Origin of the sequence: Burkholderia sp. BCC1977, from assembly GCF_905339595.1 — a bacterium.
GTDB lineage: Bacteria > Pseudomonadota > Gammaproteobacteria > Burkholderiales > Burkholderiaceae > Burkholderia.
Genome location: NZ_CAJPGQ010000055.1, coordinates 1 through 45,615 on the forward strand (window position 1 = coordinate 1; position 45,615 = coordinate 45,615).

At 61.7% G+C, this 45,615-nt stretch carries 51 protein-coding genes, 4 tRNA genes and 1 pseudogene; 52 read left to right on the plus strand and 4 right to left on the minus strand.

Annotated elements, in window-relative coordinates:
• Positions 1-754: 754 nt before the first annotated feature.
• Positions 755-1,483, minus strand: coding sequence for a hypothetical protein (locus tag U5771_RS30820; protein WP_322027465.1), 729 nt, complete (start codon positions 1,481-1,483; stop codon positions 755-757).
• A 581-nt stretch (positions 1,484-2,064) separates the two neighbouring features.
• On the opposite strand from U5771_RS30820, the gene U5771_RS30825 reads away from it, so the two are divergent.
• The 13 genes from U5771_RS30825 (at position 2,065) to rpoC (ending at position 15,989) form a co-directional block, all read left to right on the plus strand.
• Positions 2,065-2,150: transfer RNA gene (locus U5771_RS30825), tRNA-Tyr, on the plus strand.
• Between the two features lie 43 nt (positions 2,151-2,193).
• A tRNA-Gly gene (locus U5771_RS30830) sits at positions 2,194-2,267 on the plus strand.
• 25 nt (positions 2,268-2,292) lie between these two features.
• A tRNA-Thr gene (locus U5771_RS30835) sits at positions 2,293-2,367 on the plus strand.
• A 65-nt stretch (positions 2,368-2,432) separates the two neighbouring features.
• Positions 2,433-3,623, plus strand: coding sequence for an elongation factor Tu (tuf, locus tag U5771_RS30840; protein WP_011350666.1), 1,191 nt, complete (start codon positions 2,433-2,435; stop codon positions 3,621-3,623).
• 59 nt (positions 3,624-3,682) lie between these two features.
• Positions 3,683-3,758, plus strand: a tRNA-Trp gene (locus U5771_RS30845).
• Positions 3,759-3,800: 42 nt separating this feature from the next.
• The gene (gene secE, locus U5771_RS30850; protein WP_006482892.1) at positions 3,801-4,181 is read left to right on the plus strand and encodes a preprotein translocase subunit SecE; all 381 of its coding nucleotides are present in this window, start codon (positions 3,801-3,803) and stop codon (positions 4,179-4,181) included.
• A 1-nt stretch (position 4,182) separates the two neighbouring features.
• Positions 4,183-4,740: a transcription termination/antitermination protein NusG gene (gene nusG / locus U5771_RS30855; RefSeq protein ID WP_006400672.1), complete on the plus strand. Its 558-nt coding sequence runs from the start codon at positions 4,183-4,185 to the stop codon at positions 4,738-4,740.
• A 140-nt stretch (positions 4,741-4,880) separates the two neighbouring features.
• Positions 4,881-5,312, plus strand: coding sequence for a 50S ribosomal protein L11 (gene rplK, locus U5771_RS30860; RefSeq protein WP_006753591.1), 432 nt, complete (start codon positions 4,881-4,883; stop codon positions 5,310-5,312).
• Positions 5,313-6,011 carry a 50S ribosomal protein L1 gene (rplA, locus tag U5771_RS30865; protein WP_017333534.1) on the plus strand — a complete coding sequence of 233 codons (699 nt, stop codon included), beginning with the start codon at positions 5,313-5,315 and terminating at the stop codon, positions 6,009-6,011.
• 295 nt (positions 6,012-6,306) lie between these two features.
• Positions 6,307-6,804, plus strand: coding sequence for a 50S ribosomal protein L10 (gene rplJ, locus U5771_RS30870; protein ID WP_021161756.1), 498 nt, complete (start codon positions 6,307-6,309; stop codon positions 6,802-6,804).
• 63 nt (positions 6,805-6,867) lie between these two features.
• Positions 6,868-7,242, plus strand: coding sequence for a 50S ribosomal protein L7/L12 (gene rplL / locus U5771_RS30875; protein ID WP_124616621.1), 375 nt, complete (start codon positions 6,868-6,870; stop codon positions 7,240-7,242).
• A 377-nt stretch (positions 7,243-7,619) separates the two neighbouring features.
• A complete protein-coding gene (gene rpoB / locus U5771_RS30880; protein ID WP_322027466.1) occupies positions 7,620-11,726 on the plus strand; it encodes a DNA-directed RNA polymerase subunit beta in 4,107 nt (1,368 codons plus the stop codon).
• Positions 11,727-11,747: 21 nt separating this feature from the next.
• Positions 11,748-15,989, plus strand: a complete 4,242-nt coding sequence (rpoC, locus tag U5771_RS30885) for a DNA-directed RNA polymerase subunit beta' (protein ID WP_322027467.1) — start codon at positions 11,748-11,750, stop codon at positions 15,987-15,989.
• 76 nt (positions 15,990-16,065) lie between these two features.
• Here rpoC and U5771_RS30890 read toward each other — a convergent pair whose 3' ends face one another.
• Entirely contained in the window at positions 16,066-16,311 is a 246-nt protein-coding gene (locus tag U5771_RS30890; RefSeq protein ID WP_322027475.1) for a hypothetical protein, read from the minus strand.
• On the opposite strand from U5771_RS30890, the gene recQ reads away from it, so the two are divergent.
• The 36 genes from recQ (at position 16,231) to dsbD (ending at position 40,085) form a co-directional block, all read left to right on the plus strand.
• Complete coding sequence (recQ, locus tag U5771_RS30895) at positions 16,231-18,078, plus strand: DNA helicase RecQ (protein ID WP_322027468.1); 1,848 nt, start codon at positions 16,231-16,233, stop codon at positions 18,076-18,078. The two genes, U5771_RS30890 and recQ, sit on opposite strands and share 81 nt — an antisense overlap.
• A gap of 227 nt (positions 18,079-18,305) precedes the next feature.
• Complete coding sequence (gene rpsL / locus U5771_RS30900) at positions 18,306-18,686, plus strand: 30S ribosomal protein S12 (protein WP_006400662.1); 381 nt, start codon at positions 18,306-18,308, stop codon at positions 18,684-18,686.
• 172 nt (positions 18,687-18,858) lie between these two features.
• Complete coding sequence (gene rpsG / locus U5771_RS30905) at positions 18,859-19,329, plus strand: 30S ribosomal protein S7 (protein WP_006477195.1); 471 nt, start codon at positions 18,859-18,861, stop codon at positions 19,327-19,329.
• Between the two features lie 123 nt (positions 19,330-19,452).
• Complete coding sequence (gene fusA, locus U5771_RS30910) at positions 19,453-21,555, plus strand: elongation factor G (protein ID WP_322027469.1); 2,103 nt, start codon at positions 19,453-19,455, stop codon at positions 21,553-21,555.
• Between the two features lie 39 nt (positions 21,556-21,594).
• Positions 21,595-22,785, plus strand: coding sequence for an elongation factor Tu (gene tuf, locus U5771_RS30915; RefSeq protein ID WP_011350666.1), 1,191 nt, complete (start codon positions 21,595-21,597; stop codon positions 22,783-22,785).
• 285 nt (positions 22,786-23,070) lie between these two features.
• Positions 23,071-23,382, plus strand: a complete 312-nt coding sequence (gene rpsJ, locus U5771_RS30920) for a 30S ribosomal protein S10 (protein WP_004199280.1) — start codon at positions 23,071-23,073, stop codon at positions 23,380-23,382.
• 178 nt (positions 23,383-23,560) lie between these two features.
• Positions 23,561-24,211, plus strand: a complete 651-nt coding sequence (gene rplC, locus U5771_RS30925) for a 50S ribosomal protein L3 (protein WP_006752926.1) — start codon at positions 23,561-23,563, stop codon at positions 24,209-24,211.
• Complete coding sequence (rplD, locus tag U5771_RS30930; protein WP_006477192.1) at positions 24,211-24,831, plus strand: 50S ribosomal protein L4; 621 nt, start codon at positions 24,211-24,213, stop codon at positions 24,829-24,831. Before rplC ends, rplD begins: the two co-directional genes overlap by 1 nt.
• Positions 24,828-25,142, plus strand: a complete 315-nt coding sequence (rplW, locus tag U5771_RS30935; protein WP_004199275.1) for a 50S ribosomal protein L23 — start codon at positions 24,828-24,830, stop codon at positions 25,140-25,142. The genes rplD and rplW overlap by 4 nt, the downstream gene beginning before the upstream one ends.
• A gap of 2 nt (positions 25,143-25,144) precedes the next feature.
• A complete protein-coding gene (gene rplB / locus U5771_RS30940) occupies positions 25,145-25,972 on the plus strand; it encodes a 50S ribosomal protein L2 (RefSeq protein WP_006482900.1) in 828 nt (275 codons plus the stop codon).
• A gap of 10 nt (positions 25,973-25,982) precedes the next feature.
• Positions 25,983-26,258: a 30S ribosomal protein S19 gene (rpsS, locus tag U5771_RS30945; RefSeq protein ID WP_004199273.1), complete on the plus strand. Its 276-nt coding sequence runs from the start codon at positions 25,983-25,985 to the stop codon at positions 26,256-26,258.
• Positions 26,259-26,270: 12 nt separating this feature from the next.
• A complete protein-coding gene (gene rplV / locus U5771_RS30950) occupies positions 26,271-26,600 on the plus strand; it encodes a 50S ribosomal protein L22 (protein WP_004199272.1) in 330 nt (109 codons plus the stop codon).
• An 11-nt stretch (positions 26,601-26,611) separates the two neighbouring features.
• Positions 26,612-27,412 carry a 30S ribosomal protein S3 gene (gene rpsC, locus U5771_RS30955; RefSeq protein ID WP_006482899.1) on the plus strand — a complete coding sequence of 267 codons (801 nt, stop codon included), beginning with the start codon at positions 26,612-26,614 and terminating at the stop codon, positions 27,410-27,412.
• Between the two features lie 2 nt (positions 27,413-27,414).
• Complete coding sequence (rplP, locus tag U5771_RS30960) at positions 27,415-27,831, plus strand: 50S ribosomal protein L16 (protein WP_006482873.1); 417 nt, start codon at positions 27,415-27,417, stop codon at positions 27,829-27,831.
• Positions 27,832-27,840: 9 nt separating this feature from the next.
• The gene (gene rpmC / locus U5771_RS30965) at positions 27,841-28,035 is read left to right on the plus strand and encodes a 50S ribosomal protein L29 (protein ID WP_006400652.1); all 195 of its coding nucleotides are present in this window, start codon (positions 27,841-27,843) and stop codon (positions 28,033-28,035) included.
• Complete coding sequence (rpsQ, locus tag U5771_RS30970) at positions 28,032-28,304, plus strand: 30S ribosomal protein S17 (RefSeq protein ID WP_006752928.1); 273 nt, start codon at positions 28,032-28,034, stop codon at positions 28,302-28,304. Before rpmC ends, rpsQ begins: the two co-directional genes overlap by 4 nt.
• A gap of 309 nt (positions 28,305-28,613) precedes the next feature.
• Positions 28,614-28,982: a 50S ribosomal protein L14 gene (gene rplN, locus U5771_RS30975; protein WP_006752929.1), complete on the plus strand. Its 369-nt coding sequence runs from the start codon at positions 28,614-28,616 to the stop codon at positions 28,980-28,982.
• 9 nt (positions 28,983-28,991) lie between these two features.
• Positions 28,992-29,300: a 50S ribosomal protein L24 gene (gene rplX / locus U5771_RS30980; protein WP_006477187.1), complete on the plus strand. Its 309-nt coding sequence runs from the start codon at positions 28,992-28,994 to the stop codon at positions 29,298-29,300.
• A gap of 16 nt (positions 29,301-29,316) precedes the next feature.
• The gene (rplE, locus tag U5771_RS30985) at positions 29,317-29,856 is read left to right on the plus strand and encodes a 50S ribosomal protein L5 (protein ID WP_006477186.1); all 540 of its coding nucleotides are present in this window, start codon (positions 29,317-29,319) and stop codon (positions 29,854-29,856) included.
• A 7-nt stretch (positions 29,857-29,863) separates the two neighbouring features.
• Entirely contained in the window at positions 29,864-30,169 is a 306-nt protein-coding gene (gene rpsN, locus U5771_RS30990) for a 30S ribosomal protein S14 (RefSeq protein WP_006482884.1), read from the plus strand.
• 14 nt (positions 30,170-30,183) lie between these two features.
• Positions 30,184-30,579, plus strand: a complete 396-nt coding sequence (gene rpsH / locus U5771_RS30995; RefSeq protein WP_006477185.1) for a 30S ribosomal protein S8 — start codon at positions 30,184-30,186, stop codon at positions 30,577-30,579.
• 18 nt (positions 30,580-30,597) lie between these two features.
• Positions 30,598-31,128 (plus strand): 50S ribosomal protein L6, encoded by a 531-nt coding sequence (rplF, locus tag U5771_RS31000; RefSeq protein WP_006758786.1) that lies wholly within the window; start codon positions 30,598-30,600, stop codon positions 31,126-31,128.
• 12 nt (positions 31,129-31,140) lie between these two features.
• Positions 31,141-31,506, plus strand: a complete 366-nt coding sequence (rplR, locus tag U5771_RS31005) for a 50S ribosomal protein L18 (protein ID WP_006477183.1) — start codon at positions 31,141-31,143, stop codon at positions 31,504-31,506.
• Positions 31,507-31,520: 14 nt separating this feature from the next.
• A complete protein-coding gene (gene rpsE, locus U5771_RS31010) occupies positions 31,521-32,039 on the plus strand; it encodes a 30S ribosomal protein S5 (protein WP_006752931.1) in 519 nt (172 codons plus the stop codon).
• Positions 32,040-32,054: 15 nt separating this feature from the next.
• A complete protein-coding gene (rpmD, locus tag U5771_RS31015) occupies positions 32,055-32,237 on the plus strand; it encodes a 50S ribosomal protein L30 (RefSeq protein WP_006400644.1) in 183 nt (60 codons plus the stop codon).
• 26 nt (positions 32,238-32,263) lie between these two features.
• Positions 32,264-32,698 carry a 50S ribosomal protein L15 gene (rplO, locus tag U5771_RS31020; RefSeq protein WP_006482880.1) on the plus strand — a complete coding sequence of 145 codons (435 nt, stop codon included), beginning with the start codon at positions 32,264-32,266 and terminating at the stop codon, positions 32,696-32,698.
• 42 nt (positions 32,699-32,740) lie between these two features.
• Positions 32,741-34,090, plus strand: coding sequence for a preprotein translocase subunit SecY (secY, locus tag U5771_RS31025; RefSeq protein WP_322027470.1), 1,350 nt, complete (start codon positions 32,741-32,743; stop codon positions 34,088-34,090).
• A gap of 8 nt (positions 34,091-34,098) precedes the next feature.
• A complete protein-coding gene (gene infA, locus U5771_RS31030; protein WP_004521905.1) occupies positions 34,099-34,317 on the plus strand; it encodes a translation initiation factor IF-1 in 219 nt (72 codons plus the stop codon).
• 20 nt (positions 34,318-34,337) lie between these two features.
• Entirely contained in the window at positions 34,338-34,454 is a 117-nt protein-coding gene (rpmJ, locus tag U5771_RS31035) for a 50S ribosomal protein L36 (RefSeq protein WP_004199844.1), read from the plus strand.
• Between the two features lie 38 nt (positions 34,455-34,492).
• Positions 34,493-34,858, plus strand: coding sequence for a 30S ribosomal protein S13 (rpsM, locus tag U5771_RS31040; RefSeq protein ID WP_006752933.1), 366 nt, complete (start codon positions 34,493-34,495; stop codon positions 34,856-34,858).
• 28 nt (positions 34,859-34,886) lie between these two features.
• Positions 34,887-35,288: a 30S ribosomal protein S11 gene (gene rpsK, locus U5771_RS31045; RefSeq protein WP_004197937.1), complete on the plus strand. Its 402-nt coding sequence runs from the start codon at positions 34,887-34,889 to the stop codon at positions 35,286-35,288.
• A 155-nt stretch (positions 35,289-35,443) separates the two neighbouring features.
• On the plus strand, positions 35,444-36,067 hold the full coding sequence (gene rpsD / locus U5771_RS31050) for a 30S ribosomal protein S4 (RefSeq protein WP_006752934.1): 624 nt from the start codon (positions 35,444-35,446) through the stop codon (positions 36,065-36,067).
• 124 nt (positions 36,068-36,191) lie between these two features.
• Positions 36,192-37,169 carry a DNA-directed RNA polymerase subunit alpha gene (locus U5771_RS31055; protein ID WP_006477176.1) on the plus strand — a complete coding sequence of 326 codons (978 nt, stop codon included), beginning with the start codon at positions 36,192-36,194 and terminating at the stop codon, positions 37,167-37,169.
• 147 nt (positions 37,170-37,316) lie between these two features.
• Positions 37,317-37,712 carry a 50S ribosomal protein L17 gene (rplQ, locus tag U5771_RS31060; RefSeq protein WP_006477175.1) on the plus strand — a complete coding sequence of 132 codons (396 nt, stop codon included), beginning with the start codon at positions 37,317-37,319 and terminating at the stop codon, positions 37,710-37,712.
• Positions 37,713-37,918: 206 nt separating this feature from the next.
• Positions 37,919-38,245 (plus strand): divalent-cation tolerance protein CutA, encoded by a 327-nt coding sequence (cutA, locus tag U5771_RS31065; protein WP_057924809.1) that lies wholly within the window; start codon positions 37,919-37,921, stop codon positions 38,243-38,245.
• Positions 38,238-40,085, plus strand: a complete 1,848-nt coding sequence (gene dsbD, locus U5771_RS31070) for a protein-disulfide reductase DsbD (RefSeq protein WP_322027471.1) — start codon at positions 38,238-38,240, stop codon at positions 40,083-40,085. The genes cutA and dsbD overlap by 8 nt, the downstream gene beginning before the upstream one ends.
• A gap of 102 nt (positions 40,086-40,187) precedes the next feature.
• On the opposite strand, the gene hemB is transcribed toward dsbD, so the two are convergent.
• Both hemB and yihA read right to left on the minus strand, forming a co-directional pair.
• Complete coding sequence (gene hemB, locus U5771_RS31075) at positions 40,188-41,186, minus strand: porphobilinogen synthase (protein WP_014898350.1); 999 nt, start codon at positions 41,184-41,186, stop codon at positions 40,188-40,190.
• A 253-nt stretch (positions 41,187-41,439) separates the two neighbouring features.
• Positions 41,440-42,099: a ribosome biogenesis GTP-binding protein YihA/YsxC gene (yihA, locus tag U5771_RS31080; protein ID WP_322027472.1), complete on the minus strand. Its 660-nt coding sequence runs from the start codon at positions 42,097-42,099 to the stop codon at positions 41,440-41,442.
• 216 nt (positions 42,100-42,315) lie between these two features.
• Here yihA and U5771_RS31085 point away from each other — a divergent pair, with 216 nt between their 5' ends.
• The 3 genes and pseudogenes from U5771_RS31085 to U5771_RS31095 form a co-directional block, all read left to right on the plus strand.
• Positions 42,316-42,969, plus strand: coding sequence for a c-type cytochrome (locus tag U5771_RS31085; RefSeq protein WP_322027474.1), 654 nt, complete (start codon positions 42,316-42,318; stop codon positions 42,967-42,969).
• A 201-nt stretch (positions 42,970-43,170) separates the two neighbouring features.
• Positions 43,171-45,387 carry a cytochrome c biogenesis protein ResB gene (locus U5771_RS31090; protein ID WP_322027473.1) on the plus strand — a complete coding sequence of 739 codons (2,217 nt, stop codon included), beginning with the start codon at positions 43,171-43,173 and terminating at the stop codon, positions 45,385-45,387.
• Positions 45,388-45,391: 4 nt separating this feature from the next.
• Positions 45,392-45,615 (plus strand): annotated as a pseudogene (locus U5771_RS31095) (c-type cytochrome biogenesis protein CcsB); the annotation flags it as partial.

Here is a 45,615-nt window from a genome sequence, read left to right on the forward strand (position 1 = left end):
ACCACCGTGCACTACCGAGATAGCCCGGTGCATCCCGCCGGCGGACAGGTGAACTGGTCCGGCAGGACCTTCATGCATTCCGCGCGCTCTGTCGCAAACGGCCGAGTAGCTCGACCCCGCTGTAACCGGCATCTCCGCAGCCAGGGCGGCGCAGTTTTGCGCTATTCGCAGCGCGAGAGTCTGATCGGCGCAGAGTCGTTTGAGCAGATGGCGGTTGACCGATGCATCCCGGTCCTCATCACGGTCGACTGCATCGAACCCGTGCCGCGAGATCTACCGCGTCCATACGCTCTGTCGCCGCAGGCGTCGAACTCCATGTGGCTTCTATCCGCGGAACGACGGACCGCCGGGACGGCAACCGATTACCCTTGCGCACGGCAAAGGCTTCGTCACTGTCGGGCTGTCGTCGATGGGCCGCCTCTTGCTCGGAGTGATCTCGTCTCTTGGTCTTTCTCCCCTGATTTGCCTCCTCGAGTGCATTGCCCGGCAGGTCGAGTCATCGAGCTTCGATATTCCATTATCTTTGGCTTTCGGTTGGTATATTTAGTCTATCTCCGCTCATTGTCGGTTGTTTTGTTCAAGGCGCCGGTGCGTGATTGACGCGTTTCATGACAAATCCACGGTAGCCTGGTCTGTGGCGCGAGGCCGCGAGAGCATGCCCGTCAGCCCCTGAATGGCGACTGAAACTATGATCGGGCGTCCCGCCGGCACCAAGGTGTCGCGGCGGTGAACCCGGTTCGCCGACTCCATCCCGTCAGAAGTCCGCGCTGTTGTTTCTCCCGAGCACCGGCCGGCCCTTTCGAGGGACATAGATTGCTTCGACGAGCGAACAGGCGGTGCCGCCGAAACAGTCGAGGCCTTCCCCCATCAACGCGAAATGCGTATCCGCGCTCAACTGCACAAGGCGTGCATCGAATCGACACGACGGATGTCGCGTGTACAGCGCAGCTTCGCTGCGGTAGGTCGCCCGGACGTTCATGTTGGTCGGCTTGCACGACGGCCAGACGCAACGCGCGCTGCACCGCTGCACGCTCGCTGCGACGGCGACACGCAGGCGATGTGGCAGCCAAGTGCGCGGGCGGAGATCGTCGTGTATCAGCGTCTGCAAGACATCGAGGCGGGCTGGGCTGTCGGCGTCGCTCTGGGAAGCGTTATTGTCGCTGCCGGCCGCGATAAGGTACGTCGACGCGTCGTTCAGCAGCCACGCATATGTGATCGCGCCCGGAGCCATGGCGTTCACGAGCGCCGCCTCGTTGTCGGTGGCGGAGAGGCAACTGGCGTCGACGGCCGGTTTCAGTGTGTCGTACGCCGCACGAGCGGCAGCGCCTTTCGCTCGCCCTGCTGCGTGGCTCTCGGAAAGCGCCTGCTGCCGGATTGCCGGGATCGTTCCCGTGGTGCACCCCGCTTTGTCGGTGCGACCCGCATGCGCCACGGGAGCGGCGAAGATCAACGCGAAGGCAAGAAGGGCGACCGGGTTTTGCACGGGGCAGTCGGGGAGCGGGAGAGGTCGAGATGATTGCGTGACACGGGATGGTGCCGCGTCTGCCTTATATCTGCGGCGGGGAAGGATGCATCGCCCGTGGTGGTTCCTGTCCTGGCGGTTCGATTGCGGTGTCGCGGCGGAGCAGGCGAGAGCTGCGGCGCCTTACCCCGAATCCGGCGTCGGTGTGCGGGAAACCCTCGCGGAGACGCCGGCTGCCCCGGGTCCTGGAGGTGGGCTGATGCCCCGCCATTAATCACCTTCAGCCGGTCCGCGCACTAGCCGGAGGCCCTGCTGATCCCATCGGCACGAAAATTGCGAATTTTTTTCATCTACCCGCTTGGCATTATGCGTAGGAGGTCGTATGATGGCGGTCTTTCGTTTTTAGCGAAGATGCAAATCGACGCGGAAGACGGAGTCTGACGAGGATGTGGGCGCCGATCGGCGATCCTCTCGTGCTTGCCTTAGCCGGGTGAGCGTGGGTGTCGGGTGAGTCGCGCAGGCGCGCTGGAAGAGAATGAAAATAATCTTCCGGATGTGCTTGACAAGAGTGCGATGCACCCCCATAATCGTCAGTTCTCTACGGAGGGGTGCCCGAGTGGCTAAAGGGGGCAGACTGTAAATCTGTTGGCTTACGCCTACGTTGGTTCGAATCCAACCTCCTCCACCAGAACATCAGCGCAGAGAGCGGTAGGGAATCGTTAGTGGCCCGTGCGGGTGTAGCTCAATGGTAGAGCAGAAGCCTTCCAAGCTTACGACGAGGGTTCGATTCCCTTCACCCGCTCCAGTCCGTGTAGTTGAAGCGTAATAGCGCCCATGTGGCTCAGTGGTAGAGCACTCCCTTGGTAAGGGAGAGGTCGGCAGTTCGATCCTGCCCATGGGCACCAGCAGTAAAAAGTCAGTGTCTGTTTGCGCGCGGCGCAACCTGTGAAATTCCTTTTGGGAGTCGAAAATGGCCAAGGGTAAATTCGAGCGGACCAAGCCGCACGTCAACGTTGGTACGATTGGTCACGTTGACCACGGCAAGACGACGCTGACGGCAGCGATCACGACGGTGCTGACGAAGAAGTTCGGCGGCGAAGCGAAGGCCTACGACCAGATCGACGCGGCACCGGAAGAAAAGGCGCGCGGCATCACGATCAACACGGCACACGTCGAGTACGAAACGGCAAACCGCCACTACGCACACGTCGACTGCCCGGGCCACGCTGACTATGTGAAGAACATGATCACGGGCGCAGCGCAGATGGACGGCGCGATCCTGGTTTGCTCGGCAGCAGACGGCCCGATGCCGCAAACGCGTGAGCACATCCTGCTGGCGCGTCAGGTTGGCGTTCCGTACATCATCGTGTTCCTGAACAAGTGCGACATGGTGGACGACGCTGAACTGCTCGAGCTGGTCGAGATGGAAGTTCGCGAACTCCTGTCGAAGTACGACTTCCCGGGCGACGACACGCCGATCGTGAAGGGTTCGGCAAAGCTGGCGCTGGAAGGCGACACGGGCGAGCTGGGCGAAGTGGCGATCATGAGCCTGGCAGACGCGCTGGACACGTACATCCCGACGCCGGAGCGTGCAGTTGACGGCGCGTTCCTGATGCCGGTGGAAGACGTGTTCTCGATCTCGGGCCGTGGTACGGTGGTGACGGGTCGTGTCGAGCGCGGCATCGTGAAGGTCGGCGAAGAAATCGAAATCGTCGGTATCAAGCCGACGGTGAAGACGACCTGCACGGGCGTTGAAATGTTCCGCAAGCTGCTGGACCAAGGTCAAGCGGGCGACAACGTCGGTATCCTGCTGCGCGGCACGAAGCGTGAAGACGTGGAGCGTGGCCAGGTTCTGGCGAAGCCGGGTTCGATCACGCCGCACACGCACTTCACGGCTGAAGTGTACGTGCTGAGCAAGGACGAAGGCGGCCGTCACACGCCGTTCTTCAACAACTACCGTCCGCAGTTCTACTTCCGTACGACGGACGTGACGGGCTCGATCGAGCTGCCGAAGGACAAGGAAATGGTGATGCCGGGCGACAACGTGTCGATCACGGTGAAGCTGATCGCTCCGATCGCGATGGAAGAAGGTCTGCGCTTCGCAATCCGCGAAGGCGGCCGTACCGTCGGCGCCGGCGTCGTCGCCAAGATCATCGAGTAAGCCAGTTATTCGTTGATCGACAGTTTTGGGGCTGGCAGCAGCCGGCCCCAGCATGGTTTAGGGGTATAGCTCAACTGGCAGAGCGTCGGTCTCCAAAACCGAAGGTTGGGGGTTCGATTCCCTCTGCCCCTGCCAAAAAACGCCACGTATCCTACGTGGCATTTGTTTTAAGGTGTTATGGCGAATCCATCCGTCGAAACTGTAAATACCTCCGGCGATAAGCTGATGCTGGCCCTGGGCGTATTGCTGGTCTTGGCCGGATTCGTGGGCTTCTTCTGGCTGGCCAACCAGCAGTGGTATGTCCGCGGTGCCGCATTGGCGGTAGGTATCATCGCCGGCGTGGCCGTCGGTCTGATGTCCGCACCTGGCAAGAGCCTCATCGCGTTTGCCAAGGATTCGTACAAGGAAGTCCGCAAGGTCGTTTGGCCCACCCGCAAGGAAGCAACGCAAACCACACTCGTCGTGTTCGGTTTCGTGCTCGTGATGGCGATTTTCCTCTGGTTGAGTGACAAATCGATCGAATGGGTGATTTTCTCGGCGATTCTGGGTTGGAAATGATATGAGCGATACTCCGGCATCCCCGAGCGGAAAGCGTTGGTACGTCGTGCACGCCTACTCCGGTATGGAGAAGAGCGTGCAGCGTGCGCTTCAGGAGCGTATCGAACGTGCTGGCATGCAGGATAAATTCGGTCAGATCCTGGTCCCGACCGAAGAAGTGGTCGAAGTCAAAGGCGGCCACAAGGCTGTAACCGAGCGTCGTTTTTTCCCCGGCTACGTGCTGGTGGAAATGGAAATGACGGACGAAACGTGGCACCTCGTGAAGAACACGGCGAAGGTCACGGGTTTCGTCGGCGGTGCGCGCAACCGCCCGACCCCGATTTCCCCGAAGGAAGTCGAAAAGATCATGTCGCAGATGCAGGAAGGCGTCGAGAAGCCGCGCCCGAAGACCCTGTTCGAAGTTGGCGAGATGGTACGTGTCAAGGAAGGTCCTTTCACGGATTTCAACGGCACGGTCGAAGAAGTCAACTACGAGAAATCGCGCGTGCGGGTGTCGGTCACCATCTTTGGCCGCTCCACCCCGGTCGAACTTGAGTTCGGCCAGGTCGAAAAAGTTTGATCCCGATTCGGTGGGCAGCCTCGGCTGCCCACCTTCGCGCTTACGGTCCGCGTTATGGCCGTTGAGGAGCGTCAGTAGCCAGCGGCGAACGCGCGTTATCACTCACCGAACGCCGTCTGGCGTTCCAACGAGGTTTACAAATGGCAAAGAAGATTGTCGGCTTTATCAAGCTGCAGATTCCTGCAGGTAAAGCCAACCCGTCGCCGCCGGTCGGTCCGGCACTGGGCCAGCGCGGCCTGAACATCATGGAGTTCTGCAAGGCGTTCAACGCGCAGACTCAAGGCATGGAGCCGGGTCTGCCGGTGCCGGTGGTCATCACGGCATTCGCTGACAAGAGCTTCACGTTCGTGATGAAGACGCCGCCGGCGACCGTCCTGATCAAGAAGGCGGCGAAGGTGGACAAGGGCTCGAGCAAGCCGCACACCGACAAGGTCGGTTCGATCACGCGCGCTCAAGCCGAAGAAATCGCGAAGACCAAGATGCCGGACCTTACGGCAGCTGATCTGGACGCAGCCGTTCGCACCATCGCTGGTAGCGCACGCTCGATGGGCATCACTGTGGAGGGCGTGTAAATGGCTAAGATCTCCAAGCGCCGTCAGGCATTTGCCGCCAAGGTCGACCGTCAGAAGCTGTACGCGATCGAAGACGCACTGGCACTCGTGAAGGAATGCGCGAGCGCGAAGTTCAACGAATCGATCGACGTCGCAGTCCAGCTCGGCATTGACGCGAAGAAGTCGGACCAGGTCGTTCGTGGTTCGGTCGTTCTGCCGGCAGGTACGGGTAAGTCGGTTCGCGTTGCCGTGTTCGCGCAAGGCGAAAAGGCCGAGCAGGCTCGTGCAGCAGGCGCGGAAATCGTCGGTATGGAAGACCTGGCTGAGCAGATCAAGGCTGGCCAGATGGACTTCGACATCGTGATCGCTTCGCCGGACACGATGCGTATCGTCGGTACGCTCGGTCAGATCCTCGGCCCGCGCGGCCTGATGCCGAACCCGAAGGTCGGTACGGTCACGCCGGACGTCGCAACCGCCGTCAAGAACGCAAAGGCTGGTCAGGTGCAATTCCGTGTCGACAAGGCCGGTATCATCCACGCGACCATCGGCCGTGCATCGTTCGAATCGACCGCACTGCGTTCGAACCTGTCGGCACTGATCGAAGCGCTGCAGAAGGCCAAGCCGGCAACGAGCAAGGGCGTCTACCTGCGCAAGATCGCACTGTCGAGCACGATGGGCGTCGGCGTGCGCGTCGACCAGGCTACGCTGGCAGCGCAGTAAGCAAGTATTCGGGCCGCTTCGTTCGCGAAGCGGCCTACATGGGCTTTGGGCGGTTGTTCGTGCAGTCGCGCGGGCAACCGGTTATCAAAGACCGTTGGTGGGACGCAGCAGGCGGGCGATCCCTTAATTCAAGCCAACGCAGATGGCGAACCCGAAAAAGTTTTGCAGTGGTGAAGCCGCAGGTCGTGAAGCGATTCACGGCGTGAGGTGGAAATACTCCTAACGAGGTCGGACGCCGTTGTTGAACGAGGTACGTGAGGTTTCGTGCCGAACGTATCGTTTCTGGAGGCTAACCGTGCCGCTTAATAGAGAAGACAAGCAAGCCGTCGTCGCTGAGGTTTCCGCGCAAGTCGCGAAGGCCCAGACCGTTGTGCTGGCTGAGTATCGTGGAATTGCGGTTGGCGATCTGACCAAGCTGCGCGCGAAAGCGCGTGAGCAACAGGTTTACCTGCGCGTGTTGAAGAACACGCTGGCGCGTCGCGCTGTTGAAGGTACGCCGTTTGCTCCGCTGGCAGAGCAGATGACTGGTCCGTTGATCTACGGCATCTCGGAAGATGCAATTGCTGCTGCTAAGGTCGTCAACGACTTCAGCAAGAGCAATGACAAGTTGGTCATCAAGGCTGGTTCGTTCGATGGCAAGGTGATGGACAAGGCTGGCGTGCAAGCGCTGGCAAGCATCCCGAGCCGCGAAGAACTGCTCTCGAAGCTGCTGTTCGTTATGCAATCGCCTGTTTCGGGCTTCGCGCGCGCTCTCGCCGCGCTGGCCGAGAAGAAGCAAGCGGAAGCTGCGTAATCGAACGTGCATCAGCGTCATTGATCGCTGGCTGTATCCGAATTCAATTTAGGAGTATTTCAAATGGCAATCGCAAAAGAAGACATCCTGGCAGCAGTCGAAGGGATGACCGTTCTGGAACTGAACGAACTGGTCAAGGCGTTCGAAGAGAAGTTTGGCGTGTCGGCAGCTGCAGTGGCAGTCGCTGGCCCGGCAGGCGGCGGCGCTGCTGCTGCTGTTGAAGAGAAGACCGAATTCACGGTCGTTCTGACTGAAGCAGGCAGCAACAAGGTTGCAGTCATCAAGGCAGTTCGCGAACTGACGGGCCTGGGCCTGAAGGAAGCGAAGGACGTCGTTGACGGCGCACCGAAGGCTGTCAAGGAAGGCGTCGACAAGGCTGCTGCTGAAGAAGCCAAGAAGAAGCTGGAAGAAGCAGGCGCGAAGGTCGAAGTCAAGTAAGTTTCGACGCGCTGTGCGAAGGCTGGCGGTATTTTCACCGCCGGCCTTTTTGTGCTTTGTGGGGACGTTATTCTGGCACTCATTCGGGAGCCCGAATAATCGGCCCCAGAAGCCAAAGAAAACCGCCAAATCGTTGTCAATGGTCACGATTGGCGTTTCTCTTTGTCTTCTGAAGCGACTGCAGAAGGCAAGTTTGGTCGGGTAGCGGGCAACACAGGCATCCGCTGCCGTCAGCCAGCGGTTGGTAGCGGCCAACCACCAAGCTTCTCGGCTCGTTCAAGCCGTTGGACGGCCATCGGGTCTCAGTCGGTGAACACTCGGGTTTGAAACGTCCTGGTATTCCGCCTCGACAGCACCCGCCGTGATTCGGAGATCGTATGCAATATTCCTTCACCGAGAAGAAGCGCATTCGCAAGAGTTTCGCGAAGCGCCCCATCGTTCACCAAGTTCCGTTCTTGCTGGCTACCCAGCTTGAATCATTCAGCACGTTTCTGCAAGCCGATGTGCTTGGCACGCAACGCAAGCCTGAAGGTTTGCAGGCCGCATTCACATCGGTATTTCCCATTGTTTCGCACAACGGCTTCGCGCGCCTCGAGTTCGTGAGCTATGCGCTGTCCGCGCCGGCATTCAACATCAAGGAATGCCAGCAGCGCGGCCTGACGTACTGCTCCGCGCTGCGCGCGAAGGTCCGCCTTGTCATCCTCGACAAGGAATCGCCGAACAAGCCGGTCGTCAAGGAAGTGAAGGAGCAGGAAGTGTACATGGGCGAAATGCCGCTCATGACGCCGACGGGCTCGTTCGTCATCAACGGCACCGAGCGTGTCATCGTCTCGCAGCTGCACCGTTCGCCGGGCGTGTTCTTCGAACACGACAAGGGCAAGACGCACAGCTCGGGCAAGCTGCTGTTCTCGGCACGGATCATTCCGTACCGCGGCTCGTGGCTCGACTTCGAATTCGACCCGAAGGATATCCTGTACTTCCGCGTCGACCGTCGCCGCAAGATGCCGGTCACGATCCTGCTGAAGGCCATCGGCCTGACGCCGGAACAGATCCTCGCGAACTTCTTCGTGTTCGACAACTTCACGCTGATGGACGAAGGCGCGCAACTCGAGTTCGTGCCCGAGCGCCTGCGTGGTGAAGTCGCGCGTTTCGACATCACGGACCGTGATGGCAAGGTCATCGTCCAGAAGGACAAGCGGATCAACGCGAAGCACATTCGCGACCTCGAAGCCGCGAAGACCAAGTTCATCTCGGTGCCGGAAGACTATCTGCTCGGCCGCGTGCTGGCGAAGAACGTCGTCGACGGCGACACCGGCGAAGTGATCGCGAGCGCGAACGACGAAGTCACGGAAAGCGTGCTCGAGAAGCTGCGCGAAGCGGGCATCAAGGACATCCAGACGCTCTACACGAACGATCTGGACCAGGGCCCGTACATCTCGTCGACGCTGCGCGTCGACGAAACGACCGATCGTACGGCCGCGCGCATCGCAATCTACCGCATGATGCGTCCGGGCGAGCCGCCGACCGAAGAAGCGGTCGAGGCGCTGTTCAACCGCCTGTTCTACAGCGAAGAAGCGTACGACCTGTCGAAGGTCGGCCGCATGAAGTTCAACCGCCGCGTCAGCCGTGACGAGATCACCGGCCCGATGACGCTGCAGGACGACGACATCCTCGCGACGATCAAGATCCTCGTCGAGCTGCGCAACGGCAAGGGCGAAGTGGACGACATCGACCACCTCGGCAACCGTCGCGTGCGTTGCGTCGGCGAACTGGCGGAAAACCAGTTCCGCGCGGGTCTCGTGCGTGTCGAGCGCGCGGTCAAGGAACGCCTCGGCCAGGCCGAAAGCGAAAACCTGATGCCGCACGACCTGATCAACTCGAAGCCGATTTCGTCGGCGATCCGCGAGTTCTTCGGTTCGTCGCAGCTGTCGCAGTTCATGGACCAGACCAACCCGCTGTCGGAAATCACGCACAAGCGCCGTGTTTCCGCACTGGGCCCGGGCGGTCTGACGCGTGAGCGCGCAGGCTTCGAAGTGCGTGACGTGCACCCGACCCACTATGGCCGCGTGTGCCCGATCGAAACGCCGGAAGGTCCGAACATCGGTCTGATCAACTCGCTCGCACTGTATGCGCACCTGAACGAGTACGGCTTCCTCGAGACGCCGTACCGCAAGGTCGTGGACAGCAAGGTGACCGACCAGATCGACTACCTGTCGGCGATCGAGGAAGGCCGCTACATGATCGCGCAGGCGAACGCCGCGATCGACGAGAACGGCACGCTGGTCGACGAACTCGTGTCGTCGCGTGAAGCGGGCGAAACGATGATGGTCACGCCGGACCGGATCCAGTACATGGACGTCGCGCCGTCGCAGATCGTGTCGGTTGCAGCTTCGCTGATTCCGTTCCTCGAGCACGACGACGCGAACCGTGCACTGATGGGTTCGAACATGCAGCGTCAGGCCGTGCCGTGTCTGCGTCCGGAGAAGCCGGTCGTCGGTACGGGTATCGAGCGTACCTGCGCGGTCGACTCGGGCACGACGGTTCAGGCGTTCCGTGGCGGCGTCGTCGACTATGTCGACGCAGGCCGTATCGTGATTCGCGTGAACGATGACGAAGCCGTCGCGGGTGAAGTCGGTGTCGACATCTACAACCTGATCAAGTACACGCGTTCGAACCAGAACACGAACATCAACCAGCGTCCGATCGTGAAGATGGGCGACAAGGTCTCGCGCGGCGACGTGCTGGCCGACGGCGCCTCGACGGACCTGGGCGAGCTCGCGCTCGGCCAGAACATGCTGATCGCGTTCATGCCGTGGAACGGCTACAACTTCGAGGATTCGATCCTGATCTCGGAGAAGGTGGTCGCGGACGATCGCTACACGTCGATCCACATCGAAGAGCTGAACGTCGTTGCACGCGACACGAAGCTCGGGCCGGAAGAAATCACGCGCGACATCTCGAACCTGGCGGAAGTCCAGCTCGGCCGTCTCGACGAATCGGGCATCGTGTACATCGGTGCGGAAGTCGAAGCGGGCGACGTGCTGGTCGGCAAGGTCACGCCGAAGGGCGAGACCCAGCTGACGCCGGAAGAGAAGCTGCTGCGCGCGATTTTCGGCGAGAAGGCTTCGGACGTGAAGGACACGTCGCTGCGCGTGCCGTCGGGCATGAACGGTACCGTGATCGACGTCCAGGTGTTCACGCGTGAAGGCATCCAGCGCGACAAGCGCGCGCAACAGATCATCGACGACGAACTGAAGCGCTATCGTCTCGACCTGAACGACCAGCTGCGCATCGTGGAAGGCGACGCGTTCCAGCGTCTCGCACGCATGCTGGTGGGCAAGGTCGCGAACGGCGGTCCGAAGAAGCTCGCGAAGGGCACGAAGATCGACCAGGCTTACCTGGAAGACCTCGACCATTACCACTGGTTCGACATCCGCCTCGCGGACGACGAAGCAGCGGCACAGCTCGAAGCGATCAAGAACTCGATCGAAGAGAAGCGTCACCAGTTCGACCTCGCGTTCGAAGAGAAGCGCAAGAAGCTCACGCAAGGCGACGAACTGCCGCCGGGCGTGCTGAAGATGGTCAAGGTGTACCTCGCGGTGAAGCGCCGTCTGCAGCCTGGCGACAAGATGGCAGGCCGTCACGGTAACAAGGGTGTCGTGTCGAAGATCGTCCCGATCGAAGACATGCCGTACATGGCCGACGGCCGTCCGGCAGACGTCGTGCTGAACCCGCTCGGCGTGCCGTCGCGGATGAACGTGGGTCAGGTTCTGGAAGTGCACCTCGGCTGGGCCGCGAAGGGCCTCGGCTGGCGTATCGGCGAAATGCTGCAGCGTCAGGCGAAGATCGAGGAAATGCGCGTGTTCCTGACGAAGATCTACAACGAGTCGGGCCGCCAGGAAGATCTGGAAAGCTTCACCGACGACGAGATCCTCGAACTCGCGAAGAACCTGCGCGAAGGCGTGCCGTTTGCAACGCCGGTGTTCGACGGTGCGACCGAGGAAGAAATGGGCAAGATGCTCGACCTCGCGTTCCCGGACGACATCGCGGAACAGCTCGGCATGAACCCGTCGAAGAACCAGGTTCGCCTGTACGACGGCCGCACGGGTGAGATGTTCGAACGTCGCGTGACGCTCGGCTACATGCACTACCTGAAGCTGCACCACCTGGTCGACGACAAGATGCACGCGCGTTCGACGGGCCCGTACTCGCTCGTCACGCAGCAGCCGCTGGGTGGTAAGGCGCAGTTCGGTGGCCAGCGTTTCGGTGAAATGGAAGTGTGGGCACTCGAAGCGTACGGCGCGTCCTACGTGCTGCAGGAAATGCTGACGGTGAAGTCGGACGACGTGAACGGCCGGACGAAGGTTTACGAGAACCTCGTCAAGGGCGATCACGTGATCGATGCAGGCATGCCGGAATCCTTCAACGTGCTCGTGAAGGAAATCCGCTCGCTCGGTATCGACATCGATCTCGACCGCAATTAATCGGACTACGGAGAGAAGGCAATGAAAGCTCTGCTCGATCTATTCAAGCAAGTCCAACAGGAAGAAGTTTTCGACGCGATCAAGATCGGTCTGGCCTCGCCGGACAAGATCCGTTCGTGGTCGTTCGGCGAAGTGAAGAAGCCGGAGACCATCAACTACCGTACGTTCAAGCCGGAACGCGATGGTCTCTTCTGCGCGAAGATCTTCGGGCCGATCAAGGACTACGAGTGCCTGTGCGGCAAGTACAAGCGTCTGAAGCACCGCGGCGTGATCTGCGAGAAGTGCGGCGTCGAAGTGACGCTGGCGAAGGTGCGTCGCGAACGGATGGGCCACATCGAGCTGGCCTCGCCGGTCGCGCACATCTGGTTCCTGAAGTCGCTGCCGTCGCGTCTGGGCATGGTGCTCGACATGACGCTGCGCGACATCGAACGCGTGCTGTACTTCGAAGCGTACGTGGTGATCGAACCGGGCATGACGCCGCTGAAGGCGCGGCAGATCATGACCGAAGAGGATTACTACAACAAGGTCGAGGAATACGGCGACGAATTCCGTGCCGAGATGGGTGCGGAAGGCGTGCGTGAACTGCTGCGCGCGATCAACATCGACGAGCAGGTCGAGACGCTGCGCACCGAGCTGAAGAACACCGGCTCGGAAGCGAAGATCAAGAAGTACGCGAAGCGCCTGAAGGTCCTCGAGGCATTCCAGCGCTCGGGCATCAAGCCCGAGTGGATGATCCTCGAAGTGCTGCCGGTGCTGCCGCCGGAACTGCGTCCGCTCGTGCCGCTGGATGGCGGCCGTTTCGCGACGTCGGACCTGAACGACCTGTATCGCCGCGTGATCAACCGTAACAACCGGTTGAAGCGTCTGCTCGAGCTGAAGGCTCCTGAAATCATCGTCCGCAACGAAAAGCGGATGCTGCAGGAAGCCGTCGACTCGCTGCTCGACAACGGTCGTCGCGGCAAGGCGATGACGGGCGCGAACAAGCGTCCGCTGAAGTCGCTCGCCGACATGATCAAGGGCAAGGGCGGTCGTTTCCGTCAGAACCTGCTGGGCAAGCGCGTCGACTACTCGGGCCGTTCGGTCATCGTGGTCGGCCCGACGCTGAAGCTGCACCAGTGCGGTCTGCCGAAGCTGATGGCGCTCGAGCTGTTCAAGCCGTTCATCTTCAACAAGCTGGAAGTGATGGGCGTCGCGACGACCATCAAGGCTGCGAAGAAGGAAGTCGAGAACCAGACGCCGGTGGTGTGGGACATCCTCGAAGAGGTGATCCGCGAGCACCCGGTGATGCTGAACCGTGCGCCGACGCTGCACCGTCTCGGTATCCAGGCGTTCGAGCCCGTGCTGATCGAAGGCAAGGCGATCCAGCTGCACCCGCTCGTCTGCGCGGCGTTCAACGCCGACTTCGACGGTGACCAGATGGCCGTTCACGTGCCGCTGTCGCTCGAAGCGCAGATGGAAGCACGCACGCTGATGCTGGCGTCGAACAACGTCCTGTTCCCGGCCAACGGCGATCCGTCGATCGTGCCGTCGCAGGATATCGTGCTGGGTCTGTACTACGCGACCCGCGAAGCGATCAACGGCAAGGGCGAAGGCCTGTCGTTCACCGGCGTGTCGGAAGTGATCCGCGCGTACGAGAACAAGGAAGTCGAGCTGGCATCGCGCGTCAACGTCCGGATCACCGAAATGGTCCGCAACGAGGACACGTCGGAAGGCGCGCCGCAATTCGTGCCGAAGATCTCGCTGTACGCGACGACCGTCGGTCGCGCGATCCTGTCGGAGATCCTGCCGCACGGCCTGCCGTTCTCGGTGCTGAACAAGCCGCTGAAGAAGAAGGAAATCTCGCGCCTGATCAACACCGCATTCCGCAAGTGCGGTCTGCGTGCGACGGTCGTGTTCGCCGACCAGCTGATGCAGTCGGGTTTCCGTCTCGCGACGCGCGCCGGCATTTCGATCTGCGTGGACGACATGCTCGTGCCGCCGCAGAAGGAAACGATCGTCGGCGACGCCGCGAAGAAGGTGAAGGAGTACGACCGCCAGTACATGTCGGGTCTCGTCACCGCGCAGGAACGCTACAACAACGTGGTCGACATCTGGTCGGCAACGTCGGAAGCGGTCGGCAAGGCGATGATGGAGCAGCTGTCGACGGAGCCGGTGACGGACCGCGACGGCAACGAGACGCGTCAGGAGTCGTTCAACTCGATCTACATGATGGCCGACTCGGGCGCCCGGGGTTCGGCGGTGCAGATTCGTCAGCTGGCCGGTATGCGAGGCCTGATGGCGAAGCCGGACGGCTCGATTATCGAGACGCCGATTACCGCGAACTTCCGCGAAGGCCTGAACGTGTTGCAGTACTTCATCTCGACCCACGGTGCACGTAAGGGTCTGGCTGATACGGCACTGAAGACCGCGAACTCGGGTTACCTGACGCGTCGTCTCGTCGACGTCACGCAGGATCTGGTGGTGGTCGAGGACGATTGCGGCACGTCGAACGGCGTGGCGATGAAGGCACTCGTCGAAGGCGGTGAAGTCGTCGAAGCGCTGCGCGACCGTATCCTCGGCCGCGTCGCGGTCGCGGACGTCGTGAACCCGGAAACGCAGGAAACGCTGTACGAATCGGGCACGCTGCTCGACGAAACGGCGGTCGAGGAAATCGAACGCCTCGGTATCGACGAAGTGCGCGTGCGCACGCCGCTGACCTGCGAAACGCGTTACGGTCTGTGCGCGGCCTGCTACGGCCGTGACCTCGGCCGCGGCTCGCTCGTGAACGTCGGCGAAGCTGTCGGCGTGATCGCGGCACAGTCGATCGGTGAACCGGGCACGCAGCTGACGATGCGTACGTTCCACATCGGTGGTGCGGCATCGCGTGCGGCAGTGGCGTCGTCGGTCGAAGCGAAGAGCAACGGTATCGTGCGCTTCACGGCGACGATGCGTTACGTCACCAACGCGAAGGGCGAGCAGATCGTCATCTCGCGTTCGGGCGAAGCGCTGATCACCGACGATTTCGGTCGCGAGCGCGAGCGTCACAAAGTGCCGTACGGCGCGACGCTGCTGCAGCTCGACGGCGCGACGATCAAGGCCGGCACGCAGCTGGCGACGTGGGATCCGATGACGCGTCCGATCATCACCGAGTACGGTGGTACGGTGAAGTTCGAGAACGTCGAGGAAGGCGTGACCGTCGCGAAGCAGATCGACGACGTGACCGGCCTGTCCACGCTGGTCGTGATCGACGTGAAGCGTCGTGGTTCGCAAGCTTCGAAGAGCGTGCGTCCGCAGGTGAAACTGCTCGACGCGAACGGCGACGAAGTGAAGATCCCGGGCACGGAGCACGCAGTGCAGATCGGCTTCCAGGTCGGCGCACTGATCACCGTGAAGGACGGCCAGCAAGTGCAGGTGGGTGAAGTGCTTGCACGTATCCCGACCGAAGCGCAGAAGACGCGTGACATTACCGGCGGTCTGCCGCGGGTGGCGGAACTGTTCGAAGCGCGTTCGCCGAAGGATGCCGGCATTCTCGCGGAAGTCACCGGTACGACGTCGTTCGGCAAGGACACGAAGGGCAAGCAGCGTCTCGTCATCACGGACCTCGAAGGCAATCAGCACGAGTTCCTGATCGCGAAGGAAAAGCAGGTCCTGGTCCACGATGCTCAGGTCGTCAACAAGGGCGAAATGATCGTGGACGGCCCGGCCGATCCGCACGACATCCTGCGCCTGCAGGGTATCGAGGCGCTGTCGCGCTACATCGTCGACGAAGTGCAGGACGTGTATCGTCTGCAGGGCGTGAAGATCAACGACAAGCACATCGAGGTGATCGTTCGCCAGATGCTGCGTCGTGTGCAGATCACCGACAACGGTGATACGCGCTTCATCCCGGGCGAACAGGTCGAGCGTTCCGACATGCTGGACGAGAACGATCGCATGATCGCCGAGGACAAGCGTCCGGCTTCGTACGACAACGTGCTGCTCGGTATCACGAAGGCGTCGCTGTCGACCGACTCGTTCATCTCCGCGGCATCGTTCCAGGAAACGACCCGCGTGCTGACCGAAGCGGCGATCATGGGCAAGCGCGACGATCTGCGTGGTCTGAAGGAAAACGTGATCGTCGGCCGTCTGATTCCGGCCGGTACGGGTCTCGCGTTCCACAAGGCACGCAAGGCGAAGGAATCGTCGGATCGCGAGCGTTTCGACCAGATCGCAGCGGAAGAGGCATTCGACTTCGGCACGCCGAGCGCGCCGGCGGAAGAGCCGCAGCACCCGGCAGCCGAGTAAGCGCGGGCGGCGCGAGCCGCTTGGCGTTGCCGTACTCGCTGTCATCGAAACCGCCCGGTCCGCCGGGCGGTTTTTTTTATCCGTCGTTCACGTGCATGACGGGCTTGCCGCGCGATTGCGCAGGCCCGTCATGCGCGCGCTCGAACCCTGTCCGATTGGCCAACGTTGCACGATTCGACGCGCGCTGCGCGAGCGGGTTGTTAAAATCGCGGTCATCGTTCTGCTGTCCACTTTCTCGTTCATGTCCCGCGCCCTCGAAATTCTCGACGAAGTCTTTGGTTATCCCGCCTTTCGGGGTCAGCAGGGCGAGATCGTCGAACACGTCGCCGGCGGCGGCGATTGCCTCGTGCTGATGCCTACGGGCGGCGGCAAGTCGCTGTGCTACCAGATTCCGGCGCTGCTGCGCCGCGAGGCCGGGCAGGGCGCGGGCATCGTGGTGTCGCCGCTGATCGCGCTGATGCAGGACCAGGTCGCCGCGCTGAGCGAAGTCGGCGTGCGCGCGGCCTACCTGAACTCGACGCTGTCGGGCGCCGAGGCCGCGGCGACCGAGCGCGCGCTGCGCGAGGGCGAGATCGACCTGCTGTACGTCGCGCCCGAGCGGCTGATGACCGGGCGTTTCCTCGACCTGCTCGAGCGCGCGAAGATCGGCCTGTTCGCGATCGACGAGGCGCACTGCGTGTCGCAATGGGGGCATGACTTCCGTCCCGAATACATCCAGTTGTCGGTGCTGCACGAGCGCTTCCCGTCGGTGCCGCGCATCGCCCTGACGGCCACCGCCGATGCGATCACGCGCGACGAGATCATCCATCGCCTCGCGCTCGACGACGCGCGCGTGTTCGTGTCGAGCTTCGACCGCCCGAACATCCGCTACCGGATCGTCGAGAAGGACAACGCGCGCGCGCAGCTGCTCGATTTCATCCGTGCCGAGCACACGAACGCGGACGGCACGACCGACGCGGGCGTCGTCTACTGCCTGTCGCGCCGCAAGGTCGAGGAAACGGCCGAATGGCTGAAGGCGCAGGGCGTACGCGCGCTGCCGTATCACGCGGGGATGGAGTTCGAGGTGCGGCAGAAGCACCAGGAAATGTTCCAGCGCGAGGAGGGCATCGTGATGTGCGCGACGATCGCGTTCGGCATGGGCATCGACAAGCCGGACGTACGCTTCGTTGCGCACCTCGATTTGCCGAAGAGCGTCGAAGGCTACTACCAGGAAACCGGCCGCGCGGGCCGCGACGGGATGCCGGCGAATGCGTGGATGGCGTATGGGCTCGGCGACGTCGTCCAGCAGCGCAAGATGATCGACGAGTCCGACGCGGACGACGCGCACAAGCGCGTGCAGACGTCGAAGCTCGACGCGTTGCTCGGGCTCTGCGAGACGATCTCGTGCCGGCGCGTGCGGCTCTTGAACTACTTCGGCGAGGCGAGCCAGCCGTGCGGCAACTGCGACACGTGCCTCGAGCCGCCCGATTCATGGGACGCGACGCGCGAGGCGCAGATGGCGCTGTCGTGCGTGTTCCGCGCGCAGCGTGCGAGCGGCTTCAATTTCGGCTCGAGCCATCTGATCGAGATCCTGCGCGGCGGCCGCACCGAGAAAGTGTTGCAGCGCGGCCACGACCAGCTCAGCACGTTCGGGATCGGCGCGTCGTTGTCCGAGCCCGAGTGGCGCGCGATTTTCCGGCAGCTCGTCGCGTACGGCTATCTGGCGGTCGACCATGGCGGCTTCGGCGCGCTGATGCTGACCGAGGCCGCGAAGCCGGTGCTGAAGAACGAGGAGAAGGTCACGCTGCGCCGCTACGTGAAGCCGCAGCGCACGCGCCAGTCGTCGAGCCGCAGCGGCACGCGCGTCGACCCGACGGCCGGCATGGGCACGCGCGAGCGCGCCCGGTGGGACGCGCTGCGCGCATGGCGCGCGGAAACCGCGAAGTCCGACGGCGTGCCGGCCTACGTGATCTTCCACGACGCGACGCTGGCTGAAATCGCACGCAACGCGCCGGAGACGATCGACGACCTGCGCCATATCCCCGGCATGGGCGTGCGCAAGCTCGAACGCTTCGGCGACGAGATCATCGACGTCGTCGAATCGGCGTGACACAGGTGTTCCGACCCTTCCGGTAAACCGCCCGCGCGGCTGGCGAATCACGCAAGCCGTTGACTTAGTTGGCATTTCCGGAATATCATGCTGGGTTCCGGTATTCGGTGGGCCGAGTCGCGTTCCAAGGTTCGTGTCCGTATCGCCGGTTCGGAAGTCAACTGTGCGCCGATTCTCGCTTTGCCCGAAATCGATGTGCAGATTTTGTTCAATTTCAGGAATAAACAATGCCAACCATCAACCAACTGGTTCGCAAAGGCCGTCAGTCGGAAACGACGAAGAGCAAGAGCCCGGCCCTGCAGGACTGCCCCCAGCGTCGCGGCGTGTGCACCCGTGTGTACACGACGACGCCGAAGAAGCCGAACTCGGCACTCCGTAAGGTCGCCAAGGTTCGTCTGACGAACGGCTTCGAAGTGATTTCGTACATCGGCGGTGAAGGCCACAACCTGCAGGAACACTCGGTTGTGCTGATCCGCGGCGGCCGTGTGAAGGACTTGCCGGGTGTGCGTTACCACATGGTTCGCGGCTCGCTGGATACCCAGGGCGTCAAGGACCGTAAGCAAGCGCGCTCGAAGTACGGCGCGAAGCGTGCAAAGGCTGCCAAGTAAGCAGTTTTTGATCAGGGATCGCCGCAGGGCGGTCAAGGCGGGAGTGCCGGATTGCCGGTGCTGTCGAGTAAGTGGTCACCCGGCCAAGCTGGTTAGTCGTGAAGATGTGATCGGGTTTGTTGGTGGCCGCGGAGCTGGATACAGCTCCAACTGAACAAGTAAAGGAAGAATCATGCCGCGTCGTCGCGAAGTCCCCAAGCGGGAAGTGTTGCCGGATCCGAAGTTCGGCAACGTTGATGTTGCCAAGTTCATGAACATGCTGATGCTGTCCGGCAAGAAGTCGGTTGCAGAGCGCATCGTTTATGGCGCATTCGAACAAATCCAGACCAAGGGTGGCAAGGACCCGCTGGAAGTGTTCACGGTTGCGCTCAACAACGTGAAGCCGGTGGTCGAAGTGAAGAGCCGCCGCGTTGGTGGTGCCAACTATCAAGTTCCGGTCGAAGTGCGCCCGTCGCGTCGTATGGCATTGGCGATGCGCTGGCTGCGTGAGGCTGCGAAGAAGCGCAGCGAGAAGTCGATGGCTCTGCGTCTGGCAGGCGAACTCTCCGAAGCGGCCGAAGGCCGTGGCGGCGCGATGAAGAAGCGCGATGAAGTTCACCGCATGGCAGAAGCCAACCGCGCGTTCTCGCATTTCCGTTTCTAAGCGCCTGGCTGGGCTGTTTGCGGAAATAAATTCCGGGCGGGTGCGCTTTTCAGGCGCCTCGCCCGTTTGTGTTGAAGCGTGATGCAGCTGAGCTGCATCGCGTCATCCCAGTAGAGGATCAAAGTGGCTCGCAAGACTCCTATCGAGCGCTACCGCAATATCGGTATTAGCGCTCACATCGACGCCGGCAAGACGACGACGACCGAGCGCATTCTGTTTTACACCGGTGTGAACCACAAGATCGGTGAAGTCCACGACGGCGCAGCCACGATGGACTGGATGGAGCAGGAACAGGAGCGTGGCATCACGATCACGTCCGCTGCTACCACCGCCTTCTGGAAGGGCATGGGCGGCAACTATCCGGAACACCGCATCAACATCATCGACACCCCGGGTCACGTCGACTTCACGATTGAAGTCGAGCGCTCGATGCGCGTGCTCGACGGCGCGTGCATGGTGTACTGCGCAGTGGGCGGCGTGCAGCCGCAGTCGGAAACGGTGTGGCGCCAGGCGAACAAGTACAAGGTGCCGCGTCTCGCGTTCGTCAACAAGATGGACCGTACCGGCGCGAACTTCTTCAAGGTCTACGACCAGCTCCGTCTGCGCCTGAAGGCGAACCCGGTTCCGGTCGTGGTGCCGATCGGTGCGGAAGAAGGCTTCAAGGGCGTCGTCGACCTGATCAAGATGAAGGCGATCATTTGGGACGAGGCATCGCAAGGTACCAAGTTCGATTACGTGGACATCCCGGCGGAACTCGTCGAGACGTGCAACGAATGGCGCGAAAAGATGGTCGAGGCGGCTGCGGAGTCGAACGAAGACCTGATGAACAAGTACCTGGAAGCAGGCGAGCTGACCGAAGCCGAGGTCGTGAAGGGTCTGCGTGACCGTACGATCGCGTGCGAAATCCAGCCGATGCTGTGCGGTACCGCGTTCAAGAACAAGGGCGTGCAGCGTATGCTCGACGCCGTGATCGATTTCCTGCCGTCGCCGGTCGATATTCCGCCGGTTACGGGCGAACTCGAAAATGGCGAGAAGACGGAACGCCGCGCTGCCGACGACGAGAAGTTCGCGGCACTCGCGTTCAAGATCATGACCGACCCGTTCGTCGGCCAGCTGATCTTCTTCCGCGTCTACTCGGGCGTCGTCAATTCGGGTGACACGCTGCTCAATGCGACCAAGGACAAGAAGGAACGTCTCGGCCGTATTCTGCAGATGCACGCAAACCAGCGTGAAGAAATCAAGGAAGTTCGCGCAGGCGACATCGCTGCTGCGGTCGGCCTGAAGGAAGCGACCACGGGCGACACGCTGTGCGATCCGGCTCACCCGATCGTGCTCGAACGCATGATTTTCCCGGAGCCGGTGATTTCGCAGGCCGTCGAGCCGAAGACGAAGGCTGACCAGGAAAAGATGGGCCTGGCGCTCAACCGTCTGGCTCAGGAAGATCCGTCGTTCCGCGTGCAGACCGACGAAGAATCGGGTCAAACGATCATTTCGGGTATGGGCGAGCTCCACCTCGAAATTCTGGTCGACCGGATGAAGCGTGAATTCGGCGTGGAAGCGACTGTCGGCAAGCCGCAGGTTGCCTACCGCGAAACCATTCGCAAGTCGGCCGCGGACGTCGAAGGCAAGTTCGTCAAGCAGTCGGGTGGCCGTGGTCAGTATGGCCATGCGGTCATTACGCTCGAGCGCAGCGAACTGGGCAAGGGCTACGAGTTCGTCGACGCGATCAAGGGCGGCGTGATTCCGCGCGAATACATCCCGTCGGTTGACAAGGGTATCCAGGAAACGCTGAAGAGCGGCGTGCTGGCAGGCTTCCCGGTCGTCGACGTGAAGGTCACGCTGACGTTCGGTTCGTACCACGACGTTGACTCGAACGAAAATGCGTTCCGCATGGCTGGTTCGATGGCGTTCAAGGAAGCAATGCGCCGCGCTGATCCGGTTCTGCTCGAGCCGATGATGGCCGTGGAAGTGGAAACGCCGGAAGACTTCATGGGTAACGTGATGGGTGACCTGTCGGGTCGTCGCGGCATCATCCAGGGCATGGACGACATGGTGGGCGGCGGCAAGATCGTGCGCGCCGAAGTACCGCTGTCGGAAATGTTCGGCTATTCCACGTCGCTGCGTTCGCTGACGCAGGGTCGCGCAACGTACACGATGGAGTTCAAGCACTACGCTGAAGCTCCGAAGAACGTTGCAGAAGCGATCATCAGCGCGAAGACGAAGTAATTCGCTATCACAATCGATTATTTTTGAAAGAAGAGAATCATGGCAAAAGGTAAATTCGAGCGGACCAAGCCGCACGTCAACGTTGGTACGATTGGTCACGTTGACCACGGCAAGACGACGCTGACGGCAGCGATCACGACGGTGCTGACGAAGAAGTTCGGCGGCGAAGCGAAGGCCTACGACCAGATCGACGCGGCACCGGAAGAAAAGGCGCGCGGCATCACGATCAACACGGCACACGTCGAGTACGAAACGGCAAACCGCCACTACGCACACGTCGACTGCCCGGGCCACGCTGACTATGTGAAGAACATGATCACGGGCGCAGCGCAGATGGACGGCGCGATCCTGGTTTGCTCGGCAGCAGACGGCCCGATGCCGCAAACGCGTGAGCACATCCTGCTGGCGCGTCAGGTTGGCGTTCCGTACATCATCGTGTTCCTGAACAAGTGCGACATGGTGGACGACGCTGAACTGCTCGAGCTGGTCGAGATGGAAGTTCGCGAACTCCTGTCGAAGTACGACTTCCCGGGCGACGACACGCCGATCGTGAAGGGTTCGGCAAAGCTGGCGCTGGAAGGCGACACGGGCGAGCTGGGCGAAGTGGCGATCATGAGCCTGGCAGACGCGCTGGACACGTACATCCCGACGCCGGAGCGTGCAGTTGACGGCGCGTTCCTGATGCCGGTGGAAGACGTGTTCTCGATCTCGGGCCGTGGTACGGTGGTGACGGGTCGTGTCGAGCGCGGCATCGTGAAGGTCGGCGAAGAAATCGAAATCGTCGGTATCAAGCCGACGGTGAAGACGACCTGCACGGGCGTTGAAATGTTCCGCAAGCTGCTGGACCAAGGTCAAGCGGGCGACAACGTCGGTATCCTGCTGCGCGGCACGAAGCGTGAAGACGTGGAGCGTGGCCAGGTTCTGGCGAAGCCGGGTTCGATCACGCCGCACACGCACTTCACGGCTGAAGTGTACGTGCTGAGCAAGGACGAAGGCGGCCGTCACACGCCGTTCTTCAACAACTACCGTCCGCAGTTCTACTTCCGTACGACGGACGTGACGGGCTCGATCGAGCTGCCGAAGGACAAGGAAATGGTGATGCCGGGCGACAACGTGTCGATCACGGTGAAGCTGATCGCTCCGATCGCGATGGAAGAAGGTCTGCGCTTCGCAATCCGCGAAGGCGGCCGTACCGTCGGCGCCGGCGTCGTCGCCAAGATCATCGAGTAATCTCGACGATCCGCGGATCCCTCCGGGGTCCGCGATTCCACGGTAGGCAGTTGTACCGTCGAAACCGGGTGTCCAGTTTGATCTGGCACCCGGTTTTGTCTTTGTGGCGTGCCGTCCGCACATTGACAAACCCGCACCACCACTTCAGTTTTTCGTGTAGAATCGCGGGCTTAGCAGTGGAAGTACCGTTCGGAACCGGGCGCCTCGCTCCCCGCAGGCAACAGGTTTCGCGTTCTTTTAGTGTCCGGCGATGCAACATCGCCTCGCTCTTTTCAAGGAATCGTCATGCAGCAACAGAAAATCCGCATTCGCCTGAAGGCTTTCGACTATCGTCTGATCGATCAATCGGCTGCCGAGATCGTCGATACCGCGAAGCGGACTGGTGCAATCGTCCGTGGCCCGGTGCCGCTGCCGACGCGCATCCAGCGTTTTGACATCCTGCGTTCGCCGCACGTCAACAAGACGTCGCGCGATCAGCTCGAAATCCGTACCCACCAGCGCCTGATGGACATCGTCGATCCGACCGACAAGACGGTTGACGCGCTGATGAAGCTCGACCTGCCGGCTGGCGTCGACGTGGAAATCAAGCTGCAGTAAGGCTTTCGGCGCCAACCGGCTTGCCGGGCGGTGCTAAGTCTTTGTATTGCTTGCGGAAATCGAGAAGTCGGGCTATACTGCTTGGCTTTTCGCGTATTCGCGTAAAAAAGTTGGGCCTTGCGTGCCCGGCATTTTGTAAATCAGCCCCGACCAATCGCAGTCGGGAATGGAGAAAATGATGAGCCTTGGACTCGTAGGTCGCAAGGTTGGCATGACCCGTATCTTCACGGCTGAAGGGGATTCGATTCCCGTCACCGTGCTGGACGTGTCGGACAACCGCGTGACGCAGATCAAGACTGTTGAAACCGACGGCTACACGGCCGTGCAGGTTGCATTCGGCTCCCGCCGCGCATCGCGCGTGACGAAGCCGCTGGCAGGTCATCTCGCCAAAGCCGGTGTCGAAGCCGGTGAAATCCTCAAGGAATTCCGCATTGACGCGGCCAAGGCAGCTGAGCTGTCGAATGGCGCCGTGGTCGGTGCTGATCTTTTCGAAGTAGGCCAGAAGGTCGACGTGCAAGGCGTGTCGATCGGTAAGGGCTACGCCGGTACGATCAAGCGTTACAACTTCTCCTCCGGCCGTGCCACGCACGGTAACTCGCGCTCGCACAACGTGCCGGGCTCGATCGGTATGGCGCAGGATCCGGGTCGTGTTTTCCCGGGTAAGCGCATGACGGGTCACCTCGGTGACGTTACGGTGACGGTGCAGAACCTCGAAATTGCGCGTATCGACGCAGAGCGCAAGCTGCTGCTCGTCAAGGGTGCGATTCCGGGCGCGAAGGGCGGCAAGGTTTTCGTGACGCCGGCCGTCAAGACCAAGGGGGCGAAATAATGGAACTCAAGCTCCTGAACGAAAATGGTCAGGAAGGTGCAGTGGTCAACGCGTCGGACGTCGTGTTCGGTCGTGACTACAACGAAGCGCTGATCCACCAGGTCGTCGTCGCGTACCAGGCGAATGCTCGCCAGGGTAACCGCGCACAGAAGGACCGTGAGCAAGTCAAGCACACCACCAAGAAGCCGTGGCGTCAGAAGGGTACGGGCCGCGCTCGTGCCGGTATGTCGTCGAGCCCGTTGTGGCGTGGCGGTGGTCGCATCTTCCCGAACTCGCCGGAAGAGAACTTCTCGCACAAGGTCAACAAGAAGATGCATCGCGCAGGTCTCTGCTCGATCTTCTCGCAGCTGGCCCGTGAAGGCCGTCTGTCGGTCGTCGAGGACATCATCCTCGAAGCGCCGAAGACCAAGCTGCTGGCTGACAAATTCAAGACCATGGGTCTCGACTCCGTTCTGATCATCACGGACACGGTCGACGAGAACCTGTACCTGGCTTCGCGCAACCTGCCGCACGTGGCGATTGTCGAGCCGCGCTACGCTGACCCGCTGTCGCTGATCTACTTCAAGAAAGTGCTGGTCACGAAGGCTGCGGTCGCCCAGATCGAGGAGTTGCTGTCATGAGCGAGATTCGCAAGAACGATCATCGTTTGATGCAGGTCCTGCTCGCACCGGTGATCTCGGAAAAGGCGACGCTGGTTGCCGACAAGAACGAGCAAGTCGTGTTCGAAGTCGCACCGGATGCCACGAAGCAGGAAGTGAAGGCGGCTGTCGAGCTGCTGTTCAAGGTTGAAGTTGATTCGGTCAACGTGCTGGTTCAGAAGGGCAAGCAAAAGCGCTTCGGCCGTTCGATGGGCCGCCGTAAGGACGTGAAGAAGGCGTACGTTTGCCTGAAGCCCGGCCAGGAAATCAACTTTGAAGCGGAGGCCAAGTAATCATGGCAATCGTGAAAGTTAAACCGACTTCGCCGGGTCGCCGCGCGATGGTCAAGGTGGTCAACAAGAACCTGCACCAGGGCAAGCCGTTCGCGGCACTGCTCGACTCGCAGAGCTCGACCGCCGGCCGTAACAACAACGGCCGTATCACCACGCGTCACAAGGGTGGTGGTCACAAGCAACACTATCGTATCGTCGATTTCCGTCGCACGAAGGATGGCATCCCGGCAAAGGTCGAGCGTCTCGAGTACGACCCGAACCGTAGCGCGAACATCGCGCTGGTGCTCTACGCAGACGGCGAGCGTCGCTACATCATCGCCCCGAAGGGCCTGACCGTCGGCCAACAGCTGATGTCGGGTTCGGAAGCGCCGATCCGTGCAGGCAACACGCTGCCGATCCGCAACATTCCGGTCGGTACGACGATCCACTGCATCGAGATGCTGCCGGGCAAGGGCGCGCAAATGGCGCGTTCGGCTGGCACGTCGGCCATGCTGCTGGCACGTGAAGGCGTCTACGCGCAGGTTCGTCTGCGTTCGGGCGAAATCCGCCGCGTGCACATCGAGTGCCGTGCAACGATCGGTGAAGTCGGCAACGAAGAGCATAGCCTGCGCCAAATCGGCAAGGCTGGCGCGAACCGCTGGCGCGGTATCCGCCCGACGGTGCGTGGCGTTGCGATGAACCCGGTTGATCACCCGCACGGTGGTGGTGAGGGCAAGACGGCTGCAGGTCGCGACCCGGTGAGCCCGTGGGGTACGCCGGCTAAGGGTTACCGCACCCGCAGCAACAAGCGCACGACGACGATGATCGTCCAGCGCCGTCACAAGCGTTAAGGAGTAGGCAATGGCACGTTCTGTTAAAAAAGGTCCGTTCTGCGACGCCCATTTGCTGAAGAAAGTTGAGGCGGCTGCAGCTTCGCGCGACAAAAAGCCGATCAAGACCTGGTCGCGTCGCTCGACGATTCTGCCGGATTTCATCGGCCTGACGATCGCTGTTCACAACGGCCGTCAACACGTTCCGGTGTACATCTCGGAAAACATGGTCGGCCACAAGCTTGGCGAGTTCGCACTGACCCGTACGTTCAAGGGTCACGCGGCCGACAAGAAGGCCAAGAAATAAGGGGCAATCAAGATGGAAGTGAAAGCAATTCATCGCGGTGCCCGCATCTCGGCGCAAAAAACGCGCCTTGTGGCTGACCAGATCCGCGGTTTGCCGGTCGACAAGGCGCTGAACGTTCTGACGTTCTCGCCGAAGAAGGCGGCTGGCATCGTGAAGAAGGTTGTGCTGTCGGCAATCGCGAATGCGGAGCACAACGAAGGCGCTGATATCGACGAGCTCAAGATCAAGAGCATCTACGTCGACAAGGCTGCATCGCTCAAGCGTTTCACCGCGCGCGCCAAGGGCCGCGGTAACCGCATCGAGAAGCAATCCTGTCACATCACTGTGACGGTCGGGAATTAAGGAGCCATACGATGGGACAGAAAATTCATCCGACTGGCTTCCGCCTGGCTGTCAGCCGCAATTGGGCTTCGCGTTGGTACGCGAACAACAACAATTTCGCGGCGATGCTGCAGGAAGACATCGGCGTTCGTGAATACCTGAAGAAGAAGCTGAAGAACGCTTCGGTCGGTCGGGTCGTCATCGAGCGTCCGGCGAAGAACGCGCGCATCACGATTTACAGCTCGCGTCCGGGCGTCGTCATCGGCAAGAAGGGCGAGGATATCGAACAGCTGAAGACGGAACTGCAACGCCGCATGGGCGTGCCGGTTCACGTCAACATCGAAGAGATCCGCAAGCCGGAAACCGATGCGCAACTGATCGCTGACTCGATCACGCAACAGCTCGAGCGCCGGATCATGTTCCGTCGCGCGATGAAGCGTGCGATGCAGAACGCGATGCGTCTGGGTGCCCAGGGCATCAAGATCATGAGCGCAGGCCGTCTGAACGGTATCGAAATCGCTCGTACGGAGTGGTATCGCGAAGGTCGCGTGCCCCTTCACACGCTGCGCGCCGACATCGACTACGCGACCTCGGAAGCGAAGACGACCTACGGGATCATCGGCGTCAAGGTGTGGGTGTACAAGGGCGACACGCTCGGCCGCAATGACGCGCCGGTGGTCGAAGAAGTAGCCGAAGACAAGCGTCCGCGTCGCAATGCGCGTCCGGGCGACCGTCGTCCGCGCCGTGACGGCGAAGGCGGCGCTCCGGGTGCTCGTCGTGGCGCACCGCGCCGTGGCGCCGGCAAGCCCGAAGACGGCAAGACTGGAGAATAACGATGCTGCAACCGAAACGCAGGAAGTATCGTAAGGAGCAGAAGGGTCGCAACACCGGCAAGGCGACGCGCGGCAACGCAGTGTCGTTCGGTGAATTCGGCCTGAAGGCGATCGGTCGCGGTCGTTTGACCGCACGTCAAATTGAAGCGGCGCGTCGTGCAATGACGCGTCACATCAAGCGTGGCGGCCGCATCTGGATCCGGATCTTCCCGGACAAGCCGATTTCGCAAAAGCCGGCAGAAGTGCGTATGGGTAACGGTAAGGGTAACCCGGAGTACTACGTCGCCGAGATCCAGCCGGGCAAGATGCTCTATGAAATGGACGGCGTAACCGAAGAACTGGCACGCGAAGCGTTCCGTCTGGCTGCAGCCAAGCTGCCGCTGAAGACGGCATTCATCGTGCGCCAGCTCGGCGCCTAAGGAGAAAACATGAAGGCTTCCGAACTTCTCCAGAAAGACCAGGCCGCGCTCAACAAGGAGCTGGCGGACCTGCTGAAGGCGCAATTCGGCCTGCGCATGCAACTCGCGACCCAGCAGCTCACGAACACGAGCCAGCTGAAGAAGGTTCGTCGCGACATCGCACGTGTGCGGACCGTCATGACTCAGAAGGCGAACCAGAAATGAACGATAGCGTGAAAACCTCGCTGAAGCGGACGCTGGTCGGTCGGGTCGTCAGCAACAAGATGGACAAGACCGTCACCGTGCTGATCGAGCACCGCGTCAAGCACCCGATCTACGGCAAGTATGTCGTGCGCTCGAAGAAGTACCACGCGCATGATGAAGCGAACACCTGCAACGAAGGCGATCTCGTCGAAATCCAGGAAACCCGTCCTGTTTCGAAGACGAAGGCCTGGACGGTGTCGCGCCTCGTCGAAGCAGCTCGCGTCATCTAAGCGGGCAGCGCAGTAGGCAGTAACAGGCACTTCTCCTCGAAGTGCTTGAAATCGCAAAGTTTTTGCTTGCGTGACCAGGATTATTTGTTATAATCCTGGTCTTCCCTCTTTATGGGAGCCCCGTCGCGGGCGAAGTTGGTGGGGGAAGCGGACTGGCGCCAGCCTGTCCGAAAGATTCACCGAATTGCGATGGCGGGTTTCGTTTGCCGTCGCTGCTGTTCCAACCCAAGCAGCCGATTGGCTGACGGGACCAAGACTGACCGAATGCATCATGGTGGTGCATCCGGATTAAGTTGGGAAAGACAAACCATGATCCAGACCGAATCTCGGCTCGAAGTAGCCGACAACACGGGTGCGCGTGAAGTCATGTGCATCAAGGTGCTCGGCGGCTCGAAGCGTCGTTATGCCGGCATTGGCGACATCATCAAGGTGACCGTCAAAGAGGCAACGCCGCGCGGGCGCGTGAAGAAAGGCGAAATCTACAACGCCGTGGTGGTCCGCACCGCCAAGGGTGTTCGCCGTCAAGACGGCTCGCTGATCAAGTTCGACGGCAACGCCGCTGTGCTTTTGAATAACAAGCTTGAGCCGATCGGCACCCGTATCTTCGGGCCGGTGACGCGTGAGCTGCGTAGCGAACGATTCATGAAGATCGTTTCGCTGGCGCCGGAAGTGCTGTAAGGAGTCGCGATGAACAAGATTCGCAAAGGTGACGAAGTCATCGTCGTCACTGGCAAAGACAAGGGCAAGCGCGGCGTCGTGCTGGCTGTCGGTGCGGAACATGTGACGGTTGAAGGTATCAACCTCGTCAAGAAGCATGTGAAGCCGAACCCGATGAAGGGTACGACGGGCGGCGTGGAAGCGAAGACGATGCCCCTGCATATTTCGAACGTCGCACTGGTCGACGCGAATGGCAAGGCGTCGCGTGTTGGCATCAAGGTCGAGGAAGGCAAGAAGGTTCGCTTCCTGAAGACGACCGGTGCCGTACTGAGCGCCTGACGCAGCGGAGTAAAAAATGGCTCGTTTTCAAGAGTTTTACAAAGAAAAGGTTGTGCCCGGCCTGATCGAGAAGTTCGGTTACAAGTCGGTCATGGAAGTGCCGCGCATCACCAAGATCACGCTGAACATGGGTCTTGGCGAAGCGATCGCTGACAAGAAGATCATCGAGAACGCCGTCGGCGACCTCACGAAGATCGCCGGTCAGAAGCCGGTCGTCACGAAGGCACGCAAGGCAATCGCAGGCTTCAAGATCCGCCAGGGCTACCCGATCGGCGCGATGGTGACGCTGCGTGGCCAGGCGATGTACGAATTCCTCGACCGTTTCGTGACCGTTGCCCTGCCCCGCGTGCGCGACTTCCGCGGCGTGTCGGGTCGTGCCTTCGATGGCCGCGGCAACTACAACATCGGTGTGAAAGAGCAGATCATTTTCCCCGAAATCGACTACGACAAGATCGACGCACTGCGTGGGCTGAACATCAGCATCACGACGACTGCGAAGACCGACGACGAAGCAAAGGCTCTGCTCGCCAGCTTCAAGTTCCCGTTCAGAAACTGAGGTTACCGTGGCTAAACTGGCACTGATCGAACGTGAAAAGAAGCGCGCCCGCCTGGTCGCGAAGTTCGCAGCAAAGCGCGAAGCGCTGAAGGCGATCGTCGAAGACCAAAGCAAGTCGGAAGAAGAGCGCTACGAAGCACGCCTTGAGCTGCAGCAACTGCCCCGCAACGCAAACCCGACCCGCCAGCGTAACCGCTGCGCGATCACGGGCCGTCCGCGTGGCACGTTCCGTAAATTCGGCCTCGCGCGTAACAAGATTCGTGAAATCGCATTCCGTGGCGAGATTCCTGGCCTGACCAAGGCGAGCTGGTAATAGGAGAAACGTAAATGAGCATGAGTGATCCTATCGCCGATATGCTGACTCGCATCCGCAACGCGCAGATGGTCGAGAAGGTATCGGTTGCGATGCCCTCGTCGAAGGTCAAGGTTGCAATCGCGCAAGTCCTGAAGGACGAAGGTTATATCGACGATTTCGCCGTCAAGGCGGAAGGTGCGAAGTCCGAACTGAATATCGCGCTGAAGTACTACGCAGGTCGCCCGGTTATCGAACGCCTCGAGCGCGTGTCGAAGCCTGGTCTGCGCGTGTACCGCGGCCGTAACGACATTCCGCAGGTCATGAACGGCCTGGGTGTGGCAATCGTGTCGACGCCGAAGGGCGTGATGACCGACCGCAAGGCGCGCGCTACCGGCGTCGGCGGCGAAGTCATCTGCTACGTTGCTTAAAGCCGAGGAGAGAGAAACATGTCTCGAGTAGGTAAGAGCCCGATCGCGCTGCAAGGCGCGGAAGTCAAGCTGGCCGACGGTGCAATCACCGTCAAGGGCCCGCTGGGCACCATCACGCAAGCGATCAATCCGCTCGTGAACGTGGCGAACAACGACGGCACGCTGAATCTGTCGCCGGTCGACGAAAGCCGCGAAGCAAACGCACTGTCGGGCACGATGCGCGCGATCATCGCGAATGCCGTGCACGGCGTGACCAAGGGTTTCGAGCGCAAGCTGACGCTGGTTGGCGTCGGTTATCGTGCGCAAGCGCAAGGCGACAAGCTGAACCTGTCGCTGGGTTTCTCGCACCCGGTGGTGCACCAGATGCCGGAAGGCGTCAAGGCTGAAACCCCGACGCAAACCGAAATCGTGATCAAGGGGATCAACAAGCAACAAGTCGGTCAAGTGGCTGCGGAAGTCCGCGGTTACCGTCCGCCGGAGCCCTACAAGGGCAAGGGCGTGCGCTATTCCGACGAGGTTGTGATCCTCAAAGAAACGAAGAAGAAGTAAGGGTGCGCAATCATGGATAAGACTCAATCTCGCCTGCGCCGCGCTCGCCAGACGCGTATCAAGATCGCTGAGCTGCAGGTCGCGCGTCTCGCCGTGCATCGCACGAACACGCACATCTACGCTCAAGTGTTCTCGCCCTGCGGCACCAAGGTGCTCGCCAGCGCGTCGACGCTCGAGGCAGAAGTGCGGGCTGAACTGGCCGACAAGTCGGGCAAGGGCGGCAACGTTAATGCCGCGACGCTGATCGGCAAGCGTATTGCCGAGAAGGCAAAGGCTGCCGGCATCGAATCCGTCGCCTTCGACCGCTCGGGCTTCCGCTACCATGGCCGCGTCAAGGCGCTGGCTGAGGCAGCTCGCGAAGCTGGGCTCAAGTTCTAAGGAAGGAATTCGTCATGGCAAAGATGCAAGCGAAAGTTCAGGCTGACGAGCGCGACGACGGCCTTCGTGAAAAGATGATTTCGGTCAATCGCGTGACCAAGGTCGTGAAGGGTGGCCGTATTCTCGGCTTCGCCGCACTGACCGTGGTTGGCGACGGTGATGGCCGCATCGGTATGGGCAAGGGCAAGGCGAAGGAAGTGCCGGTCGCTGTCCAGAAGGCAATGGAACAAGCTCGCCGCAACATGTTCAAGGTGCCGCTCAAGAACGGCACGCTGCAGCACGAAGTGCACGGCAAGCATGGCGCATCCGCTGTCCTCCTCGCTCCGGCGAAGGCAGGTACGGGCGTGATCGCCGGCGGCCCGATGCGCGCAGTGTTCGACGTGATGGGCGTTCAGAACGTCGTGGCGAAGAGCCACGGTTCGACGAACCCGTACAACCTCGTTCGCGCCACGCTGGACGGTCTGCGCAAGCAGTCGACCCCGGCAGACATCGCGGCGAAGCGCGGCAAGTCCGTCGAAGATATTTTGGGCTAAGCCCGGGTGGTCACCATGTCTGAAAAAACTGTCAAGGTTCAGCTCGTTAAGAGCCTGATCGGGACCCGCGAATCGCACCGCGCGACCGTGCGTGGCCTGGGCCTGCGCCGACTCAACTCGGTTAGCGAGCTGCAGGACACGCCGGCGGTCCGCGGCATGATCAACAAGGTCTCGTACCTCGTTAAGGTCATCGCGTAAGCGGCCCTACGGATCAAGGAGTTGATATGGAATTGAATAACCTGAAGCCGGCCGCTGGTGCCAAGCACGCCAAGCGTCGCGTCGGCCGCGGCATCGGTTCGGGCCTCGGCAAGACGGCTGGCCGTGGTCACAAGGGTCAGAAATCGCGTTCGGGCGGCTTCCACAAAGTCGGTTTCGAAGGCGGTCAGATGCCGCTGCAACGTCGTCTGCCGAAGCGCGGCTTCACGTCGCTGACGAAGGAATTCGTCGGTGAAGTGCGCCTGGGCGACCTCGAGAAGCTGCCGGTCGATGAAATCGATCTGCTCGCACTGAAGCAAGCCGGCCTGGTCGGCGAGCTGACGAAGAGCGCAAAGATCATCGCGACGGGCGAACTGAAGCGCAAGATCGTCGTGAAGGGTCTCGGTGCCACCAAGGGTGCGCGCGCTGCGATCGAAGCGGCTGGCGGTTCGTTCGCCGAGTGACACGCGTAGCGCGTCGTTACTTGCATTCATCGGAGAAGGTACTTGGCTAACAGCCCGAGTCTTGCAAAACCCGGTCGAAGCACGGCGAAATTCGGCGATCTGCGTCGGCGAGCGATGTTCCTGCTCCTGGCGCTGATCGTCTATCGCATCGGCGCGCACATCCCCGTGCCGGGCATCGATCCGGATCAACTGGCGAAGCTGTTCCAGAGCCAGGCGGGCGGCATCCTGGGCATGTTCAACATGTTCTCGGGTGGCGCGCTTTCCCGCTTCACGATCTTTGCGCTGGGGATCATGCCGTACATCTCGGCGTCGATCATCATGCAGTTGCTGGCGATCGTCTCGCCGCAGCTCGAGGCGCTGAAGAAGGAAGGGCAGGCAGGGCAACGGAAGATCACGCAGTACACGCGGTATTTCACCGTGGTGCTCGCGACCTTCCAGGCGTTCGGTATCGCGGCTGCGCTGGAAAACCAGCCGGGCCTCGTGACCGATCCCGGCATGCTGTTCCGTCTGACGACGGTCGTGACGCTGGTTACCGGCACGATGTTCCTGATGTGGCTGGGTGAGCAGATCACCGAGCGCGGTCTGGGCAACGGTATCTCGATCATCATCTTCGGCGGGATCGCAGCAGGGTTCCCGAATGCCGTCGGTGGGCTGTTCGAGCTGGTGCGTACGGGTTCGATGAGCATCATTTCGGCGATCATCATCGTCGTTCTGATTGCCGCGGTGACTTACCTGGTCGTGTTCATCGAACGCGGTCAGCGCAAGATCCTCGTGAACTACGCGAAGCGCCAGGTCGGCAACAAGATCTACGGTGGCCAGTCGTCCCACTTGCCGCTGAAGCTGAACATGTCGGGCGTGATTCCGCCGATCTTCGCATCGTCGATCATCCTGTTCCCGGCCACGATTCTCGGCTGGTTCAGCACGGGTCAGCCGTCGGGAAGCTGGATCTCCAACACGTTGCATAACGTCGCGGAGGCGCTGAAGCCGGGCCAGCCGGTCTATGTGCTGCTGTACACGCTGGCAATCGTGTTTTTCTGCTTCTTCTACACCGCGCTGGTGTTCAACAGCAGGGAAACCGCGGACAACCTGAAGAAGAGCGGCGCGTTTGTTCCGGGCATTCGTCCGGGCGATCAGACCGCACGATATATCGACCGCATCCTCACGCGTCTGACGCTGGCCGGTGCGATCTACATCGTCTTCGTGTGTCTGCTGCCGGAATTCCTGGTGCTGCGCTGGAACGTGCCGTTTTATTTTGGTGGAACGTCGCTGCTGATCATTGTCGTCGTCACGATGGACTTCATGGCGCAGGTGCAGTCGTACGTTATGTCGCAACAGTATGAGTCACTGCTCAAGAAGGCGAACTTCAAGGGCGGCAACATCCCAATGCGTTGATTAGGACTATGGCCAAAGACGATGTAATCCAGATGCAAGGTGAGGTGATTGAAAACCTCCCGAATGCGACCTTCCGTGTGAAGCTGGAAAACGGCCATGTCGTGTTGGGGCATATCTCCGGGAAGATGCGGATGCACTACATCCGCATCCTGCCGGGCGACAAGGTGACGGTTGAATTGACGCCTTACGATCTGTCTCGTGCGCGGATCGTGTTCCGGGCGAAGTGATTTGAAAAAAGGGTATTATCATGAAAGTGATGGCATCGGTTAAGCGCATTTGCCGCAATTGCAAGATCATCAAGCGCAAAGGCGTCGTTCGCGTGATCTGCAGCTCGGATCCGCGCCACAAGCAGCGCCAAGGCTGACCGCGCGTTTGTTTGCGCTTTTTGTTTGAGGAAAAACAATGGCTCGTATCGCAGGGGTTAACATCCCGAATCACCAGCATACCGAGATCGGCCTGACGGCAATCTTCGGTATCGGCCGCACGCGCTCGCGCAGCATCTGCTCGGCAGCTGGCGTGGAATTCTCGAAGAAGGTCAAGGACCTGACCGACGCAGACCTCGAAAAGCTGCGTGAAGAAGTGGGCAAGTTCATCGTCGAAGGCGATCTGCGCCGTGAAGTGACGATGAACATCAAGCGCCTGATGGACCTCGGTTGCTACCGTGGCGTTCGTCATCGCAAGGGCCTGCCGATGCGCGGTCAGCGTACGCGTACGAACGCACGTACCCGCAAGGGTCCGCGTCGTGCAGCGCAAGCGCTGAAGAAGTAAGCGGAACTGACAGTTACAGGAAAACGTAATGGCTAAGGCTTCGAACACCGCGGCGCAACGCGTTCGCAAGAAGGTTAAGAAGAACGTCGCTGAAGGCGTGGTTCACGTTCACGCGTCGTTCAACAACACGATCATCACGATCACCGATCGCCAGGGCAATGCACTGGCATGGGCGACGTCGGGCGGCCAGGGCTTCAAGGGCTCGCGCAAGTCGACGCCGTTCGCTGCTCAGGTTGCTGCTGAGTCGGCCGGTCGCGTGGCGATGGAATACGGCGTGAAGAATCTGGAAGTGCGGATCAAGGGCCCGGGCCCGGGTCGTGAGTCGGCAGTGCGCGCACTGCATGGCCTCGGCATCAAGATCACCGCGATTTCGGATGTCACCCCGATTCCGCACAACGGCTGCCGTCCGCCGAAGCGCCGTCGTATCTAAGAATGTGCTGGCACGTTCGTGCTGGCGCATTTGCCTGTCGCCGCCTAGCGTCGACGGGCGTTGCTTTTTTGATTGACTAAGCCCACCGTTCGCCCCAAAGGGCGCGAACTAGCGCGGATTTCGATCCGCGTGACTGATTGATAAAGGAATGCAAAGTGGCACGTTATATCGGCCCTAAGGCCAAGCTGTCCCGCCGTGAAGGCACCGACCTGTTCCTGAAGAGCGCGCGCCGCTCGCTCGCCGACAAGTGCAAGCTCGACAGCAAGCCGGGTCAGCACGGCCGTACCTCGGGCGCACGTACGTCCGACTATGGTACGCAGCTGCGTGAAAAGCAAAAGGTCAAGCGCATCTACGGTGTCCTGGAGCGTCAGTTCCGCCGCTACTTCGCTGAAGCCGACCGCCGCAAGGGCAACACGGGTGAAAACCTGCTGCAACTGCTCGAGTCGCGTCTCGACAACGTCGTGTATCGCATGGGCTTCGGCTCGACCCGCGCTGAAGCGCGTCAGCTGGTGAGCCACAAGTCGATCACCGTGAACGGCGTCGTCGCGAACGTGCCGTCGCAGCAAGTGAAGGCGGGTGACATCGTCGCGATCCGCGAAAAGGCGAAGAAGCAGGCGCGTATCGTCGAAGCGCTGTCGCTGGCCGAGCAAGGCGGCATGCCGAGCTGGGTTGCAGTCGATGCGAAGAAGTTCGAAGGCACGTTCAAGCAAATGCCGGAACGCGCTGACATCGCAGGCGACATCAACGAAAGCCTGATCGTCGAATTGTATTCGCGTTAATCCGATTGACGGCCGAGGTACCCCGATTGCGTTATGCAAGGAGGGGCCTCGGCTGTTTATTTTCTGGTTGTTACCGGTCAGCCTTATCGGTGTAACGAGCCGAGGGTATTGAAAAGGAAAGCCCATGCAAACCAGTTTGCTGAAACCCAAGATCATCGCCGTGGAATCGCTGGGCGAGAACCACGCGAGGGTGGTCATGGAACCGTTCGAACGCGGTTACGGCCACACCTTGGGCAATGCGCTTCGCCGCGTGCTGCTGTCGTCGATGGTTGGCTACGCGCCGACCGAAGTCACGATCGCTGGCGTGGTGCACGAGTATTCGACGCTTGATGGCGTGCAAGAGGACGTCGTCAACCTGCTGCTGAACCTGAAGGGTGTGGTGTTCAAGCTGCACAACCGTGACGAAGTGACGGTGACCCTGCGCAAGGAAGGCGAAGGCGTCGTCACGGCCGGCGATATCGAGCTGGCTCACGATTGCGAAGTCATCAACCCGAATCACGTGATCGCACACCTGTCGAAGGGCGGCAAGCTCGACGTTCAGATCAAGATCGAAAAGGGTCGCGGCTACGTGCCCGGCAACGTCCGTCGCTACGGCGAAGACACGGCCAAGATCATCGGCCGTATCGTCCTCGACGCATCGTTCTCGCCGGTTCGCCGCGTGAGCTATGCCGTTGAAAGCGCACGTGTCGAGCAGCGTACCGACCTCGACAAGCTCGTGATGAACATCGAGACGAGCGGCGTGATCACCCCGGAAGAGGCGATCCGTCAATCGGCCCGCATCCTGGTCGACCAGCTGTCCGTGTTCGCGGCACTGGAAGGCACGGAAACGGCTGCCGAAGCCCCGTCGCGCGCACCGCAGATCGATCCGATCCTGCTGCGTCCGGTGGACGATCTCGAGCTGACGGTTCGTTCGGCGAACTGCCTGAAGGCCGAGAACATCTACTACATCGGCGATCTGATCCAGCGCACGGAAAACGAGCTGCTGAAGACGCCGAACCTCGGTCGCAAGTCGCTCAACGAGATCAAGGAAGTGCTCGCTTCGCGCGGTCTCACGCTGGGCATGAAGCTCGAAAACTGGCCGCCGGCTGGTCTCGACAAGTAAGCCTGCTTGTAGCCCGGTTGTCGCTGTAGTTGGCAAAGATGCGGATTTTCCTTTAAAATCCGCATCTTGCTTTTTTCGTTACCGGCCCGTGCACCCCAGCGGTGCGATAGAAGAGCTGGATCAAAACTTTGAATCAAGGAAACTGAAATGCGCCATCGTCATGGTCTGCGGAAACTGAACCGCACGAGCAGCCACCGTCTGGCTATGCTCCGTAACATGTCCAACTCGCTGATCGAGCACGAAGTCATCAAGACGACGCTGCCGAAGGCGAAGGAACTCCGTAAAGTCGTCGAGCCGCTGATCACGCTCGGCAAGAAGCCGTCGCTGGCAAACCGTCGCCTGGCGTTCAACCGCCTGCGCGATCGTGACTCGGTGGCGAAGCTGTTCGACGTGCTCGGTCCGCGTTTCGCGAACCGTCCGGGCGGCTACCTGCGCGTGCTGAAGTTCGGCTTCCGCGTCGGCGACAACGCACCGATGGCACTGGTCGAGCTGCTCGATCGTCCGGAAGTCGACGAAACGGAAAACGTGCAAGAAGCTGAATAAGCTTCCGGTACGCAGCAGTATCTGAAAGGGGCCGAGCAATTGCTTGGCCCTTTTTGTTTCTGGCGGCGCCGCGGCTGCGATCGATTGTCGCAGTTCGATGCCGGCAGCGTCGCGCGGGCTGCGCTACGATATGGAACTGTCCGCGCGGGCCCTCGATGGCGATTCGTGGCGGCGGAAGGCGGTCGAAACCAGCCGGGAGAGCACGTATGGTGGTGGTGTTGATGCTGACGACGGTGCCGGATGCGGCGACGGCCGCGGCGCTCGCCGACGGCGCGCTCGACGCGCGGCTTGCCGCGTGCGTGTCGGAGCTCGGTGCGATCAAATCGCGCTATCACTGGCAGGGCAAGGTCGAGACGGCCGACGAGATCCAGTTGCTGTTCAAGACGAGCCCCGTGCGCTCGCTCGAACTGGAGCGATTTATTCTCGCGCATCATCCCTACGAGACGCCGGAAATCGTCTCGTGGCAGGCGACGGCCTCGGCCGCGTACGGCCAGTGGGTGACCAGCGAAACTCAACGTCTATTTCATGTTTAACGGTATGGCGCTTTCCGTGCGCGTGCGCGCGCTGCGGTTCCTCGCAGTCCTGTTGTCGTTCATGTTCGTGCTGGGCGGCCTGTCGGTCGCGCGCGCGGCCGACGACTTTCTCGATCCGTCGGTTGCGTTCAAGTTCAGCGCGAGCGAATCGCCGGGGCAGGTGGACGTCCGCTTCAAGGTCGCCAACGGCTATTACCTGTACCGCGAGCGGTTCGCGTTCGCGGTGAAGGGCGGGCAGGCGACGCTCGGCGACCCGCAATTCCCGGCCGGCCACGTGAAGTTCGACCAGACGTTCCAGAAGGAAGTCGAGACCTATCGCGACGAGGTCGTGATTCACGTGCCGGTGAAGCAGGCTGCGGGGCCGTTCGAGCTCGCGGTGACGTCGCAGGGGTGCGCCGACGAAGGGATCTGCTATCCGCCCGCCGAGCACGTCGTGAAGGTCGACGGCGCGGCGCTGGGGGCGGCCGCGCCGGCCGATGGCGCGGCGGCTTCGGGCAGCTGGTTCGACAAGGTCACGAGCGCGGATTTCGCGCAGTCGCTGCTCGAGGGGCACGGCTTCTTCACGATCGTTGCACTGTATTTCGTTGCGGGCGTCGTGCTGAGCCTCCTGCCCTGCTCGTATCCGATGATTCCGATCGTGTCCGCGATCATCATCGGCCAGGGCACGCGCGCGACGCATGCACGCGGCTTTGCGCTGTCGCTGACGTACGTGGTCGGCATGGCGCTCGTCTATACGGTGCTGGGCATCGCGGCGGCGCTGGTCGGCCAGAGCCTTGGCGCGTGGCTGCAGAACCCGTGGGTGCTCGGCGCGTTCGGCGTGCTGCTCACAGCATTCGCGTTATCGCTGATTTCGGGCAAGGACATCGCGCTGCCCGAGCGCTGGCAGAACGGCACGGCCGGAGCCTCGAGCGCGCGCCAAGGCGGCCACTTCGTCGCGGTTGCCGCAATGGGCGCGTTGTCGGCGCTGGTCGTCGGCGCATGCATGACGGCACCGCTGTTTGCGGTGCTCGCGTTCATCGCGCACACCGGCAACGCGCTGCTCGGCGGCGCCGCGCTGTTCGCGATGGGGCTGGGGCTCGGCGTGCCGCTGCTCATCGTCGGCATTGGTGCCGGCACGGTGCTGCCGCGCGCGGGCGCATGGATGGACGGCGTGAAGGTGTTCTTCGGCATCGTGCTGCTCGCCGCCGCGCTGTGGATCGTGTGGCCGGTGCTCGCGGGCGGCCTGAAGATGGTGCTCGCCGCGTTGTGGTTGCTCGTCGCGGCCGCGGCGCTCGGCCTGTTCACGCCGCATGCCGGCGCCGCGTCGATCTGGCGTCGTCTCGGCCGCGGCCTCGGCGCCGCGCTCGCGATCTGGGCCGCGACGCTGCTCGTCGGTCTCGCGGCGGGCTCCAACGACCCTGTGAAGCCGCTGGCCGTCCTCGCGGCGCGCACGGTCGCGTCGGGCGATGGGGCGGCGGCCGGTGCGGCGGCGGGAGAGCAGGGGCCCGCGTTCGCGTCGGTGCGCTCCAATGGCGAACTCGACACGCTGCTGAAGACGTCGGGCCGGCCCGTGATGCTCGACTTCTACGCCGACTGGTGCGTGAGCTGCAAGGAAATGGAGCATCTGACGTTCACCGATTCACGCGTGCAGGCGCGGCTCGCGCAGCTTCACCTGGTGCGTGCCGACGTCACCGCGAACAATCGGGACGACCAGGCGCTGCTCAAGCGCTTCAACCTGTTCGGGCCGCCGGGCATCATCTTCTTCGATCGCAACGGCAACGAAATCGGCCGCGTGGTCGGTTATCAGGCGGCCGAGACGTTCCTGCGCAGCCTCGATCGCGCAGCGGTGCCGACGGTGTAACGCGCGCTCGTCGGCGTGCGTCGGCGCCGACCGACGGCAAATAAAAAACGGCGGGACACCGAAGTGTCCCGCCGTTTTTCCTTGTGCCTGCCGGCACGTGCCTCAGCGCTGCGCTTTCAGCAGACGCGCGGCGTCTAGCGCGAAGTACGTGAGCACGCCGTCGGCGCCTGCGCGCTTGAATGCGAGCAGCGATTCGAGCACGACCTTGTCGTGGTCGAGCCAGCCGTTCATCGCGGCGGCCTTCAGCATCGCGTATTCACCGCTTACCTGGTACACGTAGGTCGGGAAGCGGAACTCGTCCTTCACGCGGCGCACGATGTCGAGATACGGCATGCCGGGCTTGACCATCACCATGTCGGCGCCTTCGTCGATGTCGAGGCGCACTTCGCGCAGCGCTTCGTCGCTGTTCGCCGGATCCATCTGGTAGGTCATCTTGTTGCCCTTGCCCAGATTGGACGCCGAGCCGACCGCATCGCGGAACGGGCCGTAGAACGCCGACGCGAACTTGGCCGAATAAGCCATGATGCGCGTGTGGATATGGCCGTCGCTTTCCAGCATCTCGCGAATCGCGCCGATGCGGCCATCCATCATGTCCGACGGCGCGACGATGTCGACGCCGGCTTCCGCCTGCGCGCGCGCCTGGTCGACCAGGATCTCGATCGTGTCGTCGTTGATCACGTAGCCGTTCTCGTCGAGCACGCCGTCCTGGCCGTGGCTCGTGTACGGGTCGAGCGCGACGTCGGTCAGCACGCCGAGTTCGGGGAAGCGCTTCTTCAGCTCGCGCACCGCGCGCGGGATCAGGCCTTCCGGATTGGCCGCTTCGCGGCCGTCAGGCGTCTTCAGCGACGGCTCGATGGCCGGGAACAGCGACAGCACGGGCACGCCGAGTTCGACGCACTGCTCGGCGACATGCATCAGCAGATCGACCGACACGCGCTCGACGCCGGGCATCGACGGGACGGGCTGGCGTTCGTTGGTGCCTTCGACGACGAACACCGGATAGATCAGGTCGTCGGTGGTCAGGCGGTTTTCGCGCATCAGGCGCCGGGAGAAGTCGTCGCGGCGCATCCGGCGCGGACGATGAAGCGGATGGAAGCTCATGGCGATTTGGCAGAAATCAGGGCAAGAAGGACCTTACGGAACCCTTAGGTCATTTTCGAGATCGTTGGTATATGATAGCGATCGAGCGGCACGCGTCGCGTGCAGCTCCCCGCTTCTCCTCCCTGAGCGGGTGCCTGTCGTTATTCGATTAGGCTGTTTGACCCGCCGTTCAACGGCGGGTTTTTTTATGGGCCGGCCGAATCCGCAGGTGCCGTCAGGTGCGCGCAGCCGATCCCGGCCGCGCGTTGCCCGCTCATTGTGCTACAGGCTCGCTTTCTTCGTCGGCGACGGACGGCCGCACCCAGCTCTCGATCAGTTCATGCGCCTCGTCGAGCCCGGTGCGCTTCAGCGCCGAAAACAGCTGGACGGTCAGCTTGCCCTTCACGCCCTGGTCGCGATACGCGTCGAGCCCCTTCTGCGTGTTGCGCAGCGCATTGATGCTTTCCTGCCGCGTCAATTTGTCGCACTTCGTCAGCAGCGTGTGGATCGGCTTGCCGGTCGGCGCGAACCACTCGATCATCCGGCGATCGAGGTCGGTCAGCGGGCGGCGCGAATCCATCATCAGGATCAGGCCGCACAGCTGCGAGCGAGTCGCGAGGTAGGACGACAGCAGCATTTCCCAGTGGGCCTTCGCGGCCCCCGGTACTTCCGCGTAGCCGTAGCCGGGCAGGTCGACGAGGTTCGCGACGGGCTCGGCGGCCGGGCCGACGGAGAAGTAGTTGATGTGCTGCGTGCGGCCGGGCGTCTTCGACGCGAAGGCGAGCCGCTTCTGGTTGCACAGCACGTTGATCGCCGTCGATTTGCCGGCATTCGAGCGACCCGCGAACGCGATTTCCGGTTGCACCGTCGGCGGCAGGTCGCGCAGATGGTTGACGGTCGTGTAGAAGCGGGCTTGATGGAGCAAAAAGGCCATGGGAAACCGGTGGGACGGGGCGGCGCGAGCCGCTTGGTGGAGGCGGGGTAGCCCCGATAGGCGCGGGAGCTTTCAGCGCGATATTGTACAATACGGCGGTTTTGCCGAAGGGCTGCGGGCGCCTGCCTCGCGCTTTTATGCAGCTTCTGCGGTAGACTGGTCGACGTCGTTTTTTGCAGAACCTCAAATTCCCACAAGACGAAACAGGGTGTGCGAATGAATCGACTGTGCAAGTCTCTGATGGTGCTTCAGGTTGCAGCAGGGTTCGTAGGTTTCGTAGCGGAGGCAAACGCGGCGGATGCGGCAAAGCCGGATCTGGACCGCGGCAAGGCGATTGCCGGGCAAGTCTGCGCGTCGTGTCACGGTGCAGACGGCAACAGTGCGTCGGGCAGTTTCCCGAAGCTCGCCGGCCAGCATCCCGACTATCTGGTCAAGCAGTTGAACGACTTCAAGGCCCAGCCGGGCGCGAAGGGGCCGGCGCGGACCAATCCGGTGATGGTCGGGTTCGCGAGCGCGTTGAGCGCGGACGACATGCGCAACGTCGCCGCGTATTACGGATCGCAGGCGACGAAGCTCGGCACCGCACGCGATGCGGCGACCGTGCCGGTCGGCCAGAAGATCTATCGCGGCGGCATCGCGGAAAAGGGTGTACCCGCCTGCGCGAGCTGCCACGGGCCGACGGGGCAGGGGATTCCGGTCCAGTACCCGCGTCTGTCGGGGCAGTGGGCCGATTACACGGTTGCCCAGTTGACCGCGTTCCAGCAGGGTGTCGGCGCGCGCAACAACAACGAGGCGATGCATCAGATCGCATCGCGTCTGTCGGACAACGAGATCAAGGCCGTCGCGGATTACATCGCGGGCCTGCGTTGAACGGACGGTCGCGAATGGAATGACCGGGCGCCCTGAGGGCGGCCGGAGTCAGAACAAGAAAAGGGTGGGGCGCCGCGTGATTGCGGTTGCCTCGCCCTTTTTTGTCAGCACTCGCCGGGCCGTCCCAAGCGTGCTGACCGCCCCCTCGGGGGCAGCGAACATAGTGAGCGTGGGGGCTGTTTCCCCTTAGTCGGAGTTTGAATGAGCGTTACCACGTCGGGGTTGCAGTCGAAGTCGGGTCAAAGTGCGTCCAGGCGCGCGATCGAGCTGCTGAGCTCGATGCGCTTCGCGATCGCGCTGCTGGTGGTGCTGTCGATCGCGAGCATCGTCGGCACGGTCCTGACCCAGGATGACCCGTATCCGAACTACGTGAACCAGTTCGGCCCGTTCTGGGCGGACATCTTCCGCTCGCTGGGCCTGTACAACGTGTACAGCGCGTGGTGGTTCATGCTGATCCTGATCTTCCTCGTGGCGTCGATCTCGCTGTGCGTGATCCGCAATGCGCCGAAGATGCTCGCCGATGCGAAGAGCTGGAAGGACAAGGTCCGCGAGGGCAGCCTGCGCGCCTTCCACCACAAGGCCGAATACTCGGCGTCCGGCACGCGCGCGACCGTCGCGGCCACGCTCGCCACGTTCGTCACCAAGGCCGGCTACAAGCACGTCGTGCGTGAAACCGACGGCGCGACGCTGATCTCCGCGAAGCGCGGCGCGCTGACGAAATGGGGCTACATCTCCGCGCACGTTGCGATCGTCGTGATCTGTATCGGCGGCCTGCTGGACAGCAACCTGCCGATCAAATTCCAGATGTGGATGTTCGGCAAGAGCCCGGTCAACACGAGCGCGACGATCAGCGAGATCTCGCCCGACCACCGGCTGTCCGCGTCGAACCCGACGTTCCGCGGCTACGCGTGGGTGCCGGAAGGCCAGTTCGTGTCGACCGCGATCCTGAACCAGCCGAGCGGCTCGCTGATCCAGGACCTGCCGTTCTCGATCCAGCTCAACAAGTTCATCGTCGACTACTACACGACGGGGATGCCGAAGCTGTTCGCGAGCGACATCGTCGTGATCGATCGCGAGACGGGCCAGAAGATCCCGGCGCGCGTCGAGGTCAACAAGCCGTTCACGTACAAGGGCGTGTCGATCTATCAGTCGAGCTTCCAGGACGGCGGCTCGCAGATGGAGATGACGGCCTACCCGATGACGGGCGACAACGCGAAGTCCTTCGCGGTGAAGGGCGCGATCGGTAGTACGGCGCCGCTGCAGATGCCGGGCAGCGACGGCGACACGATCGAGTTCTCCGACTTCCGCGCGATCAACGTCGAGAACATGGCCGACGCGAACGGCAAGCCGGACGTGCGCGGCGTCGCGAAGACGGAGTCGCTGAAGGAAGCGTTCGACGAGCGGCTCGGTTCGGGCGCGAAGACGTCGAAGCCGATGCAGCTCCACAACATCGGCCCGTCGGTGCAATACAAGATTCGCGGCAAGGACGGCCAGGCGCGTGAATTCAACAACTACATGCTGCCGGTCGACATGGGCGGCACGCGCGTGTTCCTCGCCGGCGTGCGCGCGAGCCCGAACGATCCGTTCCGCTACATGCGGATCCCGGCCGACAGCCAGGATTCGATCGCCGAATGGATGCACCTGCGCGCCGCGCTCGAGGATCCGGCCGTGCGTGCCGATGCCGCCGCGCGCTTCGCGCAGCGTTCGCTGCCGACGACCGAAGCGTCGCTGCGCGGCCGCCTGCAGGACAGCGCGTTCAAGGTGCTGACCCTCTTTGCGGCGAGCGACGACAGCGTCGGCCGCGGTGCCGACGGCCAGCCGGTCGGCGGCTTCCAGGCGGTGGCGACGTTCATCGACCGTTCGGTGCCGAAGGCCGAGCAGGAGAAGGCGGCCAGCCTGCTGCTGCGCATGCTCGAGGGTTCGATGTGGGAGGTCTGGCAGATCGCGCGCGAGCGCGCCGGCGAGCCGGCCGCCCAGCAGGGCACCGATACGATCCGCTTCGTGCAGAACGCGATCAATGCGCTATCGGACAGCTTCCTGTATGGATCGCCGGTCTATTTGCAGCTTGACTCCTTCAAGCAGGTGCAAGCTTCGGTATTTCAGTTGACGCGCGCACCCGGCAAGAATCTGGTGTATCTTGGCAGCCTGCTGTTGGTCGCCGGCATCTTCTCGATGTTCTACGTGCGCGAGCGGCGCCTCTGGTTCTGGCTCAAGGATGCCGGTTCGGGCGTCGATGTGGTGATGGCGATGTCCACGGCCCGCAAGACCTTCGATTTCGAGAAGGAATTCGTGCAGACGCGCGACGCGGCCGGCGCCGCCTTGCGCGCCACACCGCGCGACGCCGCGCCAGCCGGTGCGGCTGCGACTGCCCGTCCGCCTGCCGGCGGCGATTCCAATTCCGAGAATTCCACCCGGTAACATCATGGATCTCACTCAAGTTTCCGCTTCCCGTTCGGGGCCGGTCCAGGCCTCGAATCCGGCGCCGTTGTTCGACGATCGTCCGTTCCTCGCGCGCCTGTCGGTCATCGACTGGCTGTTCGCCCTGGCACTCGTGGTCGGCGCGGGCTATGCGTTCGTGCATTACAACGAACACATGAATTACTACGACAAGGCGGTGATGATCGGCACGGTGCCGGCGCTTGTCGT

What these genes read in the sequence shown, in the direction of transcription:
- rpsL (WP_006400662.1), top strand. Translation starts at nt 18,306, where the DNA reads ATGCCAACCATCAACCAACTGGTTCGCAAAGGCCGTCAGTCGGAAACG.
- rplW (WP_004199275.1), top strand. Translation starts at nt 24,828, where the DNA reads ATGAGCGAGATTCGCAAGAACGATCATCGTTTGATGCAGGTCCTGCTC.
- rplD (WP_006477192.1), top strand. Translation starts at nt 24,211, where the DNA reads ATGGAACTCAAGCTCCTGAACGAAAATGGTCAGGAAGGTGCAGTGGTC.
- rplP (WP_006482873.1), top strand. Translation starts at nt 27,415, where the DNA reads ATGCTGCAACCGAAACGCAGGAAGTATCGTAAGGAGCAGAAGGGTCGC.
- U5771_RS31090 (WP_322027473.1), top strand. Translation starts at nt 43,171, where the DNA reads ATGAGCGTTACCACGTCGGGGTTGCAGTCGAAGTCGGGTCAAAGTGCG.
- U5771_RS31055 (WP_006477176.1), top strand. Translation starts at nt 36,192, where the DNA reads ATGCAAACCAGTTTGCTGAAACCCAAGATCATCGCCGTGGAATCGCTG.
- rpsM (WP_006752933.1), top strand. Translation starts at nt 34,493, where the DNA reads ATGGCTCGTATCGCAGGGGTTAACATCCCGAATCACCAGCATACCGAG.
- nusG (WP_006400672.1), top strand. Translation starts at nt 4,183, where the DNA reads ATGAGCGATACTCCGGCATCCCCGAGCGGAAAGCGTTGGTACGTCGTG.
- rpsQ (WP_006752928.1), top strand. Translation starts at nt 28,032, where the DNA reads ATGAACGATAGCGTGAAAACCTCGCTGAAGCGGACGCTGGTCGGTCGG.
- rplA (WP_017333534.1), top strand. Translation starts at nt 5,313, where the DNA reads ATGGCTAAGATCTCCAAGCGCCGTCAGGCATTTGCCGCCAAGGTCGAC.
- tuf (WP_011350666.1), top strand. Translation starts at nt 2,433, where the DNA reads ATGGCCAAGGGTAAATTCGAGCGGACCAAGCCGCACGTCAACGTTGGT.
- rpoB (WP_322027466.1), top strand. Translation starts at nt 7,620, where the DNA reads ATGCAATATTCCTTCACCGAGAAGAAGCGCATTCGCAAGAGTTTCGCG.
- tuf (WP_011350666.1), top strand. Translation starts at nt 21,595, where the DNA reads ATGGCAAAAGGTAAATTCGAGCGGACCAAGCCGCACGTCAACGTTGGT.
- rpsC (WP_006482899.1), top strand. Translation starts at nt 26,612, where the DNA reads ATGGGACAGAAAATTCATCCGACTGGCTTCCGCCTGGCTGTCAGCCGC.
- rpmD (WP_006400644.1), top strand. Translation starts at nt 32,055, where the DNA reads ATGTCTGAAAAAACTGTCAAGGTTCAGCTCGTTAAGAGCCTGATCGGG.
- rpsK (WP_004197937.1), top strand. Translation starts at nt 34,887, where the DNA reads ATGGCTAAGGCTTCGAACACCGCGGCGCAACGCGTTCGCAAGAAGGTT.
- rpsE (WP_006752931.1), top strand. Translation starts at nt 31,521, where the DNA reads ATGGCAAAGATGCAAGCGAAAGTTCAGGCTGACGAGCGCGACGACGGC.
- rplK (WP_006753591.1), top strand. Translation starts at nt 4,881, where the DNA reads ATGGCAAAGAAGATTGTCGGCTTTATCAAGCTGCAGATTCCTGCAGGT.
- infA (WP_004521905.1), top strand. Translation starts at nt 34,099, where the DNA reads ATGGCCAAAGACGATGTAATCCAGATGCAAGGTGAGGTGATTGAAAAC.
- rplX (WP_006477187.1), top strand. Translation starts at nt 28,992, where the DNA reads ATGAACAAGATTCGCAAAGGTGACGAAGTCATCGTCGTCACTGGCAAA.
- rplO (WP_006482880.1), top strand. Translation starts at nt 32,264, where the DNA reads ATGGAATTGAATAACCTGAAGCCGGCCGCTGGTGCCAAGCACGCCAAG.
- recQ (WP_322027468.1), top strand. Translation starts at nt 16,231, where the DNA reads ATGTCCCGCGCCCTCGAAATTCTCGACGAAGTCTTTGGTTATCCCGCC.
- rplE (WP_006477186.1), top strand. Translation starts at nt 29,317, where the DNA reads ATGGCTCGTTTTCAAGAGTTTTACAAAGAAAAGGTTGTGCCCGGCCTG.
- rplL (WP_124616621.1), top strand. Translation starts at nt 6,868, where the DNA reads ATGGCAATCGCAAAAGAAGACATCCTGGCAGCAGTCGAAGGGATGACC.
- rpsH (WP_006477185.1), top strand. Translation starts at nt 30,184, where the DNA reads ATGAGCATGAGTGATCCTATCGCCGATATGCTGACTCGCATCCGCAAC.
- hemB (WP_014898350.1), bottom strand. Translation starts at nt 41,186, where the DNA reads ATGAGCTTCCATCCGCTTCATCGTCCGCGCCGGATGCGCCGCGACGAC.
- rpsJ (WP_004199280.1), top strand. Translation starts at nt 23,071, where the DNA reads ATGCAGCAACAGAAAATCCGCATTCGCCTGAAGGCTTTCGACTATCGT.
- U5771_RS31085 (WP_322027474.1), top strand. Translation starts at nt 42,316, where the DNA reads ATGAATCGACTGTGCAAGTCTCTGATGGTGCTTCAGGTTGCAGCAGGG.
- secE (WP_006482892.1), top strand. Translation starts at nt 3,801, where the DNA reads ATGGCGAATCCATCCGTCGAAACTGTAAATACCTCCGGCGATAAGCTG.
- rplV (WP_004199272.1), top strand. Translation starts at nt 26,271, where the DNA reads ATGGAAGTGAAAGCAATTCATCGCGGTGCCCGCATCTCGGCGCAAAAA.
- rpmC (WP_006400652.1), top strand. Translation starts at nt 27,841, where the DNA reads ATGAAGGCTTCCGAACTTCTCCAGAAAGACCAGGCCGCGCTCAACAAG.
- rpoC (WP_322027467.1), top strand. Translation starts at nt 11,748, where the DNA reads ATGAAAGCTCTGCTCGATCTATTCAAGCAAGTCCAACAGGAAGAAGTT.
- rplR (WP_006477183.1), top strand. Translation starts at nt 31,141, where the DNA reads ATGGATAAGACTCAATCTCGCCTGCGCCGCGCTCGCCAGACGCGTATC.
- rpmJ (WP_004199844.1), top strand. Translation starts at nt 34,338, where the DNA reads ATGAAAGTGATGGCATCGGTTAAGCGCATTTGCCGCAATTGCAAGATC.
- rplN (WP_006752929.1), top strand. Translation starts at nt 28,614, where the DNA reads ATGATCCAGACCGAATCTCGGCTCGAAGTAGCCGACAACACGGGTGCG.
- dsbD (WP_322027471.1), top strand. Translation starts at nt 38,238, where the DNA reads ATGTTTAACGGTATGGCGCTTTCCGTGCGCGTGCGCGCGCTGCGGTTC.
- rplF (WP_006758786.1), top strand. Translation starts at nt 30,598, where the DNA reads ATGTCTCGAGTAGGTAAGAGCCCGATCGCGCTGCAAGGCGCGGAAGTC.
- cutA (WP_057924809.1), top strand. Translation starts at nt 37,919, where the DNA reads ATGGTGGTGGTGTTGATGCTGACGACGGTGCCGGATGCGGCGACGGCC.
- rpsS (WP_004199273.1), top strand. Translation starts at nt 25,983, where the DNA reads ATGGCACGTTCTGTTAAAAAAGGTCCGTTCTGCGACGCCCATTTGCTG.
- rpsG (WP_006477195.1), top strand. Translation starts at nt 18,859, where the DNA reads ATGCCGCGTCGTCGCGAAGTCCCCAAGCGGGAAGTGTTGCCGGATCCG.
- rplB (WP_006482900.1), top strand. Translation starts at nt 25,145, where the DNA reads ATGGCAATCGTGAAAGTTAAACCGACTTCGCCGGGTCGCCGCGCGATG.
- rplQ (WP_006477175.1), top strand. Translation starts at nt 37,317, where the DNA reads ATGCGCCATCGTCATGGTCTGCGGAAACTGAACCGCACGAGCAGCCAC.
- rplC (WP_006752926.1), top strand. Translation starts at nt 23,561, where the DNA reads ATGAGCCTTGGACTCGTAGGTCGCAAGGTTGGCATGACCCGTATCTTC.
- yihA (WP_322027472.1), bottom strand. Translation starts at nt 42,099, where the DNA reads ATGGCCTTTTTGCTCCATCAAGCCCGCTTCTACACGACCGTCAACCAT.